Consider the following 57,193-nt stretch of genomic DNA (forward strand, 5'->3'; position numbering starts at 1 on the left):
CAAAAAGTCTGCTCACACTTTGGGGGCGTGATCCCCCACACTCAAGAAGAGCTCAAAACTCTCCCGGGCGTGGGGCAAAAGAGTGCTAATGTTGTGCTTTCTGTATGCTTTGGTCAAAATTATCTAGCTGTAGATACCCATGTATTTCGGGTTGCACACCGCTTAGGACTAAGTCAAGCTAAAACCCCGTTACAAACAGAAAAGGAATTGAGCGTGCTCTTTGAGAGCGATCTAGCACGACTCCATCACGCATTGATTCTTTTTGGGCGTTACACTTGTAAAGCACTCAAGCCTCTTTGTAAAGATTGCTTTTTAAGAGACCTCTGCATGCATAAGGCAAAATCTAGTATAATAAGCCCAAAGACTTAAGGGCAATCATGGATCAACAAGGCAATAAAGAAACACAAGGTGTGAACATCCAATCTAATCCAACCTTAAACATTCTCACGCCTGTTAATCCTAAAATCAAAAAGCAACCTACTCTAAATCCTAGAGAGATTGAACTCACAACTTACCTAGAGGAATTGATTGAGGATTATAAGGGTTTATTAGATATGGAGGTAACTTTTATGGCTGAGCTGGGCTCAACCTCTATCCCATTAGGTGAGGTCTTGCGCTTTGAACGCGGGTCGGTGATCGACTTGCAAAAACCCGCTGGAGAGAGCGTAGACACTTTTGTAAATGGACGCGTGATTGGCAAGGGCGAGGTAATGGTCTATGAGAAAAATTTGGCAATCCGCCTTAATGAGGTTTTGGATTCTAATGCCATTGTCTACTATATTGCTAAGGACATGTAACTTATTTAGAATGTTGCGAATTATCCCTAGTTATTTTGTGATCTTTGTCGCCCTGTGTGCTCTTTGTTACGCTCAAAACTCTCTTGAGCGCGTACAAGCCACCCCGCTCTCCGATCAAGAACCTCCTGGTATTGCCTTGGATCTTCTTTTCAAAAACCCCCTACAACAAACTCCCAAGATTGCTCCTAGTCAAGTCATCACTCTACACGACATCACCCCTTTTGCCCCAAAATCCGAACGATTTAATGCGAGCGTCTTGCAATCTTTAGATATTTTTCATAAGAATAATACTCTTTTTATCGTGCCCAAAAGCTCGCTTCTTTTTGGTGTCCATGCCAAACTTTCGCAAGATAAGACTTATCTACGCTTAGAGTTTACCCCTTTAATTGCCTCCAGCAACAAACAGGCTTTTTTGGACAAAGTACCTTCTACAAAGGGGGAAAATTTTCTACCATGGGATTATGTGTGGAAAGTAGGAGCTGTACTTGGGGTTTTGTTGTTAATCCTTTTTTTAGTGAAACGCAAGAGCGCGCAACAATTCCTCTTTCCCAAAGTGGGTCTAGAGCCTAGCGTAACTTTTGTAAAACCTTTAGATGCAACCCATAAACTTGTAACTATCGAGGTGCGCAATCAACTTTATTTAATTTTACTCAATGCGAATCAAAGTGTGGTTTTGGACAAAATTGATCTCGATTTTTCCCTCAAAAAAGACCCAAACCGCCTCAAAGAAGATTTGGTAGAAGAGACTAAGGAGCGTTTGCGTCATTCCAAACTCAAAGGTGTCCATGTCTAATCGTCGCTCCTTGTCCCTAGATAGAGAGCTGGTTAACAGGCGATCTACGCGCAATTTTTATATTTCTCTATTGCTCTCTTGTTTGTTGCACCTTTTGATCTGGTGGTTGCTCGATTATGGTTATAAATTTTTCCACAAACAACCCAAACTTGTCAAGATTAATCCGAGTAATCTTTTAGTGCTTAAAAGAGGGCGATCCCTAGACCCTACCAAGCACACACAAGGCGCGCTCAAACCCTCTAGGGCCGCTCCTCTTACAAACCCACACTCTAGTCCAGAAAGGCGCGTTGTACGCAGAGAACGCCCCAGAACAATGCCACGCCATAGAGAAAGACATCGTGTTGAACAACCTCGCCCTGAACCTAGGGAAAAACGCCATATAGAAAGGCCTCGCCCTGAACCTCAGCCAGTGCCAACTCCACACCATCAAGAGGTTGCCCAAAATACCCATAAAGCTCTTAAAAAAGTTGAGCAGGCTCCCCACAAGCCAAACCCCCCTGCCCCAGCACCTGTAACTGCTAAGCCACAACATAAGTCTAGCTCCACACCTAAGCCCCCCCCTCAGGACGATTTTAATCCTAACAATCTTTCTTTCTTGCCTTCTGAGCAAAGTACCCCCTCTCCTACCCCACAACAGAACGCCCGTGCTACCCGTAGTTATGAACATGATAAAGGTTTAGATAGTCAGACACGCAAGGATATTGATGATCTCTATGGGGAAGAATTTGGAGATTTGGGTACGGCAGAAAAGGATTTTATTAAGAGTAATTTGAGCGAGATTGGGCGCATCACACAAAAGTATCTTGAATACCCCAGCGCAGCTGGATATTTAGGGCAAGATGGCGTAGATGCTGTAGAATTTTACCTCCATCCTAATGGCGACATCACTGGTTTAAAGATTATCACACCCTCGGGCTATAAGCTTTTGGATGATAATACGCTCAAAACCATCACCATTGCCTATAAAGATTATCCGCGCCCTACCACAACAACTCTAATTCGTATCCGCGTGCGCTATTTTATTTACAGATGATCACTTTGCACAATCCCCTAGACATGCACTTGCACCTTAGAGAGGGAGATTTGCTCAAACAGGTATTACCCTTTAGTGCTAAATGTTTTAGTGGGGCTGTGGTGATGCCCAATCTCAAAACCCCTATCATAGACACTGCCTTAGCCCTAGAATATGCCCAAGAAATTCAAAATCTGAGTCATAATTTTACCCCCTTTGTTGCCCTCTATTTGCAAGAGAGTTTGCATGAAAACGAATTGAAAAAAGCGCATGCGCATGGTTTATTTTTATTAAAACTCTACCCCAAGAACGCCACCACAAATTCCTCTAGTGGTGTAGCAAATATTTTAAGTCCATCGATGTTAAAAATTCTTAGCGTAGCTGAAGAATTGGGTTTTATTCTCTGCGTGCATGCAGAGAGTGGTGGGTTTGTGCTAGATCGCGAAGTGGAGTTTCACCCCATTTTGCACGCTTTAGCCAAGCGTTTTCCCAAGCTCACCATTATTTTAGAGCACATGAGCGATGCGCGCAGTGTGGCACTTTTAGACACATACCCTAATCTTTATGCGACCTTAACTTTGCAGCATATCAGCTACAGCCTTGATGATCTTGCAGGAGGCGCGCTCAATCCTCATCTCTTTTGTAAACCTCTTTTAAAAACTCCCCACGATCAAACCACGCTTTTAAACCTAGCCCTAAAAGCGCACCCCAAAGTGTGTTTTGGATCCGATAGCGCGCCCCACTTCATAGAAAATAAACATGCATGCGCCTGTGCAGCAGGGGTTTTTAGTGCCCCTATTTTGCTTGAAGCCCTCACAACCCTCTTTGATGCGCACCACGCCCTAGATAAACTCCAAGCCTTCATTAGTGATAACGCTCTGCGTATCTACAATCTCCCAGCGCGCGCAACTCTCCCTCAAAAATCCATCACTCTTAAAAAAATCCCCACCTTCACCCCCAAAGTCCCCGGACTTATCGTGCCCCATTTTCCTTTAAAATGGGGTATCTGTGCGTGATCCAATCCTTGCTTTTTTTTTGATCTGCCTGCTTGCCTTGCCCGGATCTGCTGACCCGCTCACTCTTTTTGAAAAACAAGCTATCCCGCCTCCCCCTGTGCAAAGCGTGCATTCTGCAAGTTTGGGCGCGCTTCCTAGTGGGCATTTATTGGTTGCGTATTTTGGGGGGAGTGAAGAAGGTCTACCTGATGTGCGTATTTATGCTAATCTCTACAATCCAAAGAGCAAGATTTGGAGTCCAGCCTTTACACTGCTTTCGCCCACGCAACTAAGTCAACTTTCAAAATCGTATGTCAAGGCATTGGGCAATCCAGTTTTGGCGATCTTTAATCAAAAAGTTTATCTTTTTGTGGTAGGGGTGAGTTTAGGGGGTTGGGCGACCTCTAGGATTTACGCCCTGCAAGCCGATATCTCCTCTCTTTTAGCCCAAAAGCCTCATCTAAATTTTCTCTCCACCCTCTCTTTAAGCCCTCTACTCAATATTAGCTATCTTGTACGCAACTCTCCTTTACCCACTGAAGATGGGGGTTTTATCTTGCCAATTTACCACGAGCTTGTGGCTAAATTTCCTCTTTTGCTCAAATTTGACTCTAAGGCACATCTGCAAAGAGTGATCAAGCCTAATTATCTGAGCTCCCAACTCCAGCCTACTCTAACCCCTTACAAGCAGTGTGCTCTGATGGCATTTAGAAGCTCTAAGGACACACACCTATACACCCAAACCTGTAAAGACCTTCTGCATTGGAATCCTCCCATCCCTAGCAATCTGCGCAATTATGACGATGCGCTCGCCCTCTTCAACGCCAATCATGAGACTTACCTTGTTTATAATGCCCCACTCCCTAATGCCTCCTCTAGCCGCAGCTCTTTGCGCCTTGCACGCTTTGCTCCCACTTCTAAGAGATCAAGCTATTTTGATCCCCTAGCCATCTTAGATCAAAGCTTAGAGGGTGAAGTGAGTTACCCTAGTGTGCTTGTTCTCAAAGACACAATTCATCTTGTCTATACCAAGCACAGGCACACAATCATGCACCTCATCCTCAATAAAGCTTTACTCAAAGCCCTTTAGTGGATTTTTTGCCCTCCTACTTAGTGTTAGCCTTTGTCTTTGGAGCTTGTGTGTGGGTGAAAGCGCGCCGGTATGCTCTCTTTCAAGCCTTGTTAGTGGGCGGACTCTTGCTTTGGAAAATCCCGCTATTGCGCCTTTTTAATGGAAGCGATCTAAATTTAGCGATGTTGCTTATAGGGCTTTTTGGACCTTTAAGTCTGCTAACTCTATTGCTCACACTTTGGGCATGTTTGGCAAAACAACTTCACCTAGACCCCCTGCCCCCCTCAAGCGCGCGCTTTTTAGCTATCTTTGGCGCGCTTGTCTTTTTGGACACTTTGGGAATTTTGCCCATAGATTTTATCTATATTTCCCCATTAACTCTTGGCTTTTGGGCACTGCTAGCTTTTTATGTCCATAAAATCCTAGGCGCGCTCTTTGCTCTGATTTTAATTTTTAATTTTATCCACCCAAGTGCTCTGCCCTATAATCTCTTTGTGGACGCTTATCTTTGGCTGGTTGCCCTATGGTGTAGCTATCCTAAGACTTAGTAATAGCCTGGATCGAATGGGTGTTATTTTCTCTGTGCACATGAATAAGAATATTGATCGCGCTTTTGAAAAACCTCTCCACCACCTCAAAGGGTAAAGAGGATTGCATACCCATCTCAAGGTTAATAGCAATGGCTTCTAACACATCCTCAATACTATTAGCATGCAAAGTGGTGATCATTCCTCTATGCCCCGTATTGCCAAAACGCAAAAATAAAAGTGTGTTACGGGTGTCTATTTCTCCTACCATGAGGCGATCGGGGCGCATGCGCACCGCCATATTGAGCGCGTCCGTGTAGCTAAGATTCTCCTCATTCTTGCTCACCAGAAAACCCACCGCATTTTTAAAGCGATCCAAATGAAGCTCTTGGCTATCCTCCACGCTCACTATCCGCGTTTGCTCAGGGATACACGCCAAAAGCGCGTTTAAAAGACTTGTTTTACCACTAGCTGTTCCCCCACTAATTAAAATATTCTGCCCGCTTTGCACCATTTCTTTTAAATCTTGATGGGTGTATCCACAAGGCATTTTAAAAGCCTCCAAAGGAAAAATCTGTGCGCTGGGCACGCGGATATTCAAAGCGATTTGATGATTAGCTGTGATGCTAAAATGACTCGCGCTCACACGGCAACGCGTAGCGGGCAGGGAGGCGTGCAAGGTGGGGTGTGTGTCATCAAAGTGCAGGCGGTAGTAAGTGGCAAGTTGCTCGCAAAAACGCAGTAAAAACGCCTTGTCTAAGACCTCATCGCGCACACAAGCGCGCCTACCATCTAAATAATAAAGCCAAATTTCTTTTTCTTGATTGCTGAGTAATTCGCTGATCCCCCTCTCTAAATAGGGTTTAAAAACCTCTATTTGGGCTTGTAAAACCCTATGTGTGGCTAACATCGCTTTAAAGCTAGGGCTAAATCCTCTGGGGTGTCTATGCCTATGCTAGAGGTCTCTACTAAACTTGTCCCAATGAGCTTATGGTGGTAAAGTGCGCGCAACTGCTCTAATTTTTCAATCTCCTCTAGGGGGCTTTTAGGCAGGGCGCAAAACTCTAGCAGGGTAGCGGCCTGAAAACCATAAATACCAATGTGTCCATAAAGAGTCCGCCCTATTTGATCGCGATCACAAGGGATAATAGAGCGAGAAAAATAGAGCGCGTGTTTTTTTCCAAGCACCACTTTTACCACCGCATTAGAGCGCGCTTCTTCCTCAGAGATAACCTTAATACAAGTGTGCATAAACTCCGTGCTTTGCGCCTCATCAAGCAAGAGGGCGATGATTTCAGGTTCTAAAAAAGGCTCATCGGCTTGGAGATTAAGCACGGGAGTGTGTAGAGGTAGTTTAAGGATTTGGCAAGCTTGGGCACAACGATCTGTGCCACTGGGGTGGTTAGGGTCTGTGAGCAGGGCTTTTAAACCAAAATCTGTGCACAAATTTACAAGCTCTTGTTCAGCGCACGCTACCACGACTTCATCGACGGCTTGGGCGTTGCGCGCCGTGCGCACCACCATAGGCAAGCCCCCAATATCTGCTAATAATTTTCTTGGAAAACGCGTAGAAGCCAATCTTGCTGGAATTAAAATCATATCAAGCCTTTAGGTTGTTGTAAAACTCGCGCTAATGAGGGCTTTAAAGCGTTCTCCAAGCGCGCTAGGGTTTAAAAGCGCGCGCGCTTTAAAGGCCTCTTTTTGATAAATAGAAAAAGGCATGTGTGCTCCAAAGAGCTCTAGCAATTTGGGCAATCCCATGCGCACTAGGGCAAGACTCTGTGTGCCATAAAATAGAGTGTGTGCGCCCTGCTGGTTGATTAAGGATTCTAATCGCTGAAAATCCACATCGTAAGTGAGATCAATTTTTTGATAAAGCTCTTGCAGATTTGTTAAAATCTCCTCAAAATCAAAGACGCGGTGTTGAAAATACCCACGCAAATCAATCACATTATGAGCTCCATACTGCCCATAATCAAAGCTAACCAACACCCATGATTTAGCTTTTTCTAGGGCCTTTAGCAAAGCGCAGATAAAGGCCTTCCAATGTGGCATGCAACCCTCTTGGGTATAGCAAGCCTCACGCCAAAAGGGCTTAAAATGAGCATCTACAAAGAGTTGTGCGCCCGGGCGCACCAGCTCACATGGAAAACTATCCCACAGCTCGTTATTATAAATAAAAACGCTCTGTGTAGGGGAGATGTTCAAATCTAGGGGGTTAGCCACACAGCGCAGATTGCTCCCCATTTGTGCAAGCCGTCTTTGTTGCAACACCCTTAACTCTTCCAAAGGCTCTATGCTTACAAACTCCACTTCCTCTAAAACGCCTTGACTTAAAGCCCGCAAGAAAGAAAGCACATCTCCTAGCAATTCCCCCCCATGCGCGCCCATCTCTACCACACTCAAGGGCAGGTTCAATAGTCCTTTTTCTAATAAGTCTAAAAGATAAAAAGCTAGAGTGCCTCCAAAAAACTTACTCGCACTCACAGAGGTGTAAAAATCCCCCTGAGTGCCAATGCGCGCGCCCTTATAATACCCCCCATCTGCATAAAGCCATGCATGCATAAAATCGCTAAAGGGGCGGGACATCAAACAGCTTAGGGGGCAAAAATGCGTTGATAATCCACACGAAAACCCTGTAGTAGGTCTTTAGCCTTGTGGCTTTTGAGCCAATGATAGAAAATATCTCCACGCGTATTTTTGCAAGGTTGAACCCAAAAGTAACCCATGTAAATTTTATAAAGCAAGGGAGGGAAGGGGTGTTTAGAACGCTCTTTGAGATATAGGCGTGCAGGAATGAGTAAAAGGTCTGTTGATTTATAGGGCTCTAAGGTACGCATAGCTTTAAGATAGGGGGCTAGAGCAGGATTATGCAAAGCGCGTATTAGGGCGTGAGGACTAGAGGCAGATAAACGGGTTTTCCATGCATTTTGACCTAGCACAAACCACAGCTCCTTAAAAACCCGTCTGCCGGTGAGTTTAGCAGTTTGCAAGGCGGGCTTAGAGAGTAAAAGACCATCTAAGCGACAAAGATGTTTAAAAGGAGGATTTTGCCATTTGAGCGTGTGGTCGGGCATATCTTGAGCAAAGACATTTTGAAGCAGGTCTAAAAAACCCTCTTGATTGCCTACATCACTTCCAATTTGCAAAACCTGCGCCCTTGCTGACATTAGAGCGCATAGTAAGAGGGCAAAAAAGCGTATCAAAGGGCGCGCGCGATGGTGTTATGAAGTCTTTGGTTGAAATCTTTGGCGTTCTTGAGCGCACCACTTTCCAGCAGGCACGCGCTTTCAAAGAGCAAATGCGCCACATCTGAGAGCACGGATTGATCCTCGATATTTTTAAGTTTTTGCACAATAGTATGGTTGATATTGAGCTCTAGGGTTTTGGGTTTTGGGGCGACCTCTTGACCCATTTGACGCATCAAGTTTTCCATCATTGCATTTTGTGCATCGCCCACCAAAGCGACCACAGAATTTAAATCCTTAGAAAGAGCGACGTCTTTGATCTCATCTTTGAGGGCTTCTTTAAAAGCCACCACCACAGGATTAAACTCTTGTTTTTCTGCTTCGCTCACTTCCTCTAATTCTAACTCTTTAAGTGTCTCAGCAGCGCGCGCATCTTTAAGAGGGGTTTTATCATATTCGCTCACACCCGGAATGACAAAAGAGTCGACCTCATCGCCCATTAAAAGCACTTCTAGTCCTTTTTGGCTGTATTTTTCCAAAAGAGGGGCGGCTTTGAGCAAATCTAAATTTTCTCCAATCATGTAATAGATACTCTTTTGTGTTTCGGGCATGCGCTCTTTATATTCTTTGAGAGAAGAAAAATCCTTACCCTTAGAGGTAGCAAAACGCAAGAGGTCCAAGATTTTATCCTTATTCTCAAAATCGCTATGCAAGCCCTCTTTGAGCACTTTGCCAAATTGCTCATAGAATTTTTTATAGGTTGGTGTGTCTTGGGCAAGAGTGGCGATTTCACCTAAAATCTTTTTGGTGGACGCGCTCTTGATAGTGGCTAGGATTTTTGTTTGTTGTAAAATCTCACGGCTCACATTCAAGGGCAAATCCTCGCTATCAATGATCCCACGCACAAAGCGCAAGTATTGGGGCAATAATTCTTTATCGTTATCTGTAATGAAAACCCGCTTGACATAGAGTTTTACCCCCGATTGGTAATCTACGCGGAATAAATCAAAGGGGGCTGTGGCGGGAATGTAAAAGAGGGTGGAGTATTCTAAAGCGCCCTCAACTTTGCTATGAATCCACTTCAAGGGCGCGCTATTATCATGGGCAAAGCTCTTATAAAACTCTTCATAATCCTCATCTTTGAGCTCTTTTTTATTGACGCGCCAAATGGCTTTCGCGCTGTTGATTTGGCTGTGTTTTTCTTCTGTAACTTCTTTTTGCGCCTCGCCCTCGCCCTCTGTTTTGCTCTCTGTGTAGTTTAAAAAGATGGGGAAGGGGATGTGTTCGGAGTATTTTTTAACGATATTTTCAATCTCCCAGCGGCTAGCAAAACGGCTCTCCTCCTCTTTGAGATACAAGGTGATCTCTGTGCCAAAGTGTTCTTTCACACAAGGACTAATCTCATAAGAGCCTTTGCCATCACTCACCCATGCAAAGGCTTGATCACTCAAAGCTTTCTTACTCTGCACCACCACCTTATGGGCAACCATAAAACTAGAATAAAACCCCACTCCAAATTGCCCAATCAAGCTACTATCTTTTTTCTGATCCCCGCTTAAGCTAGAGAGAAAACTCTTAGTGCCGGATTTAGCGATTGTGCCCAAATTTGAGATCAATTCTTCTTCTGACATGCCAATGCCATTATCAGCAATGGTGATACTCTTGGCCTTTTCATCAAAACTCAAATTAATTTGAGGCACAAAATCCAAATGTTTATATTGCTCATCACTCAAGACAAGAAAATTCAATTTGTCTAGCGCGTCTGAAGCATTAGAGATCAACTCGCGTAAGAAAATTTCTTTATTGGAATAAAGAGAATGAATCATTAAATCTAAAAGTTGATTAATTTCTGTCTGAAAGGCGTGTTTTTGGCCCATAAAAACTCCAAAATTAAGATATAAGCCCAAGATTATAACACAAAAAGCCATTTTAGGACACTCAATAGAATATGCTAAAATAGCCAAAAACAAAGGTTTTTTGTGTTTCAAGTGGAGTGGCAAAAAAACTTGTCTGCCTTGTTGGAAAAATCAGCCTGTCTGCATTTGGGCGTTTTATTTAGTGGCAATGGTTCTAACATGCAAAACCTCATCGAGGTGTTTGATGGGCGTAGCTTTTGGCATCCTGCAAGCCAACAACGCGTCATCTTAAAAGTTAAAATTTGTGTGAGTAGTCGCCCTAAGGCTTATGGTATCACTCGTTGCGCTCAATTAAAAATGCCCTGTAAGGTGTGCCAAGAGGAAGAGAGTTTAATCCAAACCCTGCAAGGTTGCGATCTCATCTTGCTAGCAGGTTATATGAAAATCTTGAGCGCGCACTTTGTGCAGAGTTTTCCCACTATCAATATCCACCCCTCTTTGCTACCCTATCACAAGGGCAAGGATGCGATTTTAAAGAGCTTTGAGAGCCAAGAGGGCATGGGAGTGAGTGTGCATTGGGTAGACGCACAAATCGATCACGGACCTCTTATTCTCCAAGAGGCCTTGCAAAGACTACCTGAGGATTCTTTGGAGAGTTTTACTCAAAGAGTGCACGCTCTGGAACAACGCCTCTACCCTCAAGCACTTTTGCAAGTATTAGGACTCGAATTTGAATGATTTTTTAATTCTAGCGACCATTGCCCCGCTCGTGGTGCTCGCTCCCTATGTGAGCAATCTGATTAAAATGCCTGTAGCGGTGCTAGAAATTCTCTTTGGTACTTTGGGTGTGTATGTAGGCTTATTTACTCCAAGCCATAGTTTCGACTTAATGGCTGAAGTGGGATTTTTGTTTTTGATGTTTCTGTGTGGCATGGAAGTTGATTTGTACATGTTTAAGCAGCTCAATAAAGCCTTACTAAAACGCATTTTGATCTATTTTGGCATTCTTTATACTCTCTCATCTACTATCACTCTTAGTTTTAAGCTCCCCGCTCTTTATATTATCATCTTGCCCATCGTGAGTTTAGGAATGATCATGACTTTGGTGCGCGATTATGGTAAAGAGGTCCCCTGGCTAGATTTGGTGCTCAAGGTGGGGGTATTGGGGGAACTCACAAGTATTATTTTGTTAGTCATTGTGGATGGGATTTATTTGCACGGCATTAGTCTGAAGTTAAGTAAAACTTTGGGCATTCTTTTAACTTTTATGATCGCTATTAGCGGTCTAGTACAAATCTTTAAAATTCTTTTTTGGTGGTTTCCTCGCTTAAAACTTTTTATCATGCCTCCCAATAATCAAGCCAATCAAGATATTCGCTTTACCATTATGATGTTTTTTGGTTTGGTAGTTATTGTAGGCTGGCTCAAACTAGAATTAGTGTTAGGAGCTTTTTTAGCTGGCACCATTGTTTCTACCTTCTTTCCTTATAAACATGAGCTTTTTCACAAACTCAATGATGTGGGCTTTGGCTTCTTTGTACCACTTTTTTTTGTACATGTAGGCTCTACTCTCAATCTTAAAATCATTATCGCCAATCCTGTACTTATCTCTCATGCCTGTGCTATCATGTGTGCTATGCTCGCTTTGCATATGGGCGCAAGCTTCACGCTTTTTAAAAGCTATTTTAAAAACACCCGCAACACCGCACTTTTTGCTCTGAGTGCTTCCATGCCCTTAACTTTTCTGATCACGGCAGCTAGTGTGGGCTTAAGCGTGGGGGCGATTGATCAGAGCACCTACTATTCTCTTGTGATGGCCGCCATTTTTGAGGGCATGCTTTTTACCAGTGTTATTAAATTTTTTAACCGCTCTAAAGTGGTTAAGTTGCAAGTTTAGGTGCATGAAACATAGAAGAAAACAAACTTCAAAAACTTCTGACTTAAGCATTTTGGTTATTTTTGAGGATTATCATGCCTTTTTTTAAAATAGGGAAAAATATAGGGAGTTTTTCATGTGGTGTTTAGGGATTGAAAATAAAGACAATGGGTCTTTGGATTTGCTAGAAGGTATTTTATGTCGCTATGGATTTTCTAAATTAGTCGGAGGTGTGTATGTCCTGCACCCTCTTTATACAAATCCATTAATTCAAATTTGTGCATGTGTTCAAGAGATTAAAACCAGCATTGAGAATCCTAAACTTGAAATCAAGACTTTTAAAATCAGTGAATTAAATGATTGGGGAAATTGCTCAGTAGCGACCAAAAGTATAACAAAGCCTAAAACGGCTTACATTCCCCCCAAGAGCACTTACGATCACATCGGAGAAAAGAGTATCGCGCTCTCAGAGACCATTTTTAAAGATCATGATTCCAAAGAGTTAGAAGAATCTTATTTTCTCTACACCGATGCAGGCATTAAAGAGGATGAGGTGATGTGTGGGTTTTGTCTCTATCTTTTTAAAGAGGGGCGTTTTGAAGAGATCAACCGCTACAAATGCCCCCTACATTCTAGTTTGAATGAGAGCTTTAAGGCCGAGAAACAAGCCATTGTTACTAGCATGAAACACCTACACGCTATGCTCAAAACCCATAAACTAGACCCTAGCTACAAGCTTTTTGTCATCGGGGACAACCAAGCCGTGATCAACAATTACCGCCTCAAAACAGAGGGGTTTGTGCTAGAGAGCGATTTTTCTAATGTCGAATACAAATGGTGTCGGCGCAACGAAGACGCTTGTAATAAGGTCGTCGATGCGATTGTCAATCTCAGAGGCTAGCGCGCTTATTTGCACGCCTTTTTATAGCCCATAGAGCAAGCGATCTGCCAATGTCCGCGTGCTTTATCCCGGTTATATTGAACTCCTTGTCCATTTGCGTACATCTCGCCGATTTGGTAATAACTTTCCCCATTCCCCATTTCGGCAGCCTTTTGGTAGTATTCTAGTGCCTGCGCATAATCTCTTTTAACATATGTTCTATGAATAAAAACCCCGCTTTTGTAAATGCTGCCTAACATGGCATAAGCATTGGCATCCCCGTTTTTTCCCTCTTCTTGGTAAAATTTGATAGCCTGTTGGTAGGCTACCTTGATTTGCTCGTAATCTGCCGAATTGTTTGCTAGCATGCTGGCCCAATTGTAAGTCCCATTACCGCTTTTTAATCTCATCGCACCTTGATAGTATTCCATCGCCTTTTGGTAATCCTGAGGCACGCCATCGCCATCGCGATACATATTGCCCAAGAACACATAAGCCTTTGCATTACCCTCACTACCCGCTTTTAAAAAGTTTTGGACCGCTTGGCGGTAGTATTCCCGCGCTTTTTGGTAATTTAAGGACACACCTTTGCCATTGTGATACATCCACCCTAAAAAATCACAAGACCACCCATCTCCCTTTTTAGCCCCTGCTTCAAAGTATTCTACAGCCTTGCTGTAATCCCGACTCACACCCTGACCATTGTAATACATCACGCCTAATCTAAAATCCTTAGGTTGTCCCATTTGGGCGGCTTTTTGGTAATACTCAAAGGCTTTTTTGTAATCCTGCTCTACCCCCTTGCCATCGTTATAATACAAATCTCCAATGGCGTTGTATCCTTGCTCCTCTCCCATTTGACCCGCTTTTTCAAAGGCTTCTGTGGCCTTTTTAAAATCTAAAGACATCCCGCCCTGTCCATTAGCATAATCTTTTCCCAAGCGCATATAAGCTTGCGCCCCTGCTAGCACAGCTTTGGGTGCGCTTTTTGCCTCTGTGACTTGGGGCTTTTGGGCTTGTTGTGCCTGTGTAAGCTGTGTTTGGCTAGCTTGTGGCTCTACACTGGGTTTAGAATCCTTGCGTTGCGCATGGCGTAAATCCATCGCTTTTTGAAAATAAATCCTAGCCTGCTTGTGATCTTTGGGCATACCCGCCCCAATCATATACATGTTGGCTAAACCTCGATACGCGTCCGCACTCCCCAACTCTGCGGCTTTTTGATAATTCTCTAAAGCTTTAGCATAATCTTTATATCTGTAAGCCTCTTTAGCTACAGATAAATATTCATCCGCCTTAGGGTTAGCATATGCTACAGAAAAACCCAGCAAGACACCCAGTAAAACTTGACACGCCCGCACTTCCAACATTCTGTCCTCCACAAAGTGATGCTAAGAATATTCTAGCACAAAAACCATATGCTATAATTACCCCACTTTATTTTTAGAAAGGGAAAATTATGAAACGTTTTTTGCAGTGTTTTGTGGCGTTGTGCGCCTTAGGTGTGGGTTTAAAGGCGCAAGAATATACTATTGATAATGCTCATAGCCGTGTGGGTTTTAAGGTCAAACATCTCAAACTTAGTTCTGTGCATGGGGATTTTAAAGACTATAGTGCGGTGATTGATTTTGATCCAAAAAGCCGCACCTTTAAAAAGCTAGAGGCTACAATTAAGGCAACATCCATCAATACAAACAATACCAAAAGGGACACACATCTGCGCTCAGATGAGTTTTTTAAGGTAGAAAAATACCCCGATTTACACTTTGTGATGCAAAAATACGAAAAAGTGAACGCTCATCAAGGTCGAATGATAGGCACTCTTAACATTGCTGGAGTTGCTCATAAGGTGGTGCTACATACCGAAGTGGGAGTAGCTCAACATCAAGGACAAAATAAGTTAGGGTTTTCTTTGAATGGAAAAATCAAACGCCTAGACTTCAAATTAGCTCCAGAAAAATCTACACATCTCATCGGTGATGTTGTAGCATTAGATATTGAAATCGAAGCCACTCAAAAATAGCGTGCAACTTAACGCCGAACAACTTGAAGCGACCCAAGCGCATTTGGGGCGCAATCTTATCATCGCCTCAGCGGGTACGGGCAAAACTTCTACCATCGTTGGAAGAATCATACATCTACTAAATCAAGGGGTTAGCCCCCATGAAATTCTCTTGCTCACCTTCACCAACAAGGCCAGTTTAGAGATGAAAGATCGTCTAGCTATCCACACCCCGCATGCCCAATTTATCCACGCAGGAACTTTCCATGCCACAGCTTATCGTCATCTTAAAGAACTCTACCCCCATTTGAGCCTCAAACAGCCTAGAGAGTTGTGCGTTTTGCTAAAGAGTGTGCTAGAGGGCATGCATACAGGAGAGAATTTTTATAGCGCGAATTTTCTCTACGATCTGCACTCTTTATATCTGAACGCACAAAGACCAGAGAGTTTTGGCGATTGGCTCAGCGCGCGTAATCCTGAGCAAGAAGAATTTGTTGAATATTATGAAATCGCTTTGGGTTTGTTTGAAGAGCTCAAACAAGAACACCATTATATAGATTATAACGATTTGCTATTGCTGTTTAGGCAAAGAATGCAAGAGGAAAAGGCTGGCTTTGTAGAAGTGCTCTGTGATGAATACCAAGACACAAACCCTCTACAAGATAGCATTTTAGATACCATCAACCCGCCTAGCTTATTTTGTGTAGGGGATTACGATCAGAGTATTTATGCTTTCAATGGAGCAGATATTTCTATCATTGGGAATTTTACCACCAAGCACCCCAACGCGTGCGTCTTTACCCTCAAGAAAAATTACCGCAGCTCACCAGCAATCTTAGCTTTGGCTAATAAAGTCATTAATCATAACCCTAGACTCTACCCTAAAAGTTTAGAGGTTGCTAAAACTACCAGTTTATCTACCCCAAAACTCTTAGAGTTTGAAGAGTTATTTTTGCAGTATAAAGGGATTGCTAGACACATCGCTAGTCGTGGGAATTTTGAAGAAGTGGCCGTGTTGTTTAGGAATAATAGTAGTGCGGATGGGTGCGAGGCCTCTTTGAGGGAATTGGGCGTACCCTCTAAACGGCGAGGCGGAGGGTATAGCTTCTTTGAAGCCAAAGAAGTGCGCTTATTCTTAGATGTGTGCGCATTTTTAAGCCATCCTAAGGATATGATGGCAACTATGCAAATTTTGAGTTATGGGCAAGGTGTTGGCAATGCGCTAGCTAGAGAGCTGTATACGGCTTTACAAATTTTAGGCGATGGGAATAGTAAACAAGGTTTATTGCACCCTAATAATAAAGACCCCTACCCGCAAAACAAACAAACCGGGGGATTGTTTGAAGAGTTTTTTGCTACAGAAACAGCCATGCGCTTTAAAGACCATGTCCCCCTTACTTTCAACACCCATCCACTTTTAAAACATCCTAAGCTCACCGCCACTATTGCCAGCTTTTTGGGAGATTTTTTCACGCTTTGTCAAACCCACCCTCTGAGCCCCCAAGAAAATATTCTTCATATTTATAACTCTGCGTGGTTTAGAGCTATTATGGACAATTTAACCAAAGAGCGCGCCAAAAATAAAGATGGGAGTATAGATAGCAAAAGACAAGAGATTGCCATACAAAAGATTTTACGCAAAATTACACTTTTAAGCGATTTAGCAAAACCTTACAAAAATTTAAAAGAATTTTTAGGTGCGATGGCACTGGATGCTAAGGAAAATTTGAATGGAGAAGGGGTACATTTACTGAGCATACATGCCAGTAAAGGATTAGAATTTAAAGAAGTCTATGTGATTGACTTGATGGAGGGGCGTTTCCCCAACACCAAACTAGCCAAACAGAGCGGGAGTTTGGAAGAGGAACGGCGTTTATTCTATGTAGCCACCACGCGTGCTAAGGATCATCTCTATTTGTCCTACGCCAAGAAAGATAAAATTAAAGACATTGAGTATCGCCCCTCTTGCTTTCTCAAAGAGGCGGGTTTTGTCCTCTAGATGTTACCCTAATACTTGGAGATGATAACATGCGAAGTTGTGCGCTCCATGCATGTCGTTTGTAAATCGATGCGTGCTATAAAACCATACAGGAAATGAGGAGCTAACATGGAAAAATTTGTGGATCGCAATTATTTTTTGGTAACAAAAACAAATGTTAAAGGTGTGATAACCTACGCTAATAAACCCTTTATAGATATTGTAGGAGGCGATGGAGAGAAGGGTTTATTGGGCAAACCCCATAATGTTGTGCGCCACCCTGATATGCCAAAGCTGATCTTTAAGATGATGTGGAATGCCATCAAACAAAAACAGGAAATTTTCGCCTATGTGAAGAACAAAACTTTTGATGGGAATTTTTATTGGGTTTTTGCCAATGTTACGGCCTCTATTGGTGTTAGGGGGGAAGTTGTGGGCTATTATTCTGTGCGCCGTGCACCCAATAAAAAAGCTATAGGGATTGTAAACGCTCTTTACAAAGACTTGTTGGCTGCAGAAAAACATGGGGGTGTGCAAGCGAGCGCAAATCTCTTGCAAGAAAATCTTGATAAGGAGGGTTGTAGCTACAATGAATGGGTTAATAAACTCCAAAGACTATAAAGGATAGTAATGCTAGGCTTGTTTAAAGATAAAGATGACACTCTACAAAAAATCCAAGACCTTGTAAACACCGTGCGAGATGGCCATTTAGAACACCGCATCACCAATATCAATGAACGAAGTCCTTATAGCACCATCGCTTATGGACTCAACGACTTGCTAGATCAAATAGAGTCTGTTTTCAGAGAGATCAACGCCTGTGTGCAGGCAGCCCATGAGGGCAAAGATTACCGCACCGTCTTTTTAGAAGGTTATAGGGGAGTTTTTAAGCAATATGCTGAAAATGGAGACACTCAGGTCGCAGGAATCACAGCCATCAATAATAGCGAAATCGTTTTACGGATAGCCGAGATGGATGGGGGGGCAAAGGGGATCAGAGATGTGATTGCCAAGCTGGATGAGAAGATTAAACAATGTGTTGCTAACAAAGAGCTTGTAGAATACATTGAGGAAAATTCGATCGCAAGTCAAGAGCAGATTCGAGATATTCAAAAAGATCTTTTTTCCTTCAATGATAGTTGCACAAACATTAGTGCGGTAATGGGAGATTTGGGCAATAAAATGGATTTTGTAATGCAAGTAACCAATGTGATTAGTGATATTGCCGATCAAACAAACTTACTTTCTTTAAATGCGGCTATTGAGGCCGCTAGAAGTGGGGAGCATGGGAGAGGTTTTGCAGTTGTGGCCGACGAAATCCGCAAATTAGCTGAAAAGGTGGCTAAAGAGGTCAATAGTATCAAGGAGAGTTTTAGCCATTTTCAAGGGGATATCATCAAGCTGGGTAAGGAATTTGGCGAAGTGAGCTCCCTAAGCTCTGGCATACAACAACATTTTGAAGCATTCCTTGAGCTCTTAAAAAAATATGTGCAAAGTAGCCACGAGAGTTTAGAAAATAATCGCGAGTTAGAAACGGGTCTAAAACATGTCATGCGCCATATTGAATGGATCATTTTGAAGATGAATCTGCACAGAAGCGTGATTACCAATGAGAAAAAAAATATTGAATTGGATAAAGTTGCAGGTGCAGAGAGTTTAGGTATGGTGCATGAAGTACTCGATCATCTCAGGGCGCATTATAATCATCACGAAGTAGAAACAATGGTCGATCGCCTGCGCGCTTTGGACGCTGTTGAGGTACCTTGATTTAGAGAATCCATGTTAGAATCACGAAAAAAGGATAGTAATGAAGTACATCAAGCTTGCGTTGGCCATAGTTTTTACTCTGAGTGTTTTTATTGGTGGCCTACTTTTTGAGCGCTTTGTATTGGGCAAACACCCCTCTTTTGGTGAGGTTAGCAAGATCACTATGCCTATCCAAACTACCCAGCAAATCACCCCCAAAGCTTATAGCGCGCACTTAGTTTTTAGTAGTACTAACGCGCTCTTAGAAGCTAAAAGTTTGGATGCCACTCAAGAACAAGCAATTAAAGAAAGTTTTAATCAAATTAACGGGTTGGCTAAAGAGAGCGGTTTTTGCCAGCAAACCTCTTATAGTTTACATCCAAACTATAGTTTTCTCAATGGCAAGCAGGAACTAACAGGACATGGCCTAAGTGCGATGATGATCTGTAAACTCCCTACTTCTAAACTCAATGACTATGAGAAATTTAAGGACAAAATTACACAGATTGCCACTCAAAACGGGTTTTTTGTACTAGATACTCCAGCTCTCTATCCTAGTATGCAGGACATGGACTGGACTTCCTTACAAGATGCGTTGTTGAAAAAGGCTCAAGATAAGGTCGCGACTTTAAGTCGAGAACTTAATAAACAATGCCATATCCGACATTTAGGCTTTCTTCCCGATCGTGGCCCTATGCGTTTTAGTACGCAAGGATTAGAAAAGCCTGCCCCTCAGACTTTCAGATTAATGGCTAAACTAAGCGTGCATTGCAAGTAAACCCTCCCCATTCCAAAATTCTAGCGGGCATAAGAGAATTCTTATGCCTTTTGTTCCATAAATTTTTGTAATCTTTCTAACCCATTTTGAATTTGCTCTAACGAACAAGCGTAGGACATGCGTACAAAGCCTTCCATTTCAAAGGCGGACCCGGGCACCAACGCCACGCCCTGCTCTTTTAACAAATCTCGACAAAATTCTAAACTAGGGTGTAGGACCTTGATCCAAAGATAAAACGCGCCTTGAGGCTTGAGACAACTTAAGCCCTTGATCGCGTTGATTCCTGTATACGCGCAATCGCGACGCTCTTGAAACGCCACACGCATGCGCTCAATGTCTGCATGAGCTGCCCCACTTAGGGCTTTGAGTGCGGCGTATTGGGCGATAGAATTGATATTAGAAGTGGTGTGGCTTTGCAGGGCGACCATGTGCTTTAACAAAACCTTATCTTTAGTGCCCAAAAAGCCCACACGCCAGCCGGTCATGCTAAAGGCCTTAGAGAGTCCATTAATGGTGATGGTGCGTTCTAGCATATGAGGCAACGCGCCAAAGGCGTAAAAACTCCCCTCATAAACCAGTTTTTCATAAATCTCATCACTTAAAACAAAAGCGCTAGAAGTCGCAATCACTTGAGCTAACGCTTCTAGCTCCTCTTTAGAGTAAACCATGCCTGTAGGGTTAGAGGGGGTGGTGAGGACGATGATCTTAGTTTGAGGCTTGAGCGCCTCTTTTAATTGGGCGGGAGTGATCTTAAAAGCACTCTCTGCAGTGGTGGGTACAAAGATCGCTTTAGCTCCGCTATAGTGCACTAACTCAGGATAAGTTACCCAGCAGGGCGTAGGGATGATCACTTCATCGCCTGGATTGAGTAGAGCTTGAAACACATTAAAAAGACATTGTTTGGCTCCATTAGAAACCATCACTTCATCAGGGCGGTAGTCTAATTGATTTTCTTGCTGGAATTTCGCACTGACACTTTTTAATAGCTCGGGAATTCCTTTAATAGGGGTGTATTTACTATGTCCAGCATGAATGGCTTGTATGGCGGCTTGTTTAATGCACTCAGGGGTGTCAAAATCAGGCTCACCAGCACTAAAGCTCAAAATATCCTTGCCTTGCGCCTTGAGTTCTTGGGCTAGGGTGGTGATGGCAATCGTGGTGGATTCTTGGATTTGGACAATTTGTTTAGAATACATGCGCATCCTTTGGGGTATTAATAGCTGGCATATTAGCAGTGAAAACATGAAAATTTGCTATAATAGTGGAGATTAGAAAGTTGGTTCGCTAGGCTTTCTGATCTAAAATTTTCTGTGAAAGGGTTCTTGTATCTTTTTGGCGTAACAAACAACAAACAACAAACAACAAACAACAAACAACAAACAACAAACAACAAACAACAAACAACAAACAACAAACAACAAACAACAAACAACAAACAACAAACAACAAACAACAAACACGCACTCCTAAGCCTTAGTGCTGCGGCACTTTTCTCTTTGTGCCCTCTGAGCGCAGAAGATAGTGGAATGTATGTGCAGGGCGGTTTCCAGTATTCTAACTTTTCAGGGCAACACACCCAAAATATCACCTCTTATACCTTTGCTCCTGCAGATGGTCGACCTTGTTGGAGCTATAATGGTGCGGGTTATTTGCCCGGTTCAACAACTACATGCCGACAAAACGGCAGTGTGAGCGTGAATACCTACAATGGCAACTTATATGGCGCAGATATCCAGTTTGGTTATAAGCAATTCTTTGGCAACAGCAAGCACTTTGGGTTGTGCTATTATGGCATGTTTAGCGGACAAGGCGGGCGTGCTAGCTCAATTGCCAATGTCGCCAATGATTATAATATCTTAAACCAACCTTCTGCTAACCTCTTTTATGGTGTGGGGATGGATGCTCTCTTTAACTTCTATGAGCGCAATCACCGCACCTTTGGGATGTTTGTGGGGTTTATGATTGGGGGGAGCACCTGGTTGATGGGTAAAAGCACCTCTCCGGATAATTGCCAATGGACAACAATGACAGAAACAGCGACAGAGGTTAAAACCGCCTGTGCCACCATGAACGAAGATTTCAAAAATAACGCTGACAATATCAACAACCTCTACACGCCACCCGATGTCACTCCTGCGGAAAAAACAGGTAAAGCCACTTTCTCCCCTACTGCCTTCCAATTTATCTTTAATGTGGGCTTACGCACCAACTTCACCAAACATCAGGGCTTTGAATTTGGTGTGCGTATCCCCACTATCGACGATCCCTACTTCACCATCACAAACACAAAAGGCGATGGCGAGGGATATTTAGGTGGAGGGGCTGATTCAAGCGAAAAAATCACCTTTAGGCGTAATGTTGCCCTTTACTGGAACTACGCCTACAATTTCTAAGCACGCTTAGATGCCTCCAGCTACAATGTTGGAGGCTAACTCCTAAAAATTTTTTAAGTTTTCTATACAGACAAAGCTTGCAAAATGGGCTTAGAGGGCGGTATTTATGGTGGAGGGTAAGAAAATAGAGCAGATGCTTTTGATTTCTGGGGTGAGATTGGATTAGTTTTTGGTTTTTGACAATACAAGACCAAAGTGTCAAAGTATAAATTTTTGCTATAATGGAATCCATGCGTTGTTTGCTCCCCCTGCTATTTTTGTTGTCTGGCTTAAATGCGGCTTCTATGAGCGCGTACAAGAGGCAATACATTGATTTACTCAGTGAAAACGATGCCTATATCAATCCCTACATCGATCGCTACTACACAGCAGGCACACGCATTGGCTGGGCTAGTAAAGAGTATGGCTTTAGCCACTCTAAAATGGCTTGGTTAGACTATTTAAGTTTGCAGATTAAAAAGCCTAAAGTCAGCCGTTTTACTCTTTATCTCACTCAAGACATGTACACCCCCACCCTAGCCCATCGCTTTGCAACAACTCCTATCAAGGGCGATCACCTCTATGGGGGCTGGTTGCGCGCCCAATTAGGACTCTTGCAACGCAGTATCCACACTTTAGAAACTTTAGCGATTTCACTAGGCGCGGTGGGCCCGGGTTCTCTAGCTGAGCAAACTCAAAACTTGATTCACACTTGGGCGCATGATCCTAAATTTTTAGGCTGGAGAAGTCAAATCAAAAATGAATTTATCTTTGAGTTGCACTACTCTTGGCTACAAAAAATCCCCCTGCTCAAGAGTCGTTTTTTTGATATAGACATGCTCGCAGGCGCGGGAATGGATTTGGGTAACGCTATTACAGATTTTAAGCTAGGATCTATGTTGCGTTTGGGCTATAATTTGAGCGTGGATTTTGGACCTAATAAAATCAACACCGGTTTTAGCGGGGGGATGCCCATAAGCGATCAATTTTCTTTGTATGTCTTTGCCGGGGCTACGGGCAAATTCCAACCCCTTGATGTCTTTGTACAAGGCAATAGCCCTGCCACCAGAGGGATCACCACCCTCCCCTATTTCCTTTACAACGCTGAGATTGGGATTGCTATCGCTTATAAGGGTACGCGACTCTCCTTTAGCGCGATTGATTTGAGCAAAACTTTTAGAGATCAACCCCGAAACCATAATATTGGGAGTATAGAATTGGACATTGCGTTTTGAAAAAATTAGTACGGATTACCTTAATTGTCGGGGCGTTATTGGTAGTAGGTCTGTTAGGTGTGGGGCTTAAACTCAGCCATGATATTAAACAAACCCTGCAGGATAGTCTCAATCACCTAGCCCCTCATATCCACGCCGCCCCCTTTGAGTGCTCTGGTTTTAAACACATTGAATGTGTGAGCGCGGGAGTGCAAGAGTCTAAGCTAGGGCCACTTGTGGTGCAATTAGCCCAGGTCAAAAGCGATGGTTTGGAGTTTACCCTAGACATCAAACACATCCACAACCCCAAAAAGTGGACTCCAAAAAGCGCGCATTGCACTATTCATCTCCAGCTTAAAGATCAGGTGCTCAATACCCAAAGCCAATGCCAAGCCCCTGGGGAACTCAATTACAATTTGGGGCTCATTGCCCGTTTGAAAGACCCCACAAAACCCCTCAATCTCAAGGCCCTTTTACAAACTAACAATCTAAAAGCGTTGCAAGTGCATGTAAACACTCTCAATGTGGACCTAAAAAGCAAGGATTTTAAAGCGATCCTATTGCCTCTCTTACAAGAATCCGGTGATCTTAAAGACCCTAAGGATTATGATAAAGCCCTAGAACAGATTCAAAAGTCTTTTCAGGGTGTGGTGATTGTGGGCTTGATGGTAGCGGGCTTACAAGAAGAGGTTGCGCACGCCCAAGAGCTCATCAAATCCTTTAACGCTTTTGCGCGCGGGCAAAAAGATCATTTTGGCTTTAGCGTGCACAACCAAGACTCCGCTTTCAAGCCTCTTGATGCCTTTAATAACCCATGGGAGTTTCTTCCACACTTGAGTTTAAAGGTACACCCATGAAGCGCATTTTACAAGCATGGCGTTATTCTAGGGATGGGATCAAAGCTGCCTTGATAGAGGAAGTGGGCTTTAGGCAGGTGGTGATTTTGGCTCTTTTGGGTTTTGTCGGGGCGAGTTTTTGTGCGCGCTCTTTTGTGCAATTCGCGCTTTTGATTTTGCCCGGGTTTTTATGTGTGGTTGTAGAATTGTTAAATAGTGCCATTGAAAACGCTGTAGATTTTACCAGCGAAGAAATCCATCCCCTAGCCAAAAAGGCTAAAGACATGGGCAGTGCCGCCCAATTCATTGCACTGGTGTTTTTTGGGATCGTGTGGGGGGCTTATTTTGTATTTTAGGAGAAATTTTGCACATTGAAGACATCCGCATTGAAGAATCCTTAAAAGAGAGCTATTTAGACTACTCCATGAGCGTGATTGTGGGGCGTGCTCTGCCTGATGCTAGAGATGGGCTAAAACCCGTGCATCGGCGCATTTTATACGCCATGCATGAACTGGGGTTAAGCGCCAAAGTGCCCTATAAAAAGAGCGCGCGCATTGTGGGGGATGTGATTGGTAAATACCACCCCCATGGCGATAGCGCGGTGTATGAGGCTTTAGTGCGCATGGCACAAGATTTTAGTATGCGCTTGCCCTTAGTGGATGGGCAGGGCAATTTTGGCTCTATTGATGGGGATAATGCTGCTGCGATGCGCTACACTGAAGCGCGCATGGCTGCCCCTAGCGAGGAACTTTTAAGGGATTTGGACAAGGATACCATCGACTTTGTTTCTAACTATGATAACACCCTTAAAGAGCCAGACATTCTACCTAGCCGTCTGCCTAATCTGCTCATTAATGGCTCTAGTGGGATTGCTGTGGGCATGGCGACTTCTATCCCGCCCCATCGTCCCGATGAAATCATTGATGCGCTCATCTGTGTGCTGGAAAACCCTCAAGCAGAGTTGATCGATCTAGTAGACATTGTGCAGGGACCAGATTTTCCTACTGGGGGTGTGGTCTATGGCAAGGCAGGGATTTTAGAAGCGTATAAAACCGGGCGCGGACGCATTAAAGTGCGCGCCAAAAGTCGGGTAGAAAATCATAACAACCGCGAAAGCATCATTATTGAGGAAATTCCCTATCAGGTCAATAAGGCCAAATTGGTCGAACAGATCAGCGTTTTAGCTAAAGATAAGATTGTGGAGGGGATCGCCGAAGTGCGCGATGAATCCGATAGAGAAGGGGTACGCGTGGTCATTGAGCTGAAAAAAGACGCGTATTCTGAAATTGTGCTCAACCATCTTTACAAGTCTAGCAATATGGAGATCACTTTTAGTATTATCTTGCTAGCGATTTATAATAAAGAACCGCGTATTTTCAACCTCTTAGAACTGCTCAAACTCTTTTTAGTGCATCGTAAAAGTGTGGTCATTCGGCGCACCATTTTTGAACTAGAGAAAGCCAAAGCGCGCGCGCATATCTTAGAGGGGTTGCAAATCGCCCTACAACATAGCGAGGCGATCATTGCCCTCATTAAGGGGAGCGCGGACGCGCTGGGGGCTAAGGATTTGCTCATGCAAGCGCATGCTTTGAGTGAGGAACAGAGCAGGGCGATCTTAGAAATGCGCTTACAACGCCTCACAGGCTTAGAACAAGAAAAAATCCAGCAAGAACATGCTCAATTAGTGGAAAAAATCGCGCTCTTAGAGGGGATTTTACAGAATGCAGATAAGCTCAACGCCTTGATTAAAGAAGAGCTTTTAGAAGTGAAAGAAAAGTTTAGCGTCCCGCGTAAAACCCAAATTGAAGAGGACTATGAAGGCATTGGCATTGAGGATTTGATCGCCCATGAGGACATGGTTGTAACCATTAGCCATAAGGGCTATGTGAAGCGCGTACCTTTAAAGGTATATGAACAGCAAAGGCGCGGGGGCAAGGGCAAAATGGGAGGCAACACCCATGAGGACGATTTTATTGAATCTTTCTTTATTGCCAGCACCCATGACATCATTCTTTTCATCACTAACACTGGACAACTGCACTGGCTCAAGGTGTATAAAATCCCCGAAATGGGGCGCAATGCGATCGGGCGCGCACTGGTCAATCTTATAGATTTGCAGCCCGGGGAGAGTATCCGCGCGACCATTTCTACAAAGGATTTTGATGCGGACAAATCTTTGGTCTTTTTCACCAAAAAAGGCATGGTCAAGCGCACTGAACTTAGCGCCTTTGGGCGTATTCGCGGAGGGGTACGCGCTATTATCCTGGATGAAGATGACGCGCTAGTCACCGCTAAAATCATCGATTCTAGCATACAAGAACTTTTTATGGCGAGCTCTAAGGGCATGTGTATCCGCTTTAATTTGGAGAGCGTGCGCGAAATGGGGCGCGTGGCTAGGGGGGTGATTGGCATGCGCTTAAGGGAGGGAGATTTTGTGATTGGCGCAGGGGGTGTGAGCTCAGATGAACAAAGATTACTAAGTGTGAGCTCTAAGGGCATAGGCAAGCAAACCCTAGCAGGGGCTTATCGCGCGCAGGGACGGGGCGGTTTGGGCGTGATTGGGATGAAGATCACCCCTAAAACGGGCAACTTGGTGGGGATTGTGAGCGTAGAGGAGGAGCAGGATTTGATGTTGCTTACCAAGAGTGGGAAGATGATTCGCATGCCTATGGAGACGATCCGTGAGACCGGGCGCAATGCCAGCGGGGTTAAGTTGGTACAAGTGGAGAGCGATGAGGTGGTTTATGCAAGCGCATGCCCTAAAGAAGAGGGGCAATAACGCAGGGCGCGATTTTGTGAGCGCGCTGGCCAAAAAGGGGGCTTTTTTGGCCCTCTGCGTAACTTTACACGCGCAGGAGTTTGTGATCTCTTATGCCATGCAGGTGCGCAATGGGGTTGCCACCCATGAGTCCTTTGGACTGGCTAGAGCTCTTAAAGCCCACCCCCACACACACACTTACACCTGCCATATCAACGCCCCCTCCCTAGAGCTCAGTAAAGAGCAAGAACCCTATGAGCTGGAAATTTTGATCAAAAAGCATAAAGAAGAGGTGCTAGATTGTCTATATAAAAGCGAGGTTTCTATTGAGAGCAACGATCTAAACACCGCTATGCAAAATCAAAACCGCGCCACCTTGCGCATGAGTACGCCCCTGAAGGCGCACTTAGAGGGGGGTTTACTGGTGCTTGAAATTTATACGAGGAGATAGCATGAAAATTGCCATTGTAGAAGATGACATCAACATGCGCAAGAGCTTAGAACTCTTTTTTAGCGATCAAGAGGATTTAGAAGTGGTCGCTTTCAAAAGCCCTAAGGACGCGCTCAAAGCCCTAGATGAGAGTTTTGAGCTCATTATCACGGACATTAATATGCCCCAAATGGACGGACTGGAGTTTTTAAGAAAACTAGAGGGGCGTTATGAAGCCATTGTGATCACGGGGAACGCCACACTCAATAAAGCCATTGAGTCCATTCGCTTAGGAGTCAAAGACTTTTTTCAAAAGCCTTTTAAACCTGAATTGCTTTTAGAGTCTATTTATCGCAGTAAAAAAGTCTTAGAATTTCACAAAGTCCATCCGGTGAATAAGGCGCGCAAAAAAGAATTTTTTATCGCCACTTCACCAGCCCTAGAGGCGGTGCAAAAACAAGCCCTCAAGGCGGCCGCTACAGACGCGAGCGTGTTTTTACAAGGCCCTAGCGGGGTGGGTAAGGAAGTCTTTGCCCACTTTATCCATGAAAACTCTAAGCGCAAGGGCGCGCCCTTTGTGGCGATCAACATGGCGGCTATCCCTGAACATCTTTTAGAATCCGAGTTATTTGGCTATGAAAAAGGGGCATTCACGGACGCAACAGCTGCTAAAGCGGGCTTGTTTGAGAGCGCGCATAAGGGAAGCGTGTTTTTAGATGAAATTAGCGAAATGCCCTTAAAACTCCAAAGCAAGCTTTTAAGGGCGATTCAAGAAAAAGAAATCACTAGACTAGGTAGCCATAAACCTATTAAGATTGATGTGCGCTTTATAGCTGCGACTAATACCAATATTCAAGAGAAGATCAACACCAAAGAATTTAGAGAGGATTTATTTTTTCGCCTGCACACCATTCCGCTCAAAATCCCCCCGCTTAGAGAGCGCAAAGAAGAGATTCTACCCTTAGCGGAGTGGAAATTACAAGAGGTGTTGTGCGCCTATAATTTGGGCGCAAAAAATTTTAGCAAGGGCGCACAAGAATGCATGCTAAATTACACATGGCATGGGAATATCCGCGAATTGCTCTCTGTGGTGGAGCGCGCGGCCATTCTTAGCGAAGGGGAGCAAATTAGCGAAAAGGATCTCTTTTTAGAGAGAAGTTAGCTTTTCTGTGCTAATTTTAGGGGAAGGAGTGCAACATGGAATATGTGAGTTTAAACAACCAGATTGAAATGCCTATTTTAGGGCTTGGAGTCTTTCAGATCCCTAATGAAGCGTGCGAAAAAGTGGTGTTAGAAGCGCTAGACTTGGGTTATCGCTTAATTGACACTGCACAGATGTATGGCAATGAGGCGGGCGTAGGGCGTGCGCTCAATAAAACCAGCGTTCCTCGTGAAGAGATTTTCGTTACTACTAAAGTGTGGTTTAGCAATGCTGGGGAGCAAAAAGCTAAAGCCTCTGTAGAGAGCTCGCTAAAACGCATGGATTTAGAGTATTTAGACTTGGTCTTGGTACACCAGCCCTTTAATGATTATTATGGGACTTACCGCGCCCTTGAAGCCTTGCATGCAGAGGGCAAAATCCGCTCTGTGGGGGTGAGTAATTTTTATCCCGATCGTTTGGCTGATTTGATCGCCTTTAATGCTGTGATTCCTGCTATCAACCAAATAGAAATCAACCCCTTTTACCAACGCGTTCCAGAACAAGAATTTATGCAAAAACACCATGTTCAGCCTCAAGCGTGGTCGCCCTTTGCACAAGGTAATAAAGAGGTGTTTGAAAATCCAATTTTAGCAGAAATTGCGCGCAAACACGCCAAGAGTGTCGCCCAAGTGATCTTGCGCTGGCTTGTCCAAAGGGGCGTTGTGGCGTTGTTCAAGTCCGCACATATAGAGCGCATTAAAGAAAATGCATGCATTTTTGATTTTAGTTTGGACGATCAGGATTTAGCAAAAATTGCCAGCCTTGATCGCGCCCAAAGCGTCTTTTTTGATCACCGCAACCCGCAAGGCTTGGCGTATCTGCAAACTCTCCCCTGCAATTTTTAAAAGGAAGTCCCATGATCTACCAGAATGCCCTAGAGCTCATTGGCCATACTCCCATTTTAAAAACCAGCCATCTTTTAGAAAAGGGCATGGCAGATTTGTTTGTGAAGTTAGAGAAGTTTAACCCGGGGGGAAGTGTGAAAGATCGCGCCGCTTTGGGCATGATCGAACAGGCTGAAAAAGAGGGGCGACTCAAAACCGGGATGACCATCGTTGAGCCCACTAGCGGAAACACTGGAATTGCGCTGGCTCTGATGGGTTTACTCAAGGGTTATAAAGTGATCATTGTTATGCCAGAGACGATGAGCGTTGAGAGGCGTGAGTTGATTTGCGCCTATGGAGCGGAGCTCATTTTAACGCCGGGCGCGTTGGGCACTAAGGGGGCGATCGATAAAGCCTTAGAGATAGGAGCAACTCCGGGGCATTTTATCCCCCAGCAGTTTGAAAACCCCGCTAACCCACAAAAACACTACAACACCACTGCAGAGGAAATTTTAAAAGATTTGCCCCATGTGGATGCGTTGGTTTTGGGTGTGGGTACAGGAGGCACAATTGCGGGCGTGGGGCGTAAGTTTAAAGAGCAAAATCACCCCGCTAAGATCATCGCTGTAGAACCCGCTCAATCGCCTATTTTGAGCGGGGGCGCGCATAGCCCGCATAAAATTCAGGGTATTGGTGTGGGTTTTGTGCCAAGCAATTACGATAAAAGCGTGGTTGATGAGGTGATTGCTGTGGATGAAAAAGACGCGATTCACACGGCTAAGCTTTTTGGACAGAAAGAGGGAATTTTAGTGGGCATCTCCTCAGGGGCGGCCATTTTTGCTGGATTGCAGGTGGCGCGCCACTTGGGCAAGGGAAAATGCGTGCTAGCCATCGCCCCTGATGGCGGAGAAAAATACATCTCCACCGGGCTTTTTAATGCTGGATTTGGATTATAGCCTAGAGCGCGCCCTCCAACAAGACCCGGCCGCACGCAATAAATGGGAGGTTTTACTGCTCTATCCGGGCGTGCATGCCTTGCTCTTGCACCGCCTAGCCCATGCCCTGCACAAAAGGGGTTTTTATTTTTTTGCGCGCGCCCTCTCCCAATTTTCCCGCTTTCTTACCGGAATTGAAATCCACCCCGGAGCGCAAATTGGGCGCGGGCTTTTTATCGATCATGGCATGGGCGTGGTCATTGGAGAAACCACTCAAATAGGTGATGACGTTACGATCTACCATGGAGTAACTTTGGGAGGCACGGGCAAGATCAAGGGTAAACGCCATCCCACTTTGGGAAATCGCGTGGTGGTGGGCGCAGGGGCTAAGGTGCTAGGCGCGATTACTATTGGGGATGATGTCAAGATCGGAGCCAATGCGGTTGTAGTGGCCGATCTGCCCAGCGGGGCGACTGCAGTGGGCAACAAAGCTAAAACCATTATCAAGGAGAATTAGACTTTTGGGAGAAGAATTAACCCAATTTGTGCGTTGTGCAGGTTGAGCGGCGAAAGTGGGTCTGGAGGACCTCAAACAAATTAGCACCCATCTCACCCAACCACGCGTAGAGAATGTACTTTTAGATTTTAGCGATCAAGATGATTGCGGAGCTCTGCAACTAGGAGGCTCGATTATAGTACAGAGTGTGGATCTCATCCCCCCTGTGGTGGATGATCCCTACACCTATGGACAGATCGCCACGGCAAACGCGCTCAGCGACATTTTTGCCAAAGGCGCGCGCCCTATTAGTGCCTTAAGCATCTTGGCATGGGATCAAGAACATGTCAGTTTGCAAAGCGTGCGCGCGATCATGCAAGGATCGCTAGATAAACTCAATGAATGCGCCTGCCCTCTTTTAGGCGGGCATAGCTTGAGCGATGTAGAGCAAAAATACGGCCTGAGTGTGAGCGGGATCGTGCAAAAATCTTTATGGCGCAATGATGGCGCGCAGGTGGGGGATGCGCTCCTTTTAACCAAGCCCTTAGGCAGTGGAATCCTTACCACTGCGCTCAAGCGTAAGCTCATTAAAAGCGCGCCTCAAGCCATCGCTAGCATGGCGACTTTAAGTTTAAAAGCTATGCAAATTTTGCAAGATTTTGGTGTGCACGCCTGCACGGATGTTACCGGCTTTGGACTCATCGGGCATTTATACACCATGCTCAATGCCGATATCTCTCTTGAGATCAACACGGGCGCAATCCCCTTTTTTGAGGGGGTAGTTGAGTTAGCCATGCAGGGGGTGTATCCAGGGGGGAGTGTTGCCAATAAAAAGGCGTTGCAAGCGCGCGTACGCTCTCAAACCAATTTGCCCGACATTCTTTTTTATGACGCACAAACCTCTGGAGGACTTTTAGTCGCGCTCAACACTAAAGAGGCACTAGAGTGCCTGCATGCCCTGCAGGATGTGGGCATAGAGGCACACATGATCGGGGCCTGCGTGTCCAAACACGCTTTTGAAATCGACCTCTTTTAATCCCAATCTGAGGGGGATTTACCCTCTTTGATTTTTTGGATTTTAACTTCATAACGCCTAATGGAGGTTAGAGTGTTGTTGTAAGTACGGCGAAACTTCTCAAAGGATTCTCGAATCTGGTGCATGGCGATCTTGTGCCGTTTAGAAAACTCCCGCAGACGCAAGTAAATATCGCTCAAGGGTTTATAGGCATGCATGCGATTTACAAAAAACTGATGGCGGGTGGCAATATCACGGCAACCATAGAGACTACGCTTGCTCTCTTTGAGATAGAGCGCGTAAACACTCTCCTGTTGCCAGTACTCTTGTTTGAGTTTATTGAATTCTTGTTGAGGATTTACACTTTCTTTAATATCCATGTTTACTACCTGTTTACAAAAATAATAACCACAATAATAACCTAGAGTAAGTCTGTACAACCTTAAAGAATGTTCACAAGTAGCATTTTGGTGCTACTAGAATTTCTATTCGCAAGATATTTAAAGAGAACGATTTTCCAAAACAACCTCCTGTTGGACATAGGACACTGCTTGTAGGCGAGCCTTGCCCAACTGGTTGGTAGACACCACTTCGTAAATTTTCTCAAAGCTATAGCGGCGGTGGTTATAGGTGATGATGCTGATGATGTCCCCGGGTTGGAGAAAATGCTCTTGGGCATAGGGCATGTAGGGAGTTGCCCCAATGGTGATTAAACATTTCGAGTTTAAACGCTGAGAGCGCAAGAGTTCTTGCAAATCCTGTAAACTTCCGCTGTCCTTTTGAGTGTTGAGCATTTCTACCATCCAGCTAATGAGCTTGTCATAGAAATACTCGTACTTAACTAGTTTAGAATTTTCCCCATAAACATGGGTTTCTCCATCTCTAGTCAGAAAAGAGGCAATGGAGTAATCATTACACACGCCCCCATAGACAAAGCGATCGATGAGCAGTTTTTCCCCCATGCCCTTAGACCCTTTAGAAAAATTCTTCTTTTCAGAGAGTTTTTTTGCCCTAAGATTGCGGATAGAGGTATCATTAAATGCCATAAAATGGCTAGGGACGATATTCTCCACAAAACCTTCTTTGTCATAGATGAGCTCGCATTCTAGGGCGATCTCTGGCTCGGCTTGAACATGCAAATTCACCATTTCGGGAGGCAAAATGATGTATTGGTTGTCAATGCAGTAACGCCCCAAATATCCGCCGTCATGGGGTAAATAAAAAGGGAATAAGCCCTTAGGCGCGTCTTTCTCAACATGTTTCATATTAATAAAGGTGTGGATTTCTCCTGCTTGCTCTAAATGCCTTGCAAAATTGCCCACAACTCCTAAACCGATAAATTCTTCCATCTCTAGCTCCTCATCCTGGAATTATACCTGTTCTTAACCCATGAAAAGATATTTTTGTGCCTCCTCTTTGTGCAAAGGACTGACATGTAGCAAGACATCGCCTACCTGTACGCGATAAAGCGTATCTGACGCGCTCTTGCCATAGCCTAGCACAATACGTGCTGCCAAGTGTTTTTCTTGTGTGCTAGCACGCTTTTCTACCAGCCCTAAAGGCCCTTTGCAGTCTAAAAGTTCAATGCGATCCATAAGGGGATGTTGTATATCTAGCTTGGCGTTTTCTCCCTCATTGCGCGCCACCACACAACGCGTCCCTCCCACTACCAAATAACGCCCCACTTTCACCAACAAATTATCTTGCACCACCATTTCTTGCTGGGTGCGCTGGCGGTGGGCTTGTAAATCCTTAAGTTTAGCACTCACATTGGTATCAGTGAGCAAACAGCCCCCGCTAGGGTTTTCATAATGTTCTAAGCCCAGTTCTTTAATCTTAGCTAATTGGCGCACACGGCTACGCCCCTGCACATCCCAAAGTTTAGAACGATCTACCCAACCTTGTTTTTCAGCAAAACTAGGTTCTAGCAGTTGCGCGCTCATCGGTCTTAATAAGAGCTCGTCTAAAAACTGAGGCTTGTGAGGGTTCTTGCCCTCTCTATCTAAAAGGGAGTCAAAACACGCTTCAGCCCCAAAGCCGCGTACGAGTTTTTGCACCTGTCCTAGTGCCTCTTTGCGCTGACTCTTGGGACGCTGACCGAGCACCTCCCCACTGATCACAAAATCTGCTTGGACTTCTAGAAGTTTGTAAAAAGCCTGCCTAAACATGTTGGCATGGCAATCAATGCAGGGATTAAAGTATTTGCCATAGCCATATTGAGGTTTAAAGAGCACCTCCTCAAAAAACTGCTCTTGAATATCACAAAAAAGGATTTGTGCCCCCACCTGTGCACTGGCTTTCTCTAAATATTCCCTTTTGTCCTTATTGCTCCCAAACCCGATATTAAAATGCAGAGCGATCACTTCAACCCCTTGCGAGGCGACAAGGTGCATGGATAACAAGCTATCCAGTCCCCCGCTAAATAACGCTAAGGCTTTCATAATATTCTCCTTTTCTATCTCGCAGTTGTTTTATTTTAACACCCAAATCCATAAACATTTGCATGCGCTCCTTAGCGTCCAAATTTGAATACAAGGTGTTGATCTGTTGGCGTTGTTCTTTATAACACATGAGTAAAAATTCGATAAATTCCTCTTTAAACCCGTGTTGGTGCATAGGTAGTCTCGAATCTAAAAGAATGTTGAGCAATTTAGGATCTTCGCGTCTACCTGCCAACAAGGCTAATAATTCATAATTTAGCACCTTAAAAAGCGTTGTTGTCAAAAAGGGACGCACGCGCTCTAGCAACGATGCATCGTTTAGTAAATACTTGAGGATTAAAGCTTCTGCTATATATCTGGATTCGTTTTGCTGAGGTTTTGGTATGCTTTCCCATTTGGAAGAGGGGGTTTTTTTATAGCGCATCATAGGCACAAGACTAGGTGGTATGTTTAAAAGGCGGGCGATTGTATCACGATAATCCGCCTGTAATAATGGGGGAAGAGTCTGTGTAAAATCCAGCATTTCTTGTAGAGCTTTTTGCTTAAACAAGGGGTCAAGACGATCGATGCTTTCATAAATTGCGCGTATCACATGTTCGGCAAAGGGGGTCGGTTTGTTCAAAAGCGCGCCCATACTTTGCACTTGTCCTTGTGCGATTAAATCTGCTGGGTCTAGCCCATTTTCAAAGAGCACCACGCCCCCTAAGCGGTTAGCCGTAGCGAGCATTCTAGCTCCCTTAAGCGCGGCAGCACGCCCAGCCTTATCCCCATCATAGCCTAAAATAATATCTGGGCCAAAGCGTTCTAGCAAGGGCAAATGCTGTTCGGTTAAAGCCGTGCCTAAAGTGGCGACCGCGTTCTTAAAGCCGGCTTGGTGGAGCAAGATCACATCTAAATAGCCCTCTGTCAAGATGAGTTGTTGGCTCTTGGCAATATTTTGGCGCGCCTGAAAATAACCATAGAGCAATTTAGACTTATTAAACAGCGCGCTTTGAGGAGAATTAATATACTTTGCTATATTCCCCTCCTCAATCACACGCCCTCCAAAGCCTACAATTTTGCCATTGGGGCTATGGATGGGAAAGATCAATCTTTTGGCAAAACGCGCGTATATGTGCCCTTGTTCGTCCTGTCCCAAAACCCCTAATTCTAAAAGGGCTTTTTTATCCAACTTCGCGCGCTGGACATACTCTAATACGCGCGATCCTACACAAAAACCCAAACGGAATTGCCGTATGCTCTCAAGACTCAACCCCCTAGAGACTAAATATTCTTGTGCGCCCTTGTGGTGCTCGAGTAAGCCCTCATAATAGCGTGTAATTTCCTCTAAGAGGTCGAGCTCTTGGGGGTTTTTTTGTTGAGGCGTGGTGAACTCTAGGGGCACAGAGAACATGCTAGCTAGCTTTTTAGTTGCCTCTACAAAATCCAGTTTTTCATATTCCATAACAAAGGTGATCGCATTGCCCGCTTTGCCACAACCAAAGCATTTAAAGCTATTGCGCATGGGGTTAATGGTGAAACTGGGGCTTTTTTCATTGTGAAAGGGGCAAATGGCGACATAGAGATTTCCCGCCCGCTTAAGCTCCAAATAATGTTGTACCACTTCCACAATGTCAGCGACCTGCTTGAGTTGTTCTAAGGATTCTTGAGTGATCATGGAAACATAGTAACTAAGTTGGACTTATTTGTCAAAAAAGATAATTGACAAATTAAAATATAAAAAACTTTAGTCTTTATATATCAACTTTTCTTAGTAAAATATTTTAGATAGGGGCTAAGTCTTGACTTATGGGAAAATTTTTGCTAATATCGTGGCACTTAAATTTTTTAAGTGCTAATTTTTGCATGAGGAGAAGCGAATGTTTAAACCATTAGGCGAAAGAGTGCTAGTTGAAAGACTAGAGGAAGAAAAAAAGACAGCTTCTGGGATCATCATTCCCGACAATGCCAAAGAAAAGCCTCAAATGGGCGTGGTAAAAGCTGTTAGTCATAAAATCAGCGAAGGCTGTAAATGCCTCAAAGAAGGCGATGTGGTGGCTTTTGGCAAATACAAAGGCACAGAAATCGTTTTGGGTGGCAAGGAATTTATGGTTTTAGAGCTTGAAGATGTGCTAGGTGTGGTGGATTCTTGCTGTCATGGGCATGAAAAACACAAAGACAATCATAAACATGAGGGCGACTGCTGCCACAGCCACTAATTTAACCTTGGCGCGCTTTTTTGCGTGCCCCAACATTTATAACAACATTCAAAAAAGGACAGATAATGGCAACTAAGGAAATCAAATTTTCAGACAACGCACGCAATAAGCTTTTTGAGGGCGTGAAACAACTCCATGACGCGGTCAAAGTTACAATGGGTCCAAGAGGGCGTAATGTGCTTATTCAAAAAAGCTATGGCGCACCTAGCATTACCAAAGATGGCGTGAGCGTGGCTAAGGAAATCGAGCTAGCCTGCCCTGTGGCCAATATGGGCGCACAGCTAGTTAAAGAAGTAGCTAGTAAAACTGCTGATGCTGCAGGTGATGGCACCACCACTGCCACCGTTCTAGCTTACAGCATTTTTAAAGAGGGACTACGCAACATCACTGCTGGAGCAAACCCCATTGAAGTTAAACGCGGTATGGATAAAGCCAGCGAAGCCATCATTGCTGAATTGAAAAAATCTAGCAAAAAAGTGGGCGGTAAAGAGGAAATTACACAAGTGGCTACCATCTCAGCTAATTCTGATGAAAAAATTGGAAAACTCATTGCCGATGCAATGGAAAAAGTAGGCAAAGATGGCGTGATCACCGTTGAAGAAGCTAAGGGGATTGAGGATGAACTCGATGTGGTTGAGGGCATGCAATTTGATCGCGGCTACCTCTCTCCTTACTTTGTAACTAATGCAGAAAAAATGACCACTCAGCTAGAAAACGCTTATATTCTGCTCACTGATAAGAAAATCTCTAGCATGAAGGACATTTTACCCTTACTCGAGCGCACCATGAAAGAGGGCAAACCCCTGTTGATCATCGCTGAGGATATCGAAGGCGAAGCCCTAACAACTTTGGTAGTGAACAAACTAAGGGGTGTGCTCAATGTGGCTGCGGTCAAAGCCCCCGGTTTTGGCGATCGCCGCAAAGAGATGCTTAAAGACATCGCCATTCTTACAGGTGGACAAGTGATCTCTGAAGAGCTGGGCAAAACCTTAGAAAATGCTGATGTGAGCGATTTAGGTGTGGCTAAACGCATTGTGATTGATAAAGACAACACCACGATTGTAGATGGCAAAGGCAAAGCCCACGATGTAAAAGATCGCATCGCCCAAATCAAAACCCAAATCGAATCCACCACTAGCGACTATGACAAGGAAAAACTCCAAGAACGCCTAGCCAAACTTAGCGGTGGCGTGGCGGTGATCAAAGTGGGCGCGGCTTCTGAAGTGGAAATGAAAGAGAAAAAAGATCGCGTAGATGACGCTTTATCTGCTACAAAAGCTGCTGTTGAAGAAGGCATTGTGATCGGTGGAGGTGCGGCTCTCATTCGTGCGGCTCAAAAAGTGCATTTAGAATTGCATGAAGATGAAAAAGTGGGTTATGAAATTATCAAACGCGCCATCAAAGCTCCACTTGCCCAAATTGCGGCCAATGCAGGTTATGATCGTGGCGTGGTAGTCAATGAAGTGGAAAAACACAAAGAAGCGCATTTTGGCTTTAACGCGAGTAATGGCGAATATGTGGACATGTTTAAAGCGGGCATTATTGATCCTCTTAAAGTAGCGCGCATCGCTTTGCAAAATGCCGTATCTGTGTCTAGCTTGCTCTTGACTACAGAGGCTACCGTGCACGAAGTGAAAGAAGATAAGCCAGCTCCTGCAATGCCTGATATGGGTGGCATGGGCGGTATGGGTGGCATGGGCGGGATGATGTAGCCTAGCCTAACCTTTGGAGGGGGCAAGGGGGGGAATTTTCTAACTATGTATTCGGCTAAAAAATCTCTATTTTTAGAAAATCTGCGCTCTCAAAAGTTGCGCTACAAACGCTACACCAAAAGCCCTTTGCGCTATGGAGGGGGTAAATCTTTGGCAGTGGGTTTTATTTTAGAACACATGCCCACAAATATAAAAAGGGTCAAGCCCCTCTAGCGTGCCGTTGACATGCATGCCTAGATCAATCCCGCCGTATTTTTTGGCCAAATAATAATCATACAGAGTTAGATTTTTATTAGCGATTTTCTCATCTAAGTCTTTAATACCTGTAGAAGTTTCTTTTTTAGTTGGGGGGGGTTTGTTCAGGAGTGGGGATGTCTACAAGATATTTAGATAAGTCTTTTTGTTGTGGCTCTTCTTGGGGGGGTTGTGCCCCTAGATTTAGAGCCGGGCCTACTCCTGTTTGCTTGACTTGTTCGCTGACATTTTGTGCGATTTCTTTGGCTTGTTGTTTGATAGTTTGCAAAGTTTCACCAGTTAAACTCATAAATCCACCTTATACATTTTAGAATGCCCCTTAGTCTCAAAGTCAAACCCGTGTTTTTTTAAGTAGGCGCGTCTTTGCAGTTGATAGGCCATGTCTAAATAAAATTGCTGTTGCTCCACTTTGTTACGCTCTAAAAGCATCACTTCATCCTGTAACATTTTAATTGCGTTAGCGTGCAATAAGGAGCTTAAGTATAATTGGGCTTCAAATTCCATAATCTTAAATCTCTCAAAGGCTTCTATTTTTTGCAATTCCTGATCCACTCTTTGGCCTACCCACGCACTTAAAAACTCGCCTTGCAACTCTTGCCAAAAGAGTTCTTTAAGATTTTGCTCAATGACTTTATAAAAACCCCCACGCTAAAGACAAAACACGCCACAAAAGTGACAAAAGGCATCAACACCAATACCGCCCCCAAGCAAAACGCCCTAGTCTTTTTCATAGCTCCTAAAATATCTTAGTCGGGCAACCTACCTATGTAGGGGCGCCCCAGTAGTAGCGCGCCCCAAACACTCAGGACAATACTTTCCGATACAACTATCTTTATCCTTTACAGGGTCTGTAAGACAAGGGCTCTCATAACACATCCCCTCACACACGCACCGCTCTGCATAGCAAGGGCGATCCCAACGCCCAAGCCCCACAAAAAACCCACTCAGCACCACTAATAAGGTGAAAATCCCGCTCATTTTACAGCCAAAAGCCCAGCCCGTGCGCTTGTAAATCCCAAAAACTAACAAAAGAAACAGCGCGCCTAGGGGCACTTGGCTTAAAACTGCTAAGTGAGAATGGCAGGCATTCACAAGTTGCCACCCGGCAAATAAGCACGCCCCAAACGCCAAAATGGGGATCAACCCCAACACTAGCCCTAAAAACACTTGTTTAGTTTTCATCACTCACCTTTTTAATGTAATTTTATATGGAGTGCCATCAAAATATTATTGATATTATTGATAATAATATTAATAATATTATAGGAGGGAATACAATTATAGGATAGAATATAACCATTATAGGAGAGAATATGCCCACAGCATTAACAATCCCACTCAGCACACAGGCATCACGCCAACCTGTGTATTTATAAATCTCTCTAATAGGTAAAAAAGACAGCCCATACAACACCCATACGCCCATTGAGGCTATATTTCCCAAAACCCCATCAGTGCAAGTATAATCAAACGATATTGCGATTATCCCAATGCACATACACGCAGTGAAGAGTGGCATTAATACCAATATCAGCCCTAAGAGCACTTTTTTAGTTTTCATCATCAACCTTTTTTTGTACATGGAGTGCTATGTCAGCATAAGGCAGAACAGCACCACCCACCCATTAATGCCCGCACTCGTTAAACAAGCATTAGACCAGCCTGTATATTTGTAAATCTCCCTAATGGGTAAAAAAGACAACACGCCCAGCACCGCTACGCTGATAAATTCCAAAACATTGGTATGGCAACCATAATCCTCCAATGTTGCGATCATTCCAAAACACATACACGCCGTGAAGAAAGGCATTAACACCAACACCAGCCCTAATAAAGTTTTTTTCACCAATCTACAACCCTCTAATCCGTGCGATCTCATCGCGTAGTCTTGCCGCCTCTTCAAAGTCCAACACCTTAGCGCGTTGTTGCATTTGCGCCCTTAAAGTTTTGATTAAGCGATCCTTTTCACTCTTAGGCATTTTTTCTAGGGCTTTGGAGCGTTTGGGCTTTGCAGGCAGGCTATCGATCAACTCTGCTTCAACATGCCTTTGCACACTCTTAGGCTCAATGCCATGTTCTAAGTTAAAGGCTTTTTGTTTGGCCCGTCTCTCATCGCTAATTTGCATCGCTTTTTGCATGCTTGCTGTGATTTTATCGGCATAAAAGATCACCTTACCACGCACATGCCGCGCGGCGCGCCCCATCGTTTGAATCAAGCTGGTTTCACTGCGCAAAAACCCCTCTTTATCCGCATCCAAGATCGCCACTAAAGAGACTTCAGGCAAATCTAACCCCTCTCTTAACAAGTTGATCCCAATGAGCACATCAAATTCCCCTAATCTTAAAGAGCGAATCAAGTGGTTTCGCTCAATCGCATCAATATCGCTATGCAGATACTGCACCCTCAAGCCCCATTCTAAATAGTGCTTGCATAGCTCCTCTGCCATGCGCTTAGTCAAGGTGGTAACCAGCACGCGCTCATGTCTGCTCACCACCTCTTTAATGCTCTCAAATAAATCCCGCACTTGGTTAGCAATAGGGCGCACTTCGTATTCAGGGTCTAATAAGCCGGTAGGGCGGATAATCTGTTCAGCGATATGCCCTTGTGAGAGTTCTAACTCTAGGGGGTTAGGGGTGGCTGAGACAAAGAGAAAATGGGGGGGTTTGGTGATAAACTCTTCGTATTTAAGCGGGCGATTATCCAGTGCGCAGGGCAATCTAAAGCCATAATCTACCAAGACTTGCTTACGGCTCAAATCCCCGGCATACATGCCCTTAAATTGGGGCAAACTCACATGCGACTCATCTACAATCACCAAAAAGGGGCGTTGCTTTTGGGCAAAGTAATCCATCAAAGTATAGGGAGTCTCCCCCTCTTGTTTGCCCGTGAAGTGGCGCGCGTAATTTTCAATGCCCTTACAAATGCCCGTGGCACTAATCATTTCTAAGTCAAATTCGGTGCGGGTTTTGAGGCGCTCATACTCTAGGGGCTTTTGGGCTTGTTTGAAAAAGCTTAGGCGTGCCTGTAATTCTTGCTCAATATCTCTAATGGCTTGTTGCAAACGCTCCGGACCCACAATAAAGGCATTTGCTGCATAGAGGGGGTAAGAGTTTAGTTGCTTTATAGGGGTGTTTTCTAGCGCGTCCATGCTAGTGATGCGCTCGATCTCATCGCCAAAAAACTCTACACGGATAAAGTTTTCATCATTGTAAGCGGGGAAAATATCCACACATTCCCCCACCACCCTAAATTTACCCCGCTCTAAGATTTCTTGGCGACAATAACCCATTTCTACTAGCTTAAGCAAGAATTGCTTATAAGGGCGCACTTGCCCCACTTGGATTTTTTCTAGCATGCTCAAATACTCAGCAGGGTTGCCCAGCCCATAATTAGCCGACACACTAGCGACCACAATCACATCCTCATAACTCAGCAAAGAAGTTACCGCGCTCAAGCGCAGGCGTTCTAAATCCTCATTGATCGAGCTGTCCTTTTCAATGAAGAGATCGCGTCTGGGGATGTAGGACTCGGGCTGGTAGTAATCAAAGTGGGAGATAAAGTATTCGACATGGTTTTTGGGGAAAAAGCCTTTAAACTCGCTGTAAAGCTGGGCGCAGAGGGTTTTATTATGACTCATGATCAAAGTAGGCATTTGCAAGCGCGCGATCAAATTGGCCATGCTAAAGGTCTTGCCAGAGCCTGTAACCCCGATTAAAGTTTGGTAACGCGCCCCTTGCTTTACCCCTTTACTTAAAGTTTGCACGACTTTTTCTTGCTCCAAACTCATGGCATAGGGAGCATGTAATTGAAAACTTGGCATCATCTCTCTTTTTTCTAATCATAGCACAGCTATAATAGTTAAAAACGCACAAGGCTTACCCTGTTTTACACCATTGCCCCCTTTGCCAAAACCAAACCCCTAACCTATGAAAGTCAAGAAAGCTTAGAGGTAGGCGCGTTGGTTAAAATCCCCCTACAACGGCGGTTTGTTCAGGGGATGGTGTTGAGAGCGTGCGATGAACCTAATTTTGCTTGCAAGCAAGCCAAACCCACAGAGGCGTATTTCAACACGCACCAAATGCTTTTATTGCACTTTATCGCCCATTACTATTGTGCCCCAATAGGCGTGATCGCGCCCCTGTTTCAACCCTTTAAAACTGGGTATGTGCCCGCGCCATCTTGCATAACTCCCAAGCTTGAGCCCCTTAGCTCTGCACAGCAAATTGCATACGATAAAATTATTTCCCTTCAAAGTGCCTTGCTCTTTGGAGATACAGGCAGTGGCAAGACACATATTTACGCCCATCTCATTGCCCATAAATTGCAACAATCTTTAGGCATGTTGGTATTAGTGCCTGAAATTGCCTTAGCTCCTCAAATTTATCAAACACTTTTAAAAAGCTTTGGAACACAGGTGGGGTTGTGGCATAGCAAGCTTAATCCTGCCCAAAAGAAGAGTCTTTTAGAAAAACTCTACACCCAAGAGGTGCGCGTGGTGGTGGGCACTCGAAGCGCATTATTCTTACCTATGGCGCACTTGGGATTATTGATTGTAGATGAAGAGCATGATCAAGCCTACAAAGCCAACCAAACCCCCTTTTATAACGCCCGTGATCTAAGTTTATATCTAGCTCAAAAAATGCCTATCCAAACCTTGCTAGGCTCGGCAACACCCAGCATAAGAAGCTATTATGTGGCACAAAAAAGCCAAAGTCTTGTGCGCCTTAGGGGGCGTTTTCATGGTTCTAACCAAGAAGTGATCTTTGATGAAGGCGCAACTGCGCTTAGTCCTACTATTTTGGGGGCTTTGCAAGACACTTTGGCTACTCAACAACAGAGCATGATTTTTCTGCCCACTCGCGCGCATTTTAAAAAGCTCTTGTGTCAGGTGTGTGGGCAGGGGGTGCGTTGCCCCTTTTGTAGTGTGAATATGAGTTTGCACCTCAAAGATCGGTGCATGCGTTGCCACTACTGCCAACACCAAGAGAATATCCCTAAAGTTTGCCCTAGTTGTCAGTGCGATTCTTTGCAGGGCAAACGCATGGGCACACAGCAGTGTAAAAAAGAGTTAGAAGCGTTATTGCCCCAAGCGCGTATTGGTATTTTAGACAAGGACCACACTCATACTAACAAACAAATCCAAAGTATTTTAGAGGCTTTTAACGCGCATAAAATAGATATTTTGATTGGCACGCAGATGATTTCTAAGGGGCATGATTATCCTAAGGTGAATCTAGTGGTTATTTTAGGGCTAGATGAAGTGTTGCATAATGGAAGTTATGCAAGCTTTGAGCAGGGGGTGGGCTTGATGTGCCAAATTGCTGGGCGTAGCGCGCGCAAAGAACATGGCAGAGTGCTTATTCAATCGCATAACCGAAGTTTTTTAGAAAACTATGTCGGGGATTATGAACTCTTTTTAAAAGATGAGCTCCACGCACGCATGCAGGTTTTCCCCCCTTTTAGGCGTTTAGCACGACTTGAATTTAGTGCTACAAATCAAGAAAAAGCCCAAGAGGACATGCAGACTATCTTAAATGTTTTGCAAAACCTATTTGAAAATATTAAAGAAGTGGAAATCTTGGGGAGTGGTCAAGCGCAGGTGCTCAAGGTGGCGGGGAAATACCGCTATGAAATTCTCTTAAGCGCGGCTTCTACAAAAAATCTTTTGCAGATTTTACACCATCTTAAAGAACATCCCCTCACCTTTAAAATCGAAATCGACCCGGGGATTTAGCTTGTTTTAAGCGAAACTTGTGTTATAATACACTTGCAGGGCGGGGTAACCTCCCCCTCCTTCCCCGCCCTGTTCTTCACATTTTCTTCTTAGCTTCGATCCCTAGCATGCTTAATCCGATTGTCAAACTTAAGCTCACCATTTGGCAGAGTTTGAGATATGGAAGCTCTTGAGGTGTTTCTAAAATCCTATGGGCATTGTAAAAGGCGTGAAAATCCCCAGCGAGGTTTTTAAGATACTCACAAATCTTTTGTAGTTCACGATCCACAAAGGCACTCATAAGCACTTTAGGCAAATTGAGCGCGCTAAAAAGCAGATGTGTTGCAACGGGGGGGAGATTACAAAGTGAGCTAGTGTAAATAGCTTGTTCATTTCCTCTTTGCAGGAATTTGCTCATAAGGGTGTGAATGCGCGCATTGGCGTAATGGATGTAGAAAATGGGATTAGAGCTGTCTTGTTTTTGCAAGCTAGCGACATCAAATTCTAAATGCGTGTCTAACTTTTTAGAGAGAAAAACAAAGCGCAGAGCGTCTTTGCCAATGTCTTGCAACACATCTTTCAAGAGGACAAAATTGCCTGCGCGTTTGCTCATCTTATAGGGTTTGCCCTCTTGCAAGAGGGCGACCATTTGCACTAAGAGCACCTCTAGGCGTTGGGATTCATAACCCAAAAACTCTAAAGCCGCCTTGACACGCGCCACATAGCCATGGTGATCTGCTCCAAAAATATTAATATAGTGGTCGTAGTTTTGTTGGAATTTGTAATCATGGTAGGTAATATCCCCAGCAATGTAGGTGAAGGTAGAGTCACTTTTTTTAAGCACACGATCCTTTTCATCTCCCTTTTGGCTGGAGGCAAGCCACATTTTCCCCTCATTCTCATAAACCCCCCCTGCCTCTTGCAAGCGTGCAAAAACCCTCTCTTGTGCGCTAAACATCGCCTTTTCGCTAATGTAAGTGTCCATGTGCACGCCTAATTCGGCTAGATTATCTTGAATCTCTGCTAGCATCGCCTCTTTAGCAAACTCTCCGAGCTGTGCGATTAAAGTTTGGCAATCACCCTGCAGGATTTTAAAATGCTCTTGAGCTTGCTTGGCCAATTCTGTAATATACACCCCCTTATAAGCGTTTTCTGGGTAATGCACCTCTATACCTTGCATTGCTTGCAAAGCTAAAAACACAGAGAGGCCTAGCATGTGGATTTGTGCGCCCATATCGTTGACATAATATTCAGCATGGGTTTTCACGCCTAAAAAACGCCCCAAACGGCACAAGCTATCCCCAAAAATCGCCCCGCGCGCATGCCCGATATGCAAAGGTCCGGTGGGATTTGCACTCACAAACTCTACATAATAACTTTCTTTAGACTCTAATGCGTTTCGCCCAAAATCTTTTCCTAGACTCAGAGCTTGATTGCACAACTCATCTAAAAAACTTTCTTTAAGCGTAAAGTTAAGATAGCCATTGAGCGCGCTAATAGAAGCAAAAATTTCTTGACATACCTGCTCTTGCTCTAAAAATTGTACCAATTCTTGAGCGATAATCTTAGGAGCTTTTTTACGCTCTTTAGCTAAAGAAAAAGCCACCACACTAGCATAATGCCCTAGAGTTTTGTCCTTAGGGTGCTCTAAAACGATCTTTGTGCCCAACAGGCGTTCTAAAACGCTTTTGACTCTGTTATGCAATTCTTAAGCCTTATGATCTTGCTGTGGAGTAGGGGGAGTAGGTGTTGAATTGTTGTGGAGAGCTTGGGATTCTTGGGGTTTTACTGGCTCTTCGTCTTCTTTGACCGCCTTTTTAAAGTTTTTAATCCCACTTCCAAGCCCTTTAGCAAGCTCGGGAATTTTCTTTGCCCCAAATAGAAGTAAAATCACAAACAAAACGATGAGCCAGTGCCAAACACTAGTAAAGCCACCCATATCAATCCTTTAAATACATGAAGTGGCCTATTCTACTATAGCTGACTTTAAAAGCCTTAAAGTTTTGTCCCTTGCCAAGCTGTGCAGAGCACCTCTTTAGGAAACATTTGTTGTTTATAATCTAGGGTGCGTGCCACCCACAAGACCTTTTCCTTAGCCTGTTCTAAATCATCATTGATGAGTACATAGTCAAAAGTATCCACTTCTTGAAGCTCTTTAAAAGCATTTTCAAGACGCTTGGCAATGATCTCTTGAGTATCCGTCCCTCGTTGCTCTAGGCGTTCTCTAAGCACTTGCACATTTTTAGTAGTAACAAAAACAGAAGTCGCTTTAGGATAAATTTTTTTAAGGCTATGATGCCCTTGCACATCAATATCAAAGAGCACAAGTTTGCCCGCCTTGAGAGCATCTTGTATGGGCAAAAGAGAAGTGCCGTAATGATGTCCATGCACAAGTGCCCATTCTAAGAATTGATTTTTTTTAATCCCCTCTAAAAATGCCTCTTGGCTCACAAAGTAATAATGTTGCCCATGAACTTCGCCCACTCGTTTGGGACGCGTGGTAGTGGAGATAGAAAAATAAACATCTTTGCAAGAAGCCATGATGTACTTGATCAAAGTGCTTTTGCCCGCCCCGCTTGGGCCTGCTAAGATTAAAATGCGATAAGCATCCCGAGCTGTCATTGGGGTTTGTCGACAATTTGAATACTCAAAACCTTATTTTTGAGAATCTCTGGATCAATGGGTAAATCTTTGAGCAGAGTTTGCAAATCTAAGGTTAAAGTAGGCAATACCGGCGACACGGAGTCTTGGCTTATTTGCTCATTGCTCTTTGTTTGTTCCTCATTGGCGGAATCTGTAGAAACAGACGATTCATGGATTTCTTGTGCAAACTCTTGTGGCTCAAGAGGTTGGGGTGTGTCCTCTACATGCGATGTTTCCTCTTTCTTATAGGAGTTGGCAACCTCAGACTCTTCTAGACTCTCTGTCGCATAAGACTCATCGTCGGCTGCAATTTCTAAGACCTCTTTAGTATTTTTTTCTACAATGTCTTCTAAAATGGGCTCTGCAGACATCTCCTCTTCTTGATGGGAAGTCTCTTGCGCTTGCCCCTCTTCTTGCTCGTCTAGAGTGTCCTGACTTGCGCCTGTTTCTACCTCCTTTTCTGCAGGGGAAGTAGCTGTTTGACTAAAAGTTTCTTCCTTTTGAGGGGTTTCCAACTCCTGAGGAGTATCCAAAGGCACATCTACTATAGAATCTTGAGCCAACTCTTCAGATTCAAATGTGGCTACTTGTTCCTCGTATTCTTGCCCCTCTTTGAGCTCTGCACTTTCAAGGAACTCTTCTTTCTCTTCTTTCTCTTCTTTCTCTTCTTTCTCTTCTTTCTCTTCTTTCTCTTCTTTCTCTTCTTTCTCTTCTTTCTCTTCTTTCTCTTCTTTCTCTTCTTTCTCTTCTTTCTCTTCTGTTGCTACATCTTCTTGATCTTGACCTTGCTGGGCATCCTGCTCCACATGGGAGATTTCCCCGGTCTTAGGGAAAGTATTTGGTGCTAGTGTTGCTTCAGTCTCAACTTCTGCATCGGTTTCTTGAGTTTCTTGAGTACTCACTTCCGTTGTCTCGCTGGGCTCTTGCGCTTCTGTTTGCTCTTTGTAGGGTTCATCCATCACACTGGCCATCACCGGCTCTGGAATATCCTCAAGATGGGCAATGTCCTGAGGTTCAACCTCAGCACTTTCCTGCTCTGAGGTTTTTTCTTGCAAATCAAATTTATCAGATTCTTTTTGTTCCAAAGCCGTTTCTTGAAATTCTTGTGCTAAGTGGAGAGGAGTTTGTTCTTCTTGAGATTCTAAATCTGAAGCTGTTTGCATCTCCTCTGCAGTAGCACCTGCATGGGTTTCTACCTTTTGGGGATCAGAAGGAAGCACCTCCTCTAAGGGAGGATTCTCTGGTATATCTTCTGCAAGATCGGGCTCATGGACACCCTCTTCATCCGCACTATTATCTACGGGCAAAAGATCTTCTAAGGAAATATCCGCAGGCTTTGAGTCAAATTCAGCCTCTTCTGTGGTTTCGGCTTGTGGGGCTGAAGATGGCTCTTCTGAAGAATCTTCTATGGGGGATTCTGTTTGAGATGTATTCTCCTGCTCCTGTTTTATTTCTGTGTTCTCTGAGGCGTGCGCTTCTGTAGCTACTTGTGAAACACTAGGTGTATCCATTTGAGGATCAAAGAGATGTTCTAGCTCTTCTAGTTGCTCTAACCCCTGATCGAAATTAGCATCAATGTCCAAGCCCAACGATTCGGAGTCCGTAGGCAACTTTTCTTGGGTAGAAGTCTCTTGATGGGGAATATCAAGAATATCCATGCTCTTTTCCAGGATATGTAAAACATCTGTGGGTAAAAAGGGCTTTTGGATGTAGTGGCTAAATGACCCAAAGGGTAAAACACTCTTTCTGTGAATGAAAGCGCTAAGCTTGCACGCCTCCAAATGGGGTTCGAATTTACGATACTCTTCTTCATCTATCACAGTGTCGTCCGCAAAGAAGAAATAATCCTCACCATTTTGTAAGCTCAAGAGTGCTTCATCGCTGTGTTCTTGCACTACCAGCTCTAAAGAAAGTTTTTTAGCAATATTTTCAAAGAGCTTTTCGACCATCCTATTTTGGTTGACTAATAAAATCTTCAACGCCACTCCTTAAGCTAGACTACCTAAACCCTGCATTATAATACAAAAATAAGCCTTTTTACTTTAACTTAATAAGGACTAGGAGTTTCAGGATGGTTTCATTTAGGTCTTTCTTATTACCTTGTGTATGCGCAGGTTTCTTGTGCGCTAACTCCACCCTTTACATGCTACCCTATGAGCAAAAAGATGCCCTAAATAGTTTGATTTCAGGGATCAATGCGGCGCAAAGTGATATTAATATCGCCATTTATAGTTTTACACACCAGGCCATCGCCAAGGCCCTTAAAAATGCTGCCAATCGTGGGGTAAAAATCAATATCATCTATGATTACGAATCAAACAAAAATGGGAGGCATTCTACCATCGCCTATCTCTCCAAATATAAGGGTATCCACACATGTCTTCTTCAAGGCTGGGAAGCCAAAATTGCTAGGCATTTTCAGCCCTCTTATAGAGGCATCATGCACCAAAAACTCGCGCTTATTGATAATAAGTGGATTTTTCTAGGTTCAGCCAACTGGAGTAAAAATGCTTTTGAAAACAGCTACGAACTGCTACTTAAAGACGATAACCCTGCCCTGATTCAAAAAGCTCAGAGCTATTATAAGAAGATGCTTTCCTCTTGTACGCCCTATTAAAAGTGGTAGTTGTACCCAATATAAAAAGCGAAGTTACGCCGTAACTTCACGCTGTAGCGATCACTTGTATAGTAACGATCGTTGATAGTGGGGATTTTAAAACCTAGATCGATTCCGTGTTGATCTACAAGTAAAGCCCTCAATCCAATATTAAAAAGAAATTGAAAAGCACTCACATTCACGCTAGGAAGACCTAAGCTAGGAATCCCTAATTTATCTTGCCCCGTATCACCCAATAACCAAGAACTACCCGCAATCCCTACGCCTACATATGTTCCCAAATCCAACGAAATGTCGTTGCGATAAACAGACCCCTGAAAAAAATTATAGAAAAAATCTGCAGCAGCCCCATAAGTGAGCAGGTTATTACCTCCATAATACCCTCCACCCCCATAGGGACTTGGATTATATTGCGCTCCAAACATCTGCCAATCTAAAAAGGCATAATAACGCGCTCCAAACATCTGATCATCGCGAAAATATCCCGTATATCCTATTAAGAAACCTAGACCATTCGCATTGACATTCATGCCATCGCGCTTAATGCGATTTTCCGTCTGAATATTGATGAGCCCGGTTTGATAACTAACTCCCACAATCAAACCTTTTTTCCAATCAGAGGTATCTAGGGCATCCAACCCCCCCATACCCACACCCAACACAGCCCCCATGATCATATTCAACCCGTGTTTCTTCCGCATTTTCTATCCTAAAAGTGATGGCTAAGCCCCCATTATAGTATAATCACGCATAAAACCCACTAAGGAAAAGCATGTTTAAATTTAAGCTTGCAAGTTTGTTAGTGTTGTTAAGTTTGCTTGGAGCTGTTGAGCCCGGGATTAAATTTGATCCTCCAGACTATGTAGAAGAGATGCCCTCTAAGGAGTTTATCCCTGAAATCGCCAAACCCGGAAGTCTCTTTGGGCAGGGAGAACGCCCCCTTTTTGCCGATAGACGCGCTATGAAGCCCAACGATCTTGTAACGGTGGAGATTGCTGAGAATGCCAGTGCCAATTACAGCGCATCTAAAAATTACGCCAATACCTCTAATGGTACTTCTACGCCTCCACGCCTAGCTTACAACGGCACTGACCTCAACAAAAGGGAACAAGCTCAGTTTTTAGATGATCGTAGTAATTACAGCCTCACCCAGCCCACCACAAACAACACTTTCAAAGGGGGAGGTTCACAAAAAAAGAGCGAGGATCTCAAATTTACCCTCACAGCGCGCATTGTCAAAGTTTTAGAAAATGGGAATTATTTTATTTATGGGAGTAAAGAAATTCTTGTAGATGGCGAAAAACAGGTGATTAAACTAAGTGGAGTGGTGCGCCCTTTTGATATTAGTAAAAATAATGTCGTGCAGTCTAAATACATCGCCGATGCCAAAATCTCTTACACCAATCTAGGACCTTTGAGCGCAAGCAATAAAAGAAAGCTCTCTAATGAAGTCCTTGAATCTGAATTTCCTTTTTAAGAGCTAGAGTGATCGCCATTATTTTAGCGCGCGCTAAGAGTCAGCGCATCCCTCATAAGAACATTTACCCTTTTTTAGGCAAACCCCTCATCGCGCATGTCATACAAACCGCCTTGGAATCAGAACTTTTTGAACAGGTGATAGTATCCACAGATGGTGCAAAGATCGCACGCATTGCCAGAGAATACGGCGCGTCTACCCCCTTTTTGCGCCCCGCTCATTTGGCCGATGCCCACACCCCCAGTTTAGAAGCCATAGCACACGCCATCACTACTTTAAAACTTACGCCCAAAACCCTTATTTGCGCGCTCTATGGCACAAGTGTCTTGCTCCAAACTAGCCAACTTAAAGAGGCAAAAAACGCGCTCTTAGACCATCCAACTTATAAATACGCTATCGCGCTTAGTCCTTATGGTGCTTCGCCTTACCGCGCTTTCAGTTTAAATCCAAATCCCGCCCCTCTTTTTGCTGAGCACCTCCCCAAACGCACCCAAGACCTCCCCCCTCTCTACCATGATAGCGGGCTTTTTTACATGGGAGAGGCGCGCCATTTTAGCAACTTAGAACCCCTTTTAGCTCCACATTCTTATCCTATCGTTGTGCCAGAACTCTATGTCCAAGACATCGACACCTTAGAGGACCTAGAATTAGCCAAACTCAAATACCAACTCTTGCACTCCCATGATCACTCTTCTAGTTGATGCCTCGCTTCAAAGCGGACTAGGGCATTTGCGCCGTGCCCAAAAACTTCAAAAACACTTAATTCGTATCGGTCTAGAATCGCGCCTTATTGCTCCCCACCCTTTAGCAGATATTAATATGGATTGGTTGCGTGATTTTAGAGTGTCCAAGAGCGATCGCCTCATTGTGGATAGCTACCAAGCTAGCCCAGATTTTTATCACCATGTCATTTCTACAGCGCGTACTTTGCTTATTTTTGAGGATTTCCCCCACTTTGATCTTCCCCCAAAAACCTTTAGGATCAATCCAGCCTTTCGGGCTGAAAATCTCTATAAAAACCCTTCAGAACACCATTTTCTAGGCTCGGATTTTATGCCCTTTGAATCCGCCTTTAAAGTGTCTGGCAAACAGCTAATCCCCACAATACAAACTCTTTTTATCTCTTTTGGAGGGAGTGCGCAAAGCTTGGGATTTTACCAACAAGCCTTAGAACGCCTGCAAAACATGCCCTACAAACTTCATATTTGCGCGCCCTCAGAAATCGCGCATGCCCTGCCTTATTGCCCTCAAGCGATTTATCATGAAAGTTTAGATTTACCCCAAATTGCCACTCTTTTAAAACAAAGCGACGTAGCTTTGTTGGGAGGTGGGGGGATGCTCTATGAGTCCATACTTGCTCTCACGCCTATTTTAGCCATAGAGGTAGCCCCCAACCAACGCCCCCAACTTGAAGCTTTGAGCGCGATTAAAGCCTGTAAGCGCAGCACTTTTCAAACTTTGCAAGATGATCTAGAAGCACTCAACCTTAAAGCACGCCTTGCTATGCAAACTGCTCAAAAGAAATTAAACATCGGCAACGCGCTTGAATCCACACTAAAGGCCATCTTTGCTTGATTCTTCATGGCTTTCTAAAAGTTTTGAGATTCCCTCAAGTGCCCTGCAAGAACATCCTCCTCTCTACGCTTGCCACTTTACTCACATGACCCAAAAAGAGCAACTAGAAATTTTGGCTTTCCGCAATCACCCTAAAACCTCCATATGGATGCTCAATGAACATATTAGCCTAGAGGCGCATCTGCGCTTTATAGAGCAACTCAAAGATAATCCCAATAGTGCTTACTATCTTTTTAAACAGAAGCAAACTTTGCTAGGCGTGGGCTCTCTTACAAGGATACACCCCATACACAGACACGGATTTTTGGGTATTTATAAAAATCCAAATTTAGAACATGTGGGGAGGCAAATCCTTAATGCGCTTGAATTTATCGCCTTTTATAAAATCCGCCTCCATGCCCTACATTTAGAAGTGCTTGCGACTAATGAGCGGGCGTTAAATTTTTACCAACGCCACGCTTACCGCAAAGAAGGCTATCTGCGCGATTTTATTTATAGAGATGGCCGCTACCACGATGTGTGGCTATTTGTAAAATTTTCGCCCCTGAACACTTTTTAAAGGAAAATCATGCCCGCACCCTATATTGTTGCCGAATTGAGCGCAAACCATGCACAATCCCTTAAGACTGCTCTGTTATCTTTAGAAGCTATCAAGGCCAGCGGAGCTAATGCTGCTAAGTTACAAACCTACACACCTGAATGTCTCACTCTTAAGGCCGATCACCCTCCCTTTATGATTCAGGGCACGCCGTGGGATCAACAAAGTCTTTACGAACTTTATCAGCGTGCAAGTATGCCATTAGAATGGCATGCTGATCTATTTAGCCATGCTAAAAGTCTTGGTTTGGAAATTTTTAGTTCTGTTTTTAGTCTAATGGGGCTTGAGCTTTTAGAAAAGCTTGAATGCCCTTGCTATAAGATTGCAAGCTTTGAGATCGTGCATTTAGAACTTATTGCCCAAGTAGCTAGCACACACAAACCCCTGATCATCTCAACTGGAATCGCTACTCATACAGAGATTTTAGAAGCCCTAGAAACATGCTACAAGGCAGGCAATACCAACATCACGCTACTACACTGCACCAGTGCTTACCCCACACCCTTGCAACAGGCAAATTTGCTAGCTATGCCAAAACTCAAAGAGCGTTACAACACCGCCTATGGTCTTAGCGATCATACTTTGGGATTTTTGAGTGCGATCATCGCGACCACTCTTAAAGCTTCTATGATTGAAAAGCATTTTATTTTAGATAAAAGTTTGGAAAGTGTGGATAGAGATTTTAGTATGGATGCTCAAGAGTTTAAACAGATGGTGCAGGCTGTGCAGGACACTTATTTAGCACTAGGGAGTGGAGAGAGAGAGGACGCACCCCAAAAAGGGCGCGAATTCGCTAGGAGTTTGTTTATTACCAAGCCCCTTAAACAAGGGGAAACCCTCACCAGCGATCATGTGCGTGCTCTGCGCCCTAATGCTGGACTGCCTCCCAAACTTTTAACCCAAGTGCTAGGCAAAAAGGTAATTAAAGACCTCGAATATGCCCATCCGCTTCAATGGCAAGACCTTGAAAATTAATTTTCTCTAGCTAAACACTTGGCACACACCACAAAGAGCTTCATGTCATGGCTAACTAGCTTGGCTTGGAATTTATGTGTTACCTGAACCTGTCGCTCTTCTATCTCCTGATCCACAAACTCGATAATGTCTCCACATTGCAAACAGATAATGTGATCATGGTGTTCTTTGGCTGCAATCTCGTAACGCCGCCCATTTTTATTTGTTTCCAAAGTGTAGATGAATCGTTCTTTCTCTAAGAAATTGAGGATTCGATAAACTGAAGAAATGCTCGTGTTCTTGTCCCGTAAACGGATGCTATGGGTGATCTCCTCAGGACTTAAATGCGTTCCACTTTTATAAAGCACACTCACCACTTCTTCGCGTTGCTTGGAATTTTTTAGCCCATTTTTTCTGATGGAGACTCTCAGACGCTCCAAAATGGACTCCAAGGTTTCTAACCGCCGCATTCTCAACTCCTTTTAGTATGACACGACCATGTACAGCGCATGGCTAAGCGTTTATGGTAGCATTATTTATTTAATGCCGTTTAATTTCTTAAATTCTATAGGGAGTTATCCTCCCCCCATTTTGGGGAAGGAGAGGAGTTAGGCGTGTGGATGGCCTCCTGGATGGCTTGCGTGAGGATGCGCACCATGTCCATGTGGGTGTCCATGCGGATTAGCTCCGTGTGGATGGCCTTTAGTGTGTGGGTTACCCTTTGCACCCACATAAGAAATATGCCCATGCGCGTCAATGTCATAAGCTTGACCAAAGCCTTTAACGAAACGACCTTTAACAAACTCTAATTTGATGAGATGGAAATCTTGCATGTTGCGGATAGTTTCTAATCCGCGCCCCTTGCCATGCTTGTTTAAGAAATTGTCATAAACACGATCAAACTCTGCACCTCTCTCAATGAAATGTAGTTTTGTTCTGTAGCGCAAACGCTTACGCAAGATGGGTGACTTGGCACCCGCCTCATCCTCTAAGAACATGATTTCCACATTGTTTGGATGAGCTTTGAGACTTTTGAAGTGCTCGGCCACCTCGCTCACATAAATGTAAAATTGTTTATGCCCGTTTTGCTCATCAAAAAGAAGCGCGCTATAAGAGCAAATTACTTCATTTTCAGGGCTAAGACTGGCGATACACACACTGCTAAAACCTTCACGGAATTTTTCTAAATCTTCTTGTACGCCCTTAAAGTCTGTGGTCTCAGAAATAGAAGTGCAAAGGGCGATGATAGCGTTTTTAATACCCTCATTATCATTCACTTTAGCAGGATAATCAATTTTTAACATACCCTCTTTGCCTCCAAGAGTGTAGGCAATTTCAATGTGCTCTAAAGTGGCGGTTTTGAGGCGTACGCCCTGTGCACCCTTAATTTGGCCAAATTTTTCCAATAATTTTTCCATATCGCCCACATGGTTTTTATTCATGTGGTCTAAGATAAACTGAATGTTCACAAATGCTCCTCGTAAATTTTAAGGCTCCGTATTGTAGCATAATAAGTTTAATCTCTAGTTCACTCTTGGAGACAAGATGACCCATATAATTTTGAGTGGAGGGAGCGGCAAAAGGTTATGGCCCTTAAGTCGCGAACACTTCCCCAAGCAGTTTTTAAAACTTTATGGAGATCGCAGTTTATTTGGTCTAGCTTTAGAACGCTTGAATACAGAAGAATCCCACTTTTTGGTGGTGTGCAATGACGCGCATTATTTCCATGCTCTAGGGGAAGTTAGCCATGCGAACTTAGCAGATCGCACAGATTTTCTCTTGGAGAGCGCGAGCAAAAACACCATGAATTCTCTGATTTTAGCTGCCTTGAGTTGCGATCCTTGCGAAGTGTTGGTAGTCAGTCCTACCGATCATCTCATGGACACACAAGCCTTTAGAGAAGCCCTCAAAATTGCCACACAGCACGCCCAAGAAGATCAAATGGTTCTCTTTGGAATTGCCCAAGAGCCTAGCTCTCAATACGGCTTTGTGCGTTGCAGCGCGCCTGAAAATGGAGTTTGCAGGGTATTAAGTTTTATAGAAAAACCTAGCCCTTCTCAAATTGAGGGATTGAGCACGCAGGAGGGAGATTTTTACATCAATAGTGGGATGTTTGTCTTTAAAGCCGGAGTGTTTTTAGAGGCGTGCGCTGTGCATGCGCCTGCTATGTTGCAAGCCTGCCAAATCCTGTTTCAAAAGGCTAAAAAACTCCCAAATATCTTAAAATGTGAGGGCATGGAAACCTTGCAAGAGGGCTCGGTAGACATAGAATTATGGCAAAAATGCCCAGATTTAAAGCTAGTGCCCCTAAAAGCTAATTGGCAAGATGTGGGGCATTTTAAGAGTTTGCACAATAGTTTGCCTGCTGACGCACATGGCAATGTTTGCCACAATGGCAAATTAGAGAGCTATCAATCTGCCCATAACTACGCCACTAGCACTAAGGATAAGCTCATATGTTTATTGGGCATAGAAAATTGTGTGGTCGTGGACACTCGAGATGCTTTATTGGTCGCAAGCCAAAGCTATTTGGACAGCCTTAAAAATGTGGTAGCACAAATTGGGGAAAAATACCCCGCCTTATTGCAAAGTTACCCACTAGAATACCGCCCTTGGGGAAGTTTTGAGGTTTTATTGGATTATCCCGCTTTTAAGGTAAAATTGCTAGAAATCACGCCTCATAAACGCCTCAGTTTGCAAAGGCACAAACACCGCAGCGAGCACTGGGTCGTGGTGGAGGGGGTGGCCAGTGTGGTGATTGAAGAGCGCAACTTAAAAGTGCACACTAATGAGAGTGTGTTTATCAAACAAGGACAAATCCACAGACTGGGCAATGACACTAACCAGCCTCTAAAAATCTTAGAAGTGCAATGCGGTCTGTGCGATGAAGCCGATATTGAACGCTTGCAAGATGATTACAAACGCCCCTAAAGGATCACTATGAGAAAAATCGCACTGATTAGCGGGATTACTGGACAAGATGGGAGTTATCTAGCGCGCCACTTGCTAGATTTGGGTTATGAGGTGCATGGAATCAAGCGCCGCAGTTCCTCATTTAACACTGCGCGTATCGATTCTATTTATGAGGACACGCACACTAGCCATAACCGCTTTTTCTTGCATTATGGTGATCTCACCGATTCGAGCAATATGACTAGCCTTGTGGCTAAAATCCGCCCCACAGAAATTTATAATTTAGCCGCTCAAAGCCATGTGCAAGTTTCTTTTGAAATGCCTGAATATACGGCTAATGTGGATGCTCTAGGAACCCTGCGCCTCCTAGAAGCAATGCGCTTTTTAAACCTTAAAGACACCCGCTTTTATCAAGCTAGCACCTCAGAACTCTATGGAGAAGTGCTAGAAACTCCCCAAAATGAGAACACCCCCTTTAACCCTAGAAGTCCTTACGCGGTGGCTAAACTTTATGCCTA

At 44.1% G+C, this 57,193-nt stretch carries 62 protein-coding genes (1 of these 62 cut by a window edge); 38 read left to right on the forward strand and 24 right to left on the reverse strand.

Going from position 1 to position 57,193, the window contains the following annotated elements:
- From C6H00_RS00675 to C6H00_RS00705, 7 genes are all read left to right on the forward strand, one after another.
- Positions 1–369 (forward strand): endonuclease III domain-containing protein (locus C6H00_RS00675; protein WP_407645508.1); only part of this gene is annotated, 369 nt, incomplete at its 5' end.
- Positions 370–377: 8 nt separating this feature from the next.
- Complete coding sequence (gene fliN / locus C6H00_RS00680) at positions 378–797, forward strand: flagellar motor switch protein FliN (RefSeq protein WP_013468567.1); 420 nt, start codon at positions 378–380, stop codon at positions 795–797.
- 10 nt (positions 798–807) lie between these two features.
- Positions 808–1,590 (forward strand): hypothetical protein, encoded by a 783-nt coding sequence (locus C6H00_RS00685; protein WP_233704335.1) that lies wholly within the window; start codon positions 808–810, stop codon positions 1,588–1,590.
- Positions 1,583–2,623 (forward strand): energy transducer TonB, encoded by a 1,041-nt coding sequence (locus C6H00_RS00690; protein ID WP_104749137.1) that lies wholly within the window; start codon positions 1,583–1,585, stop codon positions 2,621–2,623. The genes C6H00_RS00685 and C6H00_RS00690 overlap by 8 nt, the downstream gene beginning before the upstream one ends.
- Entirely contained in the window at positions 2,620–3,618 is a 999-nt protein-coding gene (pyrC, locus tag C6H00_RS00695; RefSeq protein ID WP_104749138.1) for a dihydroorotase, read from the forward strand. The genes C6H00_RS00690 and pyrC overlap by 4 nt, the downstream gene beginning before the upstream one ends.
- Positions 3,611–4,687, forward strand: coding sequence for an exo-alpha-sialidase (locus C6H00_RS00700; protein ID WP_104749139.1), 1,077 nt, complete (start codon positions 3,611–3,613; stop codon positions 4,685–4,687). Before pyrC ends, C6H00_RS00700 begins: the two co-directional genes overlap by 8 nt.
- Before the next feature lie 8 nt (positions 4,688–4,695).
- Complete coding sequence (locus tag C6H00_RS00705; protein WP_233704336.1) at positions 4,696–5,217, forward strand: hypothetical protein; 522 nt, start codon at positions 4,696–4,698, stop codon at positions 5,215–5,217.
- Here the strand turns inward: C6H00_RS00705 and C6H00_RS00710 are convergent.
- The 5 genes from C6H00_RS00710 to htpG are packed head-to-tail and all read right to left on the reverse strand — an operon-like array spanning position 5,207 to position 10,261.
- A complete protein-coding gene (locus C6H00_RS00710; RefSeq protein WP_104749141.1) occupies positions 5,207–6,106 on the reverse strand; it encodes an ATPase, T2SS/T4P/T4SS family in 900 nt (299 codons plus the stop codon). The two genes, C6H00_RS00705 and C6H00_RS00710, sit on opposite strands and share 11 nt — an antisense overlap.
- Positions 6,100–6,795 (reverse strand): 3-deoxy-manno-octulosonate cytidylyltransferase, encoded by a 696-nt coding sequence (gene kdsB / locus C6H00_RS00715; protein WP_104749142.1) that lies wholly within the window; start codon positions 6,793–6,795, stop codon positions 6,100–6,102. The genes C6H00_RS00710 and kdsB overlap by 7 nt, the downstream gene beginning before the upstream one ends.
- 9 nt (positions 6,796–6,804) lie before the next feature.
- Complete coding sequence (locus C6H00_RS00720) at positions 6,805–7,785, reverse strand: SAM-dependent methyltransferase (protein ID WP_104749143.1); 981 nt, start codon at positions 7,783–7,785, stop codon at positions 6,805–6,807.
- An 8-nt stretch (positions 7,786–7,793) separates the two neighbouring features.
- Positions 7,794–8,366: a hypothetical protein gene (locus tag C6H00_RS00725; RefSeq protein WP_158655694.1), complete on the reverse strand. Its 573-nt coding sequence runs from the start codon at positions 8,364–8,366 to the stop codon at positions 7,794–7,796.
- A 32-nt stretch (positions 8,367–8,398) separates the two neighbouring features.
- Complete coding sequence (htpG, locus tag C6H00_RS00730) at positions 8,399–10,261, reverse strand: molecular chaperone HtpG (RefSeq protein ID WP_104749145.1); 1,863 nt, start codon at positions 10,259–10,261, stop codon at positions 8,399–8,401.
- A gap of 102 nt (positions 10,262–10,363) precedes the next feature.
- On the opposite strand from htpG, the gene C6H00_RS00735 reads away from it, so the two are divergent.
- The 3 genes from C6H00_RS00735 to C6H00_RS08675 all read left to right on the forward strand — a co-directional run bounded on the left by C6H00_RS00735 (position 10,364) and on the right by C6H00_RS08675 (position 13,017).
- On the forward strand, positions 10,364–10,978 hold the full coding sequence (locus tag C6H00_RS00735) for a formyltransferase family protein (protein ID WP_104749146.1): 615 nt from the start codon (positions 10,364–10,366) through the stop codon (positions 10,976–10,978).
- Positions 10,971–12,137: a cation:proton antiporter gene (locus C6H00_RS00740; protein ID WP_104749147.1), complete on the forward strand. Its 1,167-nt coding sequence runs from the start codon at positions 10,971–10,973 to the stop codon at positions 12,135–12,137. The genes C6H00_RS00735 and C6H00_RS00740 overlap by 8 nt, the downstream gene beginning before the upstream one ends.
- Positions 12,138–12,252: 115 nt before the next feature.
- On the forward strand, positions 12,253–13,017 hold the full coding sequence (locus C6H00_RS08675; protein WP_233704337.1) for a ribonuclease H family protein: 765 nt from the start codon (positions 12,253–12,255) through the stop codon (positions 13,015–13,017).
- Between the two features lie 5 nt (positions 13,018–13,022).
- On the opposite strand, the gene C6H00_RS00750 is transcribed toward C6H00_RS08675, so the two are convergent.
- Positions 13,023–14,363, reverse strand: a complete 1,341-nt coding sequence (locus tag C6H00_RS00750) for a tetratricopeptide repeat protein (protein WP_104749148.1) — start codon at positions 14,361–14,363, stop codon at positions 13,023–13,025.
- Positions 14,364–14,452: 89 nt separating this feature from the next.
- Here C6H00_RS00750 and C6H00_RS00755 point away from each other — a divergent pair, with 89 nt between their 5' ends.
- The 5 genes from C6H00_RS00755 (at position 14,453) to C6H00_RS00775 (ending at position 19,497) form a co-directional block, all read left to right on the forward strand.
- A complete protein-coding gene (locus C6H00_RS00755; RefSeq protein WP_104749149.1) occupies positions 14,453–15,016 on the forward strand; it encodes a YceI family protein in 564 nt (187 codons plus the stop codon).
- A gap of 1 nt (position 15,017) precedes the next feature.
- The gene (locus tag C6H00_RS00760) at positions 15,018–16,994 is read left to right on the forward strand and encodes an ATP-dependent helicase (RefSeq protein WP_104749233.1); all 1,977 of its coding nucleotides are present in this window, start codon (positions 15,018–15,020) and stop codon (positions 16,992–16,994) included.
- A 108-nt stretch (positions 16,995–17,102) separates the two neighbouring features.
- Positions 17,103–17,594 carry a PAS domain-containing protein gene (locus C6H00_RS00765; protein WP_104749150.1) on the forward strand — a complete coding sequence of 164 codons (492 nt, stop codon included), beginning with the start codon at positions 17,103–17,105 and terminating at the stop codon, positions 17,592–17,594.
- Positions 17,595–17,603: 9 nt separating this feature from the next.
- Positions 17,604–18,740 (forward strand): methyl-accepting chemotaxis protein, encoded by a 1,137-nt coding sequence (locus tag C6H00_RS00770; protein WP_104749151.1) that lies wholly within the window; start codon positions 17,604–17,606, stop codon positions 18,738–18,740.
- Positions 18,741–18,780: 40 nt separating this feature from the next.
- Positions 18,781–19,497 (forward strand): hypothetical protein, encoded by a 717-nt coding sequence (locus C6H00_RS00775; RefSeq protein ID WP_104749152.1) that lies wholly within the window; start codon positions 18,781–18,783, stop codon positions 19,495–19,497.
- A 41-nt stretch (positions 19,498–19,538) separates the two neighbouring features.
- Here the strand turns inward: C6H00_RS00775 and C6H00_RS00780 are convergent, their stop codons facing one another.
- Entirely contained in the window at positions 19,539–20,699 is a 1,161-nt protein-coding gene (locus C6H00_RS00780) for a pyridoxal phosphate-dependent aminotransferase (RefSeq protein WP_407645509.1), read from the reverse strand.
- Positions 20,700–20,807: 108 nt separating this feature from the next.
- Between C6H00_RS00780 and C6H00_RS00785 the strand changes: the two genes are divergently transcribed.
- The 11 genes from C6H00_RS00785 (at position 20,808) to selD (ending at position 31,599) form a co-directional block, all read left to right on the forward strand.
- Positions 20,808–21,890, forward strand: coding sequence for an outer membrane protein (locus tag C6H00_RS00785; RefSeq protein WP_233704338.1), 1,083 nt, complete (start codon positions 20,808–20,810; stop codon positions 21,888–21,890).
- 230 nt (positions 21,891–22,120) lie between these two features.
- Positions 22,121–23,104 (forward strand): lipid A deacylase LpxR family protein, encoded by a 984-nt coding sequence (locus C6H00_RS00790; protein WP_104749155.1) that lies wholly within the window; start codon positions 22,121–22,123, stop codon positions 23,102–23,104.
- A complete protein-coding gene (locus tag C6H00_RS00795; protein WP_233704339.1) occupies positions 23,101–23,940 on the forward strand; it encodes a hypothetical protein in 840 nt (279 codons plus the stop codon). Before C6H00_RS00790 ends, C6H00_RS00795 begins: the two co-directional genes overlap by 4 nt.
- Positions 23,937–24,275 carry a diacylglycerol kinase gene (locus tag C6H00_RS00800; RefSeq protein ID WP_104749157.1) on the forward strand — a complete coding sequence of 113 codons (339 nt, stop codon included), beginning with the start codon at positions 23,937–23,939 and terminating at the stop codon, positions 24,273–24,275. Before C6H00_RS00795 ends, C6H00_RS00800 begins: the two co-directional genes overlap by 4 nt.
- Before the next feature lie 8 nt (positions 24,276–24,283).
- Positions 24,284–26,698, forward strand: coding sequence for a DNA gyrase subunit A (gene gyrA / locus C6H00_RS00805; protein ID WP_104749234.1), 2,415 nt, complete (start codon positions 24,284–24,286; stop codon positions 26,696–26,698).
- Positions 26,652–27,128: a hypothetical protein gene (locus tag C6H00_RS00810; protein ID WP_233704340.1), complete on the forward strand. Its 477-nt coding sequence runs from the start codon at positions 26,652–26,654 to the stop codon at positions 27,126–27,128. Before gyrA ends, C6H00_RS00810 begins: the two co-directional genes overlap by 47 nt.
- Before the next feature lies 1 nt (position 27,129).
- Complete coding sequence (locus C6H00_RS00815) at positions 27,130–28,269, forward strand: sigma-54-dependent transcriptional regulator (RefSeq protein ID WP_104749158.1); 1,140 nt, start codon at positions 27,130–27,132, stop codon at positions 28,267–28,269.
- A gap of 35 nt (positions 28,270–28,304) precedes the next feature.
- Positions 28,305–29,153: an aldo/keto reductase gene (locus tag C6H00_RS00820; protein ID WP_104749159.1), complete on the forward strand. Its 849-nt coding sequence runs from the start codon at positions 28,305–28,307 to the stop codon at positions 29,151–29,153.
- 11 nt (positions 29,154–29,164) lie between these two features.
- Positions 29,165–30,088, forward strand: coding sequence for a cysteine synthase A (cysK, locus tag C6H00_RS00825; protein ID WP_104749160.1), 924 nt, complete (start codon positions 29,165–29,167; stop codon positions 30,086–30,088).
- Entirely contained in the window at positions 30,069–30,584 is a 516-nt protein-coding gene (cysE, locus tag C6H00_RS00830; protein ID WP_104749161.1) for a serine O-acetyltransferase, read from the forward strand. The genes cysK and cysE overlap by 20 nt, the downstream gene beginning before the upstream one ends.
- A gap of 55 nt (positions 30,585–30,639) precedes the next feature.
- The gene (gene selD, locus C6H00_RS00835; RefSeq protein WP_104749162.1) at positions 30,640–31,599 is read left to right on the forward strand and encodes a selenide, water dikinase SelD; all 960 of its coding nucleotides are present in this window, start codon (positions 30,640–30,642) and stop codon (positions 31,597–31,599) included.
- On the opposite strand, the gene C6H00_RS00840 is transcribed toward selD, so the two are convergent.
- The 4 genes from C6H00_RS00840 to dnaG all read right to left on the reverse strand — a co-directional run bounded on the left by C6H00_RS00840 (position 31,596) and on the right by dnaG (position 35,676).
- Positions 31,596–31,958: a serine protease gene (locus C6H00_RS00840; RefSeq protein ID WP_104749163.1), complete on the reverse strand. Its 363-nt coding sequence runs from the start codon at positions 31,956–31,958 to the stop codon at positions 31,596–31,598. The genes selD and C6H00_RS00840 overlap by 4 nt on opposite strands.
- 120 nt (positions 31,959–32,078) lie before the next feature.
- Positions 32,079–32,927 carry a DUF5718 family protein gene (locus C6H00_RS00845; RefSeq protein WP_104749164.1) on the reverse strand — a complete coding sequence of 283 codons (849 nt, stop codon included), beginning with the start codon at positions 32,925–32,927 and terminating at the stop codon, positions 32,079–32,081.
- 33 nt (positions 32,928–32,960) lie between these two features.
- Positions 32,961–34,019 (reverse strand): 7-cyano-7-deazaguanine synthase, encoded by a 1,059-nt coding sequence (locus C6H00_RS00850; protein ID WP_104749165.1) that lies wholly within the window; start codon positions 34,017–34,019, stop codon positions 32,961–32,963.
- Positions 33,997–35,676, reverse strand: a complete 1,680-nt coding sequence (gene dnaG, locus C6H00_RS00855) for a DNA primase (RefSeq protein ID WP_104749166.1) — start codon at positions 35,674–35,676, stop codon at positions 33,997–33,999. Before dnaG ends, C6H00_RS00850 begins: the two co-directional genes overlap by 23 nt.
- 202 nt (positions 35,677–35,878) lie before the next feature.
- Between dnaG and groES the strand changes: the two genes are divergently transcribed.
- The 3 genes from groES (at position 35,879) to C6H00_RS08605 (ending at position 38,142) form a co-directional block, all read left to right on the forward strand.
- Positions 35,879–36,217 carry a co-chaperone GroES gene (gene groES, locus C6H00_RS00860; protein WP_104749167.1) on the forward strand — a complete coding sequence of 113 codons (339 nt, stop codon included), beginning with the start codon at positions 35,879–35,881 and terminating at the stop codon, positions 36,215–36,217.
- A 65-nt stretch (positions 36,218–36,282) separates the two neighbouring features.
- A complete protein-coding gene (gene groL, locus C6H00_RS00865; protein WP_104749168.1) occupies positions 36,283–37,929 on the forward strand; it encodes a chaperonin GroEL in 1,647 nt (548 codons plus the stop codon).
- Between the two features lie 45 nt (positions 37,930–37,974).
- Positions 37,975–38,142: a hypothetical protein gene (locus tag C6H00_RS08605; protein ID WP_199769132.1), complete on the forward strand. Its 168-nt coding sequence runs from the start codon at positions 37,975–37,977 to the stop codon at positions 38,140–38,142.
- A gap of 127 nt (positions 38,143–38,269) precedes the next feature.
- Here the strand turns inward: C6H00_RS08605 and C6H00_RS00870 are convergent, their stop codons facing one another.
- From C6H00_RS00870 to uvrB, 6 genes are all read right to left on the reverse strand, one after another.
- Positions 38,270–38,473, reverse strand: a complete 204-nt coding sequence (locus C6H00_RS00870; protein ID WP_104749169.1) for a hypothetical protein — start codon at positions 38,471–38,473, stop codon at positions 38,270–38,272.
- Complete coding sequence (locus C6H00_RS00875) at positions 38,470–38,775, reverse strand: hypothetical protein (RefSeq protein ID WP_104749170.1); 306 nt, start codon at positions 38,773–38,775, stop codon at positions 38,470–38,472. Before C6H00_RS00875 ends, C6H00_RS00870 begins: the two co-directional genes overlap by 4 nt.
- 168 nt (positions 38,776–38,943) lie before the next feature.
- A complete protein-coding gene (locus C6H00_RS00880) occupies positions 38,944–39,366 on the reverse strand; it encodes a hypothetical protein (RefSeq protein WP_104749171.1) in 423 nt (140 codons plus the stop codon).
- A gap of 37 nt (positions 39,367–39,403) precedes the next feature.
- Positions 39,404–39,745 (reverse strand): iron transporter, encoded by a 342-nt coding sequence (locus C6H00_RS00885; protein WP_104749172.1) that lies wholly within the window; start codon positions 39,743–39,745, stop codon positions 39,404–39,406.
- Between the two features lie 27 nt (positions 39,746–39,772).
- On the reverse strand, positions 39,773–40,030 hold the full coding sequence (locus C6H00_RS00890) for an iron transporter (protein ID WP_104749236.1): 258 nt from the start codon (positions 40,028–40,030) through the stop codon (positions 39,773–39,775).
- A gap of 4 nt (positions 40,031–40,034) precedes the next feature.
- Entirely contained in the window at positions 40,035–42,005 is a 1,971-nt protein-coding gene (gene uvrB / locus C6H00_RS00895; protein WP_104749173.1) for an excinuclease ABC subunit UvrB, read from the reverse strand.
- Positions 42,006–42,065: 60 nt separating this feature from the next.
- On the opposite strand from uvrB, the gene C6H00_RS00900 reads away from it, so the two are divergent.
- Positions 42,066–43,919, forward strand: coding sequence for a primosomal protein N' (locus C6H00_RS00900; protein WP_104749174.1), 1,854 nt, complete (start codon positions 42,066–42,068; stop codon positions 43,917–43,919).
- 76 nt (positions 43,920–43,995) lie between these two features.
- On the opposite strand, the gene argS is transcribed toward C6H00_RS00900, so the two are convergent.
- From argS to C6H00_RS00920, 4 genes are read right to left on the reverse strand one after another with little or no spacing between them, the layout of a single operon-like run.
- Complete coding sequence (argS, locus tag C6H00_RS00905) at positions 43,996–45,603, reverse strand: arginine--tRNA ligase (protein WP_104749175.1); 1,608 nt, start codon at positions 45,601–45,603, stop codon at positions 43,996–43,998.
- 3 nt (positions 45,604–45,606) lie between these two features.
- Positions 45,607–45,837, reverse strand: coding sequence for a twin-arginine translocase TatA/TatE family subunit (gene tatA, locus C6H00_RS00910; protein ID WP_104749176.1), 231 nt, complete (start codon positions 45,835–45,837; stop codon positions 45,607–45,609).
- A gap of 56 nt (positions 45,838–45,893) precedes the next feature.
- Entirely contained in the window at positions 45,894–46,520 is a 627-nt protein-coding gene (gene gmk, locus C6H00_RS00915; protein ID WP_104749177.1) for a guanylate kinase, read from the reverse strand.
- Positions 46,517–48,520 (reverse strand): hypothetical protein, encoded by a 2,004-nt coding sequence (locus C6H00_RS00920; protein ID WP_104749178.1) that lies wholly within the window; start codon positions 48,518–48,520, stop codon positions 46,517–46,519. Before C6H00_RS00920 ends, gmk begins: the two co-directional genes overlap by 4 nt.
- 92 nt (positions 48,521–48,612) lie before the next feature.
- On the opposite strand from C6H00_RS00920, the gene C6H00_RS00925 reads away from it, so the two are divergent.
- Positions 48,613–49,158 carry a phospholipase D-like domain-containing protein gene (locus tag C6H00_RS00925; protein WP_104749179.1) on the forward strand — a complete coding sequence of 182 codons (546 nt, stop codon included), beginning with the start codon at positions 48,613–48,615 and terminating at the stop codon, positions 49,156–49,158.
- Here the strand turns inward: C6H00_RS00925 and C6H00_RS00930 are convergent.
- Complete coding sequence (locus tag C6H00_RS00930) at positions 49,155–49,859, reverse strand: outer membrane protein (protein ID WP_104749180.1); 705 nt, start codon at positions 49,857–49,859, stop codon at positions 49,155–49,157. The genes C6H00_RS00925 and C6H00_RS00930 overlap by 4 nt on opposite strands.
- A gap of 71 nt (positions 49,860–49,930) precedes the next feature.
- Between C6H00_RS00930 and flgH the strand changes: the two genes are divergently transcribed.
- From flgH to pseI, 5 genes are all read left to right on the forward strand, one after another.
- A complete protein-coding gene (flgH, locus tag C6H00_RS00935) occupies positions 49,931–50,635 on the forward strand; it encodes a flagellar basal body L-ring protein FlgH (RefSeq protein ID WP_104749181.1) in 705 nt (234 codons plus the stop codon).
- Positions 50,636–50,643: 8 nt separating this feature from the next.
- The gene (gene pseF, locus C6H00_RS00940; protein ID WP_104749182.1) at positions 50,644–51,336 is read left to right on the forward strand and encodes a pseudaminic acid cytidylyltransferase; all 693 of its coding nucleotides are present in this window, start codon (positions 50,644–50,646) and stop codon (positions 51,334–51,336) included.
- Entirely contained in the window at positions 51,317–52,210 is an 894-nt protein-coding gene (locus C6H00_RS00945; protein WP_104749183.1) for a hypothetical protein, read from the forward strand. The genes pseF and C6H00_RS00945 overlap by 20 nt, the downstream gene beginning before the upstream one ends.
- Positions 52,211–52,295: 85 nt before the next feature.
- Positions 52,296–52,769 carry a UDP-4-amino-4,6-dideoxy-N-acetyl-beta-L-altrosamine N-acetyltransferase gene (pseH, locus tag C6H00_RS00950; protein WP_199769140.1) on the forward strand — a complete coding sequence of 158 codons (474 nt, stop codon included), beginning with the start codon at positions 52,296–52,298 and terminating at the stop codon, positions 52,767–52,769.
- 6 nt (positions 52,770–52,775) lie between these two features.
- Positions 52,776–53,783: a pseudaminic acid synthase gene (gene pseI / locus C6H00_RS00955; RefSeq protein ID WP_199769141.1), complete on the forward strand. Its 1,008-nt coding sequence runs from the start codon at positions 52,776–52,778 to the stop codon at positions 53,781–53,783.
- Here pseI and fur read toward each other — a convergent pair.
- Both fur and C6H00_RS00965 read right to left on the reverse strand, forming a co-directional pair.
- Complete coding sequence (fur, locus tag C6H00_RS00960) at positions 53,780–54,232, reverse strand: ferric iron uptake transcriptional regulator (protein WP_104749186.1); 453 nt, start codon at positions 54,230–54,232, stop codon at positions 53,780–53,782. The two genes, pseI and fur, sit on opposite strands and share 4 nt — an antisense overlap.
- Before the next feature lie 138 nt (positions 54,233–54,370).
- A complete protein-coding gene (locus C6H00_RS00965) occupies positions 54,371–55,231 on the reverse strand; it encodes a HugZ family heme oxygenase (protein WP_104749187.1) in 861 nt (286 codons plus the stop codon).
- A gap of 76 nt (positions 55,232–55,307) precedes the next feature.
- On the opposite strand from C6H00_RS00965, the gene C6H00_RS00970 reads away from it, so the two are divergent.
- The gene (locus C6H00_RS00970; RefSeq protein WP_104749188.1) at positions 55,308–56,693 is read left to right on the forward strand and encodes a sugar phosphate nucleotidyltransferase; all 1,386 of its coding nucleotides are present in this window, start codon (positions 55,308–55,310) and stop codon (positions 56,691–56,693) included.
- Positions 56,694–56,702: 9 nt separating this feature from the next.
- Positions 56,703–57,193, forward strand: the beginning of a protein-coding gene (gene gmd / locus C6H00_RS00975; protein ID WP_104749189.1) for a GDP-mannose 4,6-dehydratase. It continues 607 nt past the right edge of the window; the window shows 491 of its 1,098 coding nt (coding positions 1–491); the start codon lies at positions 56,703–56,705; its stop codon lies off the right edge, out of view.

This window comes from Helicobacter cynogastricus, from assembly GCF_900197855.1.
GTDB lineage: Bacteria > Campylobacterota > Campylobacteria > Campylobacterales > Helicobacteraceae > Helicobacter > Helicobacter cynogastricus.

What these genes read in the sequence shown, in the direction of transcription:
- fliN (WP_013468567.1), top strand. Translation starts at nt 378, where the DNA reads ATGGATCAACAAGGCAATAAAGAAACACAAGGTGTGAACATCCAATCT.
- C6H00_RS00685 (WP_233704335.1), top strand. Translation starts at nt 808, where the DNA reads ATGTTGCGAATTATCCCTAGTTATTTTGTGATCTTTGTCGCCCTGTGT.
- C6H00_RS00690 (WP_104749137.1), top strand. Translation starts at nt 1,583, where the DNA reads ATGTCTAATCGTCGCTCCTTGTCCCTAGATAGAGAGCTGGTTAACAGG.
- pyrC (WP_104749138.1), top strand. Translation starts at nt 2,620, where the DNA reads ATGATCACTTTGCACAATCCCCTAGACATGCACTTGCACCTTAGAGAG.
- C6H00_RS00710 (WP_104749141.1), bottom strand. Translation starts at nt 6,106, where the DNA reads ATGTTAGCCACACATAGGGTTTTACAAGCCCAAATAGAGGTTTTTAAA.
- kdsB (WP_104749142.1), bottom strand. Translation starts at nt 6,795, where the DNA reads ATGATTTTAATTCCAGCAAGATTGGCTTCTACGCGTTTTCCAAGAAAA.
- C6H00_RS00720 (WP_104749143.1), bottom strand. Translation starts at nt 7,785, where the DNA reads ATGTCCCGCCCCTTTAGCGATTTTATGCATGCATGGCTTTATGCAGAT.
- C6H00_RS00725 (WP_158655694.1), bottom strand. Translation starts at nt 8,366, where the DNA reads ATGTCAGCAAGGGCGCAGGTTTTGCAAATTGGAAGTGATGTAGGCAAT.
- htpG (WP_104749145.1), bottom strand. Translation starts at nt 10,261, where the DNA reads ATGGGCCAAAAACACGCCTTTCAGACAGAAATTAATCAACTTTTAGAT.
- C6H00_RS08675 (WP_233704337.1), top strand. Translation starts at nt 12,253, where the DNA reads ATGTGGTGTTTAGGGATTGAAAATAAAGACAATGGGTCTTTGGATTTG.
- C6H00_RS00750 (WP_104749148.1), bottom strand. Translation starts at nt 14,363, where the DNA reads ATGTTGGAAGTGCGGGCGTGTCAAGTTTTACTGGGTGTCTTGCTGGGT.
- C6H00_RS00755 (WP_104749149.1), top strand. Translation starts at nt 14,453, where the DNA reads ATGAAACGTTTTTTGCAGTGTTTTGTGGCGTTGTGCGCCTTAGGTGTG.
- C6H00_RS00765 (WP_104749150.1), top strand. Translation starts at nt 17,103, where the DNA reads ATGGAAAAATTTGTGGATCGCAATTATTTTTTGGTAACAAAAACAAAT.
- C6H00_RS00770 (WP_104749151.1), top strand. Translation starts at nt 17,604, where the DNA reads ATGCTAGGCTTGTTTAAAGATAAAGATGACACTCTACAAAAAATCCAA.
- C6H00_RS00775 (WP_104749152.1), top strand. Translation starts at nt 18,781, where the DNA reads ATGAAGTACATCAAGCTTGCGTTGGCCATAGTTTTTACTCTGAGTGTT.
- C6H00_RS00780 (WP_407645509.1), bottom strand. Translation starts at nt 20,699, where the DNA reads ATGCGCATGTATTCTAAACAAATTGTCCAAATCCAAGAATCCACCACG.
- C6H00_RS00790 (WP_104749155.1), top strand. Translation starts at nt 22,121, where the DNA reads ATGCGTTGTTTGCTCCCCCTGCTATTTTTGTTGTCTGGCTTAAATGCG.
- C6H00_RS00800 (WP_104749157.1), top strand. Translation starts at nt 23,937, where the DNA reads ATGAAGCGCATTTTACAAGCATGGCGTTATTCTAGGGATGGGATCAAA.
- C6H00_RS00810 (WP_233704340.1), top strand. Translation starts at nt 26,652, where the DNA reads ATGAGGTGGTTTATGCAAGCGCATGCCCTAAAGAAGAGGGGCAATAAC.
- C6H00_RS00815 (WP_104749158.1), top strand. Translation starts at nt 27,130, where the DNA reads ATGAAAATTGCCATTGTAGAAGATGACATCAACATGCGCAAGAGCTTA.
- C6H00_RS00820 (WP_104749159.1), top strand. Translation starts at nt 28,305, where the DNA reads ATGGAATATGTGAGTTTAAACAACCAGATTGAAATGCCTATTTTAGGG.
- cysK (WP_104749160.1), top strand. Translation starts at nt 29,165, where the DNA reads ATGATCTACCAGAATGCCCTAGAGCTCATTGGCCATACTCCCATTTTA.
- cysE (WP_104749161.1), top strand. Translation starts at nt 30,069, where the DNA reads ATGCTGGATTTGGATTATAGCCTAGAGCGCGCCCTCCAACAAGACCCG.
- C6H00_RS00840 (WP_104749163.1), bottom strand. Translation starts at nt 31,958, where the DNA reads ATGGATATTAAAGAAAGTGTAAATCCTCAACAAGAATTCAATAAACTC.
- C6H00_RS00845 (WP_104749164.1), bottom strand. Translation starts at nt 32,927, where the DNA reads ATGGAAGAATTTATCGGTTTAGGAGTTGTGGGCAATTTTGCAAGGCAT.
- C6H00_RS00850 (WP_104749165.1), bottom strand. Translation starts at nt 34,019, where the DNA reads ATGAAAGCCTTAGCGTTATTTAGCGGGGGACTGGATAGCTTGTTATCC.
- dnaG (WP_104749166.1), bottom strand. Translation starts at nt 35,676, where the DNA reads ATGATCACTCAAGAATCCTTAGAACAACTCAAGCAGGTCGCTGACATT.
- groES (WP_104749167.1), top strand. Translation starts at nt 35,879, where the DNA reads ATGTTTAAACCATTAGGCGAAAGAGTGCTAGTTGAAAGACTAGAGGAA.
- groL (WP_104749168.1), top strand. Translation starts at nt 36,283, where the DNA reads ATGGCAACTAAGGAAATCAAATTTTCAGACAACGCACGCAATAAGCTT.
- C6H00_RS08605 (WP_199769132.1), top strand. Translation starts at nt 37,975, where the DNA reads ATGTATTCGGCTAAAAAATCTCTATTTTTAGAAAATCTGCGCTCTCAA.
- C6H00_RS00870 (WP_104749169.1), bottom strand. Translation starts at nt 38,473, where the DNA reads ATGAGTTTAACTGGTGAAACTTTGCAAACTATCAAACAACAAGCCAAA.
- C6H00_RS00880 (WP_104749171.1), bottom strand. Translation starts at nt 39,366, where the DNA reads ATGAAAACTAAACAAGTGTTTTTAGGGCTAGTGTTGGGGTTGATCCCC.
- C6H00_RS00885 (WP_104749172.1), bottom strand. Translation starts at nt 39,745, where the DNA reads ATGAAAACTAAAAAAGTGCTCTTAGGGCTGATATTGGTATTAATGCCA.
- uvrB (WP_104749173.1), bottom strand. Translation starts at nt 42,005, where the DNA reads ATGCCAAGTTTTCAATTACATGCTCCCTATGCCATGAGTTTGGAGCAA.
- tatA (WP_104749176.1), bottom strand. Translation starts at nt 45,837, where the DNA reads ATGGGTGGCTTTACTAGTGTTTGGCACTGGCTCATCGTTTTGTTTGTG.
- gmk (WP_104749177.1), bottom strand. Translation starts at nt 46,520, where the DNA reads ATGACAGCTCGGGATGCTTATCGCATTTTAATCTTAGCAGGCCCAAGC.
- C6H00_RS00925 (WP_104749179.1), top strand. Translation starts at nt 48,613, where the DNA reads ATGGTTTCATTTAGGTCTTTCTTATTACCTTGTGTATGCGCAGGTTTC.
- C6H00_RS00930 (WP_104749180.1), bottom strand. Translation starts at nt 49,859, where the DNA reads ATGCGGAAGAAACACGGGTTGAATATGATCATGGGGGCTGTGTTGGGT.
- flgH (WP_104749181.1), top strand. Translation starts at nt 49,931, where the DNA reads ATGTTTAAATTTAAGCTTGCAAGTTTGTTAGTGTTGTTAAGTTTGCTT.
- C6H00_RS00945 (WP_104749183.1), top strand. Translation starts at nt 51,317, where the DNA reads ATGATCACTCTTCTAGTTGATGCCTCGCTTCAAAGCGGACTAGGGCAT.
- pseH (WP_199769140.1), top strand. Translation starts at nt 52,296, where the DNA reads ATGACCCAAAAAGAGCAACTAGAAATTTTGGCTTTCCGCAATCACCCT.
- fur (WP_104749186.1), bottom strand. Translation starts at nt 54,232, where the DNA reads ATGCGGCGGTTAGAAACCTTGGAGTCCATTTTGGAGCGTCTGAGAGTC.
- C6H00_RS00970 (WP_104749188.1), top strand. Translation starts at nt 55,308, where the DNA reads ATGACCCATATAATTTTGAGTGGAGGGAGCGGCAAAAGGTTATGGCCC.